Here is a 57,671-nt window from a genome sequence, read left to right as displayed (position 1 = left end):
GCTACTCTTTCCCAGCCGTAAGGGGTGTTCAGGCTGGAAGACCTTTTTACATCGCGACTTGTCCGATGCGTATCATACCGAAGATTTTTAGCTTTGATGAGACTGATGTGCCACCTGAGCTTCGCGCCCAGCGCATCCTGAACAAATCGCGCATACCTGAAATGGTAAGGTATCTTCTTGAAAATCCGAAGGATTATGTATTTTCTGCGTTGACCGCTTCTATTGCGGTGGACGTTCAATTCGATGAGTATTCTGGCTCAAACAATCTTGGAACTCTGCGCGTCCCCATGGATGCCCAAATTCTAATCAATGACGGTCAACATCGCCGTAAAGCCATCGAAGATGCGCTTGCAGAACGCCCAGAACTTGGACAGGATAACATTCCGGTTTTGTTCTTCGTTGATGAAGGATTGGTACGAAGCCAGCAAATGTTTGCAGATCTGAACAAGTACGCGATTCGCCCAAGCCCTTCACTCTCAGCTTTATATGATCATCGTGATGTGAGTTCTAATCTGGCTCGCTATCTTGCAATGTCGATTGAACCTTTTGTTGGCCTGACTGAACTTGAGAAATCCAGTATCAGTACTTTATCCAACAAGCTGTTTACGTTAAGTAGTATCAAGCAGGCTACCCGCGCCCTACTTGGTAAAGATCCCAAGGTTGGGGACGTTGAAGAAAACACAAATATTGCCACCATTTACTGGCAAGCAATTTTTGAAGTCATGCCTGACTGGCAGCTGGCAGCGAAAAAAGAAGTTTCGCCTGCGCAACTCAGACAGGACTATGTTCATGCACATGGTATCGGTTTACAGGCACTTGGATTGCTGGGGCGCACCCTCTTGTCTGAAGAGCCTGAACAGTGGCAACAAAAATTAGTAAAACTAAAAAGTTTTGACTGGCGCAAAAGCAATCCTGAAATGGTCAGACGTGCAATGCAACATGGAAAATTAAGTAAAACAGGCATAGCAATCCAATTGACCTGCAATGCACTAAAACATGCACTATCACTTCCACTCACTCCTGAAGAGCAGGAGCTAGAAGCTCAAATGGTTATCTCATGAGTAAACTGACTCAGGCCTACGATCTGGCCGACTACGAAGATTTTATTAATCAGGAACAGTTTGCCGGACGCCCTCTGGCTGAATATGTTTCTGAAATACAGAGGATTTACTGCTCTGACAAACGCCCTTGGGTGATTGGCTACAGCGGTGGTAAAGACTCTTCTGCCGTCATTACATTAGTCTATCTCGCCTTGCAGGGCCTACCGCCTGAAATGCGTACTAAAGATGTGTTTTTGGTTTCATCCGATACATTGGTAGAAACGCCAGTGGTCGTTGACTTGATCAAAAAGACCATGATGCAGATTGAAGCGGGTGCCAAGCGTGATGATTTACCTATCACTCAACATGCAGTCATGCCTAAAACGCACGAGACATTCTGGGCAAATCTGTTAGGGAAAGGCTATCCCGCTCCAACTCGAAGTTTCCGCTGGTGTACTGAGCGTATGAAAATCAATCCGGTTAGTGACTTTATTAAGGATAAAGTCAGCCAGTTTGATGAAGTCATTGTCGTGCTCGGCTCACGCAGCAGTGAGAGCGCATCGCGTGCGCAGGTTATAGCTAAACATAAAATCGACGGTACGCGTCTTGCCCGGCATACGACTTTACCAAACGCATTTATCTACACCCCTATTGATACCTGGGATGTTGAAGATGTGTGGAAGCTATTACGTGGTGCATTCCGCTACGCTCCAGATGATATAGACGAATGGGAAAGCCCGTGGGGTGGTAACAACCGTCCTCTCTGGACGCTGTACATGGATTCATCTGCCCAGGGCGAATGTCCATTAGTGATCGACGAAAGCACACCATCATGTGGCAACTCGCGCTTTGGTTGCTGGACCTGTACCGTTGTCACGAAAGATAAGGCGATGGAAAGTCTGATTAAAAACGGTGAGGAGTGGATGTCACCACTGCTTAAATACCGTGATCTGCTGGCATTCACTACTGATCCAGTGAATAAAGACACTTTTCGTAACTACAAGCGTCGTACGGGTAAAGTGAGCTATCAGTATGCCAAGGACGGAGAGGAACTCACCGCTGAGCGCAAACACGTACCAGGCCCGTACTGGCTTAAATACCGTCAGCAATGGCTAAAAGAATTACTGATCATTGAGCGCGACATGAACGCTCAGGGCCACGAAATTACACTAATTACCCAGCCTGAGCTGCATGCTATCCGTCAAGAATGGCTGAAAGATCCGAACGAGCCGGATTGGTACGACACTTTACCGGATATTTATCGCGAAGTTTACGGGAAAGACCTGGACTGGGTTATTGACGACCAGTCACGCTTCAACGCAAGCGATGCGGAGTTGCTTGAGCAGATCGCCCAAGGGTTTGACGTAGTTCCTGAGATGGTGATGAAGCTGATTGAGCTGGAAGTTTCTATGGAAGGACTCAGCCGCCGTCAGGGTATCTTCGACAAACTAGGCACCATCCTGAAACAAGACTGGGGCAGCCTTGAAGAGATTAAACAGCAACAAGAGTTCTTACAAAAACGTAACGACCGAGACATTCATCAGGAAGAAGTCGCAAAGTTGGAAGCTGAACTACAGATGCTGCAGCGTAGAATTGCAGAAGTGAGCGAGCCAACTTTGCTTACCAGTGAGGAAAAAGAACATGTTAATTAAACAACTGGTATTGCGTAATTTTCGTGTATTTAACGGAACACACGTTATTGATTTGGCACCGAGAAAGCGCCAATACGATGATAACCCGCGTCCGATAGTTCTTTTTGGTGGACTCAACGGCGCAGGGAAAACATCAATTCTGTCGGCAATCCGTCTGGCATTGTATGGCCGCTTAGCGTTTGGCTCGGCAACTCAACAACAGGAATATGTTGAAGAGCTGAGCGCATTAATTCATCACGGCTCAACGGCTGGCGAACGACCAAGCGAAGCGTCAATTGAACTTATTTTCACCTATAATAAAGGTGGCCATGAAGCAGAATTCACCGTTACGCGCACATGGAAAAAAGGAAAAAAGGACCAACTATCCCTTCAGCAAGATGGGCAACTTCTTGAAGAGCTGGATTATGATCAATGTCAGGGGTTCCTGAACGAATTAATTCCTCATGGAATAGCCGATCTGTTCTTCTTTGATGGCGAAAAAATTGCAGAACTTGCGGAAGATGATTCTGGAAATATTCTGCGTACAGCCGTACGTCGCTTATTAGGTTTAGATCTAATCGCTAAACTTCGCAATGATTTGATGATTTTCGTTAAGCGTCAGCAGTCCAGCCAATTAGCAGGTTCCCAACAGAAAAAACTTGCTGAACTTGAAGAGCAAGTTAAGCAGTTTGCTTTCGAGACAGAGCAGATTTTAGAAAAAGCTGATTTTGCTAAAATGCGAATTGATTTACTATCAAAAGAAATCAACCGATATGAAGCCCTTCTGAATGCTCAAGGTGGTGCATTTGCGCAGACAAAAGCACAAGAAAAACAAAAAGTTGATACTCTTTTAAAAGAAAAAGAACGCCTTGAGAAAGCATTGCGCCATGAATGTGATAGCTCTTTACCGTACGCTGTGGCCCCTCACACTCTGGGACGTTTGCTGGAACAAATTAGTGCAGAGATGCAAATAAAACAGGCAAACAGTTTTGAAAAGGAATTAACTAAGTTTCTTACGCAGCTCAAAAATGATATTTCGTTCCGCTCTGGGACCACGGGGAAAATTGCTGCCGAAGCGATTGAAGATAATCTTAAGGATTACCTGGCTGATAAGCCCCAAGGTGAGTTGTTGTTTGACATCTCAGAACGTGAAGCTGGGATGATCCAACAATCTATCGAGCAGGACAGCAAGAAAGCCTGGCAGCGTTTTGATCTCTATCGTAACCAATTGGCTGAAGTTGAGGAGCAGCTTGAACAAGCCGCTGCAAATATTGCACGAGCGCCTGAAGACGACCAGCTTATCGATATCTTTGAAAAACTCCGAGAGCTTGATCGTAAACGTGAAAGTAAACGTCAGGAGTATCGCTCACTGTTGGAAGTAGCCAAACAAACTAAACAACAGCAACTGGACTGTGCTCGTCAGGTACAAAAAACACACGATCAGGCACGTAATCAGCATAATTCCGATAATGCATTTAATAATGCGCAAGAGACAATCAACCTATTAGATCGCTATAGTGAACTATTAACTCAGGCGAGGGTGAAAACTCTGTCAGCCAACTTTGAATTCGCTTACCGTAAATTAGCGCGTAAAGAAGATTTACAACTCAATGCACATATCAATCCTGAAACGTTTGATGTGGAATTAGTTGATGAAAAAGGCACTGTGATTAATCGCAAACTTCTCTCAGCAGGTGAAAAACAGATTTATGCGATCGCGATCCTTGAAGCTTTGGCAAAAACCTCTGGCCGAGATTTACCAGTAATTATTGATACTCCATTGGGGCGTTTGGACTCTCAGCATAGAGATAAACTGATTAACCACTACTTCCCGTTTGCAAGCCACCAAGTTGTGCTGTTGTCTACGGATACAGAAGTGGATGAGCATTATTTTGTCGACCAGTTGCGAGATGATATATCTCATGCCTACGAGATTGCTTTTAATGAACAAACTAAATCATCTACATTAAGACCTGGTTATTTTTGGAAGTTGACTAAGGAGTTAGTTTGATGCTGCCCAATAGAATGCAATTAAATGCCAAGACCGAAGATCAATTGAAGCGTTTGAAAGGTTACACAGGATTAACACCGAATGTAGTGGCCAGATTGGCGTTTTTCCGTTCAGTAGAGAATGAATTTCGTTATACAAATGACAATAGTAATTTAAAATTAGATGGTGCATTAGTTCTTGATAAATTCACATGGTGTGGTGAAACATTACAAACTACAGAATTAGTCCTGAAAATGCTGTATCCCTTTTTGGAACAAAAGTTACTTGTTAGAGCTTGGGCGGCTCATGTAGATGATGGGATAGCATCGTTAAGAAACTATCGTAGTCTTAAGGATTTTAGCAAAGCTTTATAATAGAAAAAGGTCTAACTCTTGTTAATAAGTTAGACCTTTTTATTAACTACTCATATTCGATATCTGATTCAGCACAATCTACTTCACAAGAATCTATTTGTTCATATTCATCGAATTTAACATTAATATCATTGCACTTAGGTATAAATTCTTTATAAATATCGGGTACCTCAATGCTTCCTTCATCTTCCCTGAAAGGAATTGACCATCTCTCAATTGCAAAATTAGCCAAATCCAATTCACGCTTTAATATATTTAGCTCTTTCCAAGATGAACCGTCAGTATAATTTGTTATATTCTTTTCAGAATTAGTTGCTTTCTTATGGGAGTAATAGTAGTCGCTATCCAAATCAATTATTTTTTTATCAATAGATTTTCTACCTAAAACAGAATTCCCCTTAGTAAGCACTAAATTACCTAATCGATTCACGTATTTGTCAGCAATCAATGCGTTTGGCCAATGTTTTTCCCACCAACCTGAATCTCTATGCTCTTGCGGCAAAATATGTTCAATAGAATTATCTTTTTCTTCATCAGAACGAGCCCAAGGTATACGTTGTACACCAGAAGCAGAAATACTCACCTCATATTCATACAGAAAATAATAAAGATATCCTAGCCAATTTTTATAGTTTAGATCGCCACTCATTAGTTTGCCAATAGAACTTTTTAAATTCGCACTAGAATTCAATAACTTCCCAAGTTCACTTATAATGAAGTCAGAACCTTTATTATTTTTTAATACTTGATTAGCAATATCTAGTATTACTTTTGAGTTTTTATCAACTCTGTATCTAGATAGAGCATGCATTCTAAATGTATATATCTCGCAAGCTCTACAGACCTTTTCAAACTCTTGCTTTCCATTCTCAGACTGAGCGGCTAAATAAGCTGCAGTTAATATTTTTTTAGTAACACCTTGCAATCCTAAATTATCAATAGAATCTAACCATTGTCCCGCAATTTTTGTGCAGAGATTATTATAATAATGTTCTTTATGTTTCGAATTAATAAATCCAAACGCTTCTGAATAAGTAACCCAATAATCTATGAAACCCTTAAAACTTCTTTCTTTTTGTGCATTATCACCTTCAAGAAGAGTTCGATACTCTTTAACAAAAGAGTCATGAACATCATTATTACCTGTATTAACTCCGTGGTATACAGAGTAAAGCTCTGCAATAAATGAGTTTTCCACATTGCGTGTGCTCACTTTAAATTTCTCAAGATTACTTATCGCAGAATACCATTTTTCTTCGGGCGCGATATCTAGAGATCTCTTATCAGAAATAAGTATACAGAAATTTTTAATCTTATCAAACTCTGTTAACGGCAATCCACGAGAGTTAATTGCATCAAATGTTAGATAACGATCAATTCGTGCGCTAGCCAGATCTACATCGATTATCTGAACTTGTTTACACACCTTATTCCTAAGTTCAATAAGTTCATCTCTTATTTGAATTTTGTCAACAATAGCTGCTATATGTTCTTTTGCTTTCTGCAGACATCTCATTGGAGGTGTTATTATGCCTGGTAAGGATGGAGCCCCTAATATATGATGCTTTAAGCATTCGTCTAAAGCTTTATTCTGATTTTCAATCCGAATGCTTATCGAACCTTTTTTATAAGTGATCAGTCTATTCAGACCATCTGATTCAACCGTTTCCTTCAGATCGACTTCAAGAAATCTTCTTCGTAACTCGTTTATGATTAATAAGAAAGTTGTCAGACGCTGTTGACCATCTTCTAAAATGTATTTGTAGGTAGGAGTTTTATCAATTTCATCTGTAAAATCATCACACTTCGTGCAAATCACTGTTCCGAGATAGTGTGACTGATCTCCCATTAAATCAAGATCGCTGAAAAGATCATCGATTTCTTTTGGAGTCCAACTATATCCACGTTGGTTCTTAGGGACGACATATACCCTTGAGCCAAACATTTTCTCTAAACTGATCATTTCCATATCCCCAAAGCGAGTTTAAGACTTACTTATACCAAGCCTTATACTAACTTGAAAATACTTCTACTTAATAAATGGAAAAAATGAAATTTCTAATGAATGTGAGTTAATCATACAAACTAGCTAGCTAGCTAGCTTATGGTGCCGAAGGCCGGACTCGAACCGGCACGTATTTCTACGGTTGATTTTGAATCAACTGCGTCTACCGATTTCGCCACTTCGGCACTGAAGGGGTATGCGGAAACGTTGTGGATTATACCTGTCGCGCGCCGCCATGCAAGCGACGACGCGCTAAACCCGCGCTAAGTGCCCAAAAAAACAGCGCCCATCGTCACTCTAGCTCCGAAACCGCCAGCCGAATCACGCCGGCGGCATGGCTTTCAGGCAGTTGCAGCACTTTGGCCCACATTTCCTGCACCATATCGCACGACAACTTCTCTTTGCCCGTCGCCTTGTCCGGCATCTGCAGTAGCTGAATATCCTCGCCGTACTTCGCGGCCAGCTCTTTCATGATCGGGCGCACGTCGGCGACGGCGGTGTCGCGCTCCTGCGCCGTCACGGTGTGGCGGTTTTTGCCGTAGGCGGCGCGCATCATGTCGGCGTCGGCCTGCATGCGGCGCTGCATCATCGGCTTATCCAGCACTCGCATCGGGTTAATGCCGCCCTTTACGTCCGGGTAGAGAAAGCGGAAACAGGCGTCGTCGCTCACCTTCTGAATGGCGGCGGTCTGTTCCATATTCGCCTTCATATAATCCACCACGTTCGCGTCCGGCGCGGTCTGCAGGCGCGACATCTGCAGGTGCAGGATCTGCGGTTGAATCACGTCGATGATCTGTTGCTCGGAATCCCCCTCTTTTTGCATCGCGAGGATCTGTTCACGGATGCGCTGCTGGAATGCGGGTTCTTGCTCCTTCAGCACCTGCCAGGCAGGCATACTGTTGAGCGTGGTGTCGAGTTGCTGTTCGGGGTTTTGTTGCAGGCGTTGTTTATCGTAATAGACCCAGCACGCCACGGCAGCGGCCAGTACGGCAACAATCACAATCGGTTTCCAGGCTCTCTTCATCGTCTCGCATCCTTTTGATCTGTCGGATTACACCGGCACGCCGCTATGAAAACGAAACTCACTGTCCGGTGTCGAGATAAGTGTGGCTTCAATTTCACCAAAAAGCTGTACGCGTGAAGAGATATCGTTGTCGCTTACCTGTTGAGCAAGCGTCAAATAGTCCTGGTAATGGCGTGCTTCCGAGCGCAGCAGCGACAGATAGAACTTCTGCAGGTCGTCGTCGAGGAATGGCGCCAGCGCGGCGAAACGCTCGCAGGAGCGCGCTTCGATGTACGCACCGCAAATCAGCTTGTCGATCAGCGTCAGCGGTTCGTGAGTGCGCACTTCCTTCAGCATCCCTTTGGCGTAGCGGCTGGCGGTGATTTTGACGTACGGAATATTGCGCGCCAGCATCGCCTCACGCACCTGCCAGAAGTGGTGCAGCTCCTCTTTAATCAGCAGCACCATACTGTCGATCAGCGCCTGACCCCACGGGTCGTCGGTTTTGGGCATCACGCTTTTACCAATCTGCTTATGCAGGGCGATAAAATCCGGTTCCGGCCCTTCGCGGAAGGTGAAGGCTTCATAGGGTTTGAGCCAGTCGAGCAGCGCGTCGGCCCCACTTTTGTCGGCGACATATTTACGCACCAGCAGGAGCGCCGTCTGTGCGGCTTTGAGTTCGCACACCATGTGATCGGTGAGCAGGAGCGGCAGGTTTGCCGGATCGCGGGCTTTATCAATCCATGCTTGCGGGGTTGGGCAGTGGAGGAAATTAAGAACGGGGGTGAGTATCTGCGGGTAGTCCATGATGAAACCTTACAAAGCGGCAGCCGAAGCTGCCGCAATACACCTTATCCTTCACGCTGCCTCTTCGTTGGCTGCCCTCGTTCACCCAGGTCACTTACCTGTGTAAGCTCGCTGGGACTCACTCGGTTGCCGCCTCGACGCAGCGTGAATGATGTTGTGTATTTTATTAATTAGTGGCGCACGCCGTCGTCATCTTCGTCGACGAAATCTTCATCGTCTTCGTCATCGCCGTCTTCGCCGTTTGGATCTTCGTAGTAGGTTCCCCAGCCGTCGTATTCCACTTCAAACTTCTCGGCCAGATCCATCAACTGCTCAACCTGCGCATCGATCAGCTCTGCTTTCAGCGCCCCTTCGCTCAGGATGTCGCAGCAGATGACGGTTTCGCCCTCTTCCACTTCCAGCTCTTCCGGCTCGGTCACTTCGTAACCCATTTTGAACGCTTCTACCGCCAGTTTCTCCAGCGATTCAAAGTCATCTGCAGAGAAATGGTGCTCGATGGTGTACAGCGCGTCCGGATCGCTGCCGTCTTCCAGCAGCTCTTCAATGATCAGGCGCGTCTCTTCGCGTTGCTCTTCCAGCAGTTCTGGGTTTGCCATGGCTCGTTCCTCTTTAAGTTCGGCAGATACTTCTATTTTCACACACGGACGTGTTTGCCTCCACCTAATGTAAGAAAGAATTGTTAAACAGGGTTGCAAATGAATATTCATACATATAAAGTGAATTTTAATTCAATAAGTGGCCTTTGCCATGTGAGGGTAACATGTCTGAACTGTATAAAAAGCACTTCCTGAAATTGCTCGATTTTACGCCTGCACAGCTCAACTATTTGCTGAAGCTCGCGGCAAAGCTTAAAGCGGATAAAAAAAATAATACTGAAGTTCAGTCGCTTACTGGCAAAAACATCGCGCTCATCTTCGAAAAAGACTCAACCCGTACACGATGCTCTTTCGAAGTTGCCGCATTTGACCAGGGCGCGCGCGTCACTTATCTCGGTCCGAGCGGCAGCCAGATTGGGCATAAAGAGTCAATTAAGGATACGGCCCGCGTACTCGGGCGGATGTACGACGGAATTCAGTATCGCGGCCACGGCCAGGAGGTGGTCGAAACCCTGGCGGAATATGCCGGTGTGCCGGTATGGAACGGGCTGACCAACGAGTTCCATCCTACCCAGCTGCTGGCGGATTTGCTGACCATGCAGGAGCACCTGCCGGGCAAAGCGTTTAACCAGATGACGCTGGTGTATGCGGGCGATGCGCGCAACAACATGGGCAACTCAATGCTGGAAGCGGCGGCGCTGGTCGGGCTGGATCTGCGTCTGGTCGCACCTAAAGCCTGCTGGCCGGAGGAGAGCCTGGTGGCGGAGTGCAGCGCGCTGGCGATGCAGAATGGCGGCAAAATCACCCTGACCGAAGATGTGATCGCCGGAGTGAAAGGTGCAGACTTCATCTATACCGACGTCTGGGTGTCGATGGGCGAGCCAAAAGAGAAGTGGGCGGAGCGTATCGCGCTGCTGCGTAACTATCAGGTGAATTGCGAAATGATGGCCCTGACGGGCAATCCGAACGTCAAGTTCCTGCACTGTCTGCCGGCGTTCCATGACGATCAAACGACCCTCGGCAAGCAGATGGCGAAAGAGTTCGATCTGCACGGCGGAATGGAAGTGACCGATAAAGTGTTTGAGTCGGCGGCGAGCATCGTCTTTGACCAGGCGGAAAACCGGATGCATACCATTAAAGCCGTCATGGTGGCGACACTTGCGGAGTAAGCCTTCACTCTCGCTTTCTCCACACGGCAGAAAGAATCAACCGCAAAAACGGCGACCTGGGGTTGCCGTTTTGCTTTTACCGCCATTCGATTGATTTTTCAGCGAAAAAAAGGTACTTTTTCACCTGAACTCCAGCGTGGACGGCCCTTAATTATGCCTATTATTCAGTCTGTTGAACGTGCCTTGCAGATCCTCGACCTGTTTAATGAACAGGCGACGGAGCTGAAGATCACTGACATCAGTAAACAGATGGGTTTGAGCAAAAGCACGCTTCACTCGCTGCTCAAAACGCTCCAGCTGCATGGCTATATCGATCAGAATCCGGAAAATGGCAAATATCGCCTCGGCATGAAACTGGTGGAGCGCGGCCATTTTGTGGTGAGCTCGATGGATATTCGCCAGAAGGCGAAAGGCTGGCTGACGGATCTGTCGCAGCGCACCGGGCAGACCACCCATCTGGGCATTCTCGACGGGCGCGAAGGCGTCTATATCGAGAAGATCGAAGGCAAGCTGGCAGCCATTGCCTATTCACGCATTGGTCGTCGTCTTCCTGTCCATGCGACTGCCATCGGGAAAGTGTTGATCGCCTGGCTCAACGATACCGACCTCAACGCCCTGCTCGAAGGCTATCAGTACACCTCTTTCACCCCGGCGACGATAACCTCGCGCGAGGCGTTGCTGGCAGCGCTGGCGCAAACCCGCGCCCAGGGTTACGCCCTTGATAGCGAAGAGAACGAACAGGGTGTGCGCTGCGTTTCGGTGCCGGTGTGGAATCATGAATCCCGCGTGATTGCGGCGCTGAGTCTTTCGACCTTAACCTCGCGGGTCGATGATGACGCGTTCGCCCGCTTCCGGGGAATGCTGGAAGAGGCCGGGTTGCAGCTCTCAAAAGCGCTGGGCTACCCGGCATGAAGCGTCACGCGGTGGCAGGCGTATAGCTGAAGTAATCAAAATCGGCATAACAGCCATCGCCGCTGATGTCTTCACAGTGCAGTCCGACAAACGCCCCCGTAAAGAACCCACGGCCGCCGATGTAATCATCCGACAGTTTCCACGCGTCATAGGTGACGGGCACGGTCTGCCACTGCTCGCCGTCAAACGAATAGCTGTAGCGATAAACTAAATGCTCGACGTCAACGCGCAGCCACACGCCCTGCGCGTCGTCCGGTACGGGGATCGGCTGCTCGTGCAGCGGCCACGACGGCACGTTCTGATCGAGCTGAATCACCTTGAGCGTCCTGCCCTTCCCTTCCTCGTAATCGACAAAGCAGTAGCTCCAGTTTTTGCTGTTGTAGTAGCAGGTTAACCCGGCACTTTGCTGGAAATGGCGCGGGGCAAACTCCATGCGCGTCTCGGCGCGAAACGCGAAATGCTGCCAGCGCCGCGCCACGGTGGACTGGGTGAAGGTCGAGTTGAGGGAGTCGTTGCCATACAGCCGCAGGAATCCCCGGCGTGCCGTCAGCGATCCGAGAGAATCGTCGAACGGAATGCGCAGGGTTTGCAGCTCCGGGTTAAGCGTTGATGTATCAAAATCATCGCGCCAGTTCGCCGTCGACACGCTTTGACTCTCCGTCATCTGCGGCCCCGGTACGTGGACCTGCGCGTGTTTCCCGCCCTCGACATAGGGCCAGCCGTCACGCCAGGTGATGCGTGCGATCCCGGTTTCACGCCCTAACGAACAGTACCCGCGTCCGCCAGAGGCCAGCAGCGGCACGCCCGGCAAACGCTGCGGTCGGCTGGTCAGATACGCCATATACCACTCGCCGGTGTGCGTCTCCAGCAGCGATCCGTGCCCGCTCTTTTGCAGCGGATTTTCCGGCAGATGCCAGCTGGTCATCATCGTCACTTCGGGGTGCAGCTCGTAAGGGCCATCGATGTTTTTGGATCGCAACACGACCACGGCATGTTCGTAGCTGGTGCCCCCCTCCGCAACCATCAGATAGTACCAGCCCTCCTTGCGATAGAGATGCGCCCCTTCCGTGTAGCACAGCGGCGTGCCGGTAAACAGCGTTTTGCGCTCCGGCGAAAGCCGCTGCGTCTGCGGGAAATACTCCTGCATCACGATGGTGTTATGCGGATTGCTGTGGTGGCGAGGCCCCCAGGGTCGGTAAATGTAATATTTGCGGCCATCGTTATCGTGGAACAGCGACGGATCAAAGCCACCGTTGCCCATCGGAATCGGCTCGCTCCACGGCCCTTCGATGGACGGCGCGGTGACGAGGAAATTTTTGCCATTTTTCCACGGTGAATCGACGATTTTCACGTCCGTGTACAGCAGCCAGAACTGCCCGTCGGCGTAGCTCAGACACGGCGCCCAGATGCCGCCAGAATCAGGATTGCCTTTCATATCCAGCATCGACACACGATCCAGCGGCGTGCTCACCAGCGACCAGTTTTTCAAATCGCGCGAGTGATAAATCCGCACGCCGGGGAACCACTCAAAGGTCGAGGTGGCAATGTAATACTCTTCGCCCTGACGGCACAGGGACGGGTCCGGGTTGAATCCGCTCAGAATCGGGTTAGTGATAGTGTACATAGCGTCTCCTTCTTAATGGGATGCCGCCGTCGCCGCAGCGGGAAGATCCTCGCCCTGCGCCGCACGGTGTTTAAGCAGTTGCTGGCTGATGGCCTCGACGCGGTCATCGCTGAGTTTGTAGAGCGTGAGCATGATGAACATGCCGACGTAGAGCACCACCGGAACCACGCAGAACAGGATTTTGATGGTGGTCAGCACTTCGATGGGCTGCACGCTGCTGCTGGCGGAGTAATTGACATAGGCGAGGATCCAGCCGACCACCGCGCCGCCAATCGCCAGGCCGATTTTCAGGCTGAACAGATAGGTAGAGAACACCAGCCCGTCCAGACGGCGGCCGCTGCGACTCTCTTCATAATCGACAACGTCGGAGGCCATCAGCCATTGCAGCGGCGTGGTGGTGTTAAAGACAAACAGGAACAGGATATTGAGGGCGAAAATCAGGCCGATATACGCCACCGGCGTGATGAAAATCAGCAGGCTGATCAGCGAGTACGCCACGATAATCCACTTGAACGATTTCACGCGGTCGAAGCGGCCTAACAGCCGGGATGAACAGAGCGAGCCAAACATGGTGGCGATGCTGCCGTAGAGTAAGAACTGCGTGGCCATCTCCGGATGATCCATCACGTATTTTACGAAATAGAGCGTGGCCCCACCGCGCACCACGTTCGAGCAGGTCGCCATCATTTTGAACGCGCACATAATCCGCCACTGGCTGTTGCCCCACAGCAGCTTCAAATCTTTTGATACCGACGAACCCGGCTGCACCTCAAAGGTATAACGCTCTTTGGTGGTGAAGAAGCATACGTAAAGCAGCACCACACCGCTCAGGCCGAGCACGCACATCGCGCCAAAGTAGCCCAACTGTTCGTTGCCTTTACCGATGATCCCCACCAGCGGCAGCGCAATCCCACTGATCGCCAGCGATCCCGCGGCGGCGAGGAAAAAACGCCACGACTGGAGCGCATGACGCTCTTTCGGATCGGCGGTGATCACCCCGGGCATGGCGCAATAAGGGACGTTCACGAAGGTGTAGACCAGCGTCAGCAGAATGTAGGTCACGCAGGCGTAGATGATTTTACCGTTGGCGGAAAAGTCCGGCGTGTAGAAGGTCAGCATGCAGACGACGCCAAACGGGATCGCGCCCCAGAGCAGGAACGGGCGGAACTGGCCGTGGCGCGTGCGGGTGCGATCCACCAGCAGCCCCATCAGCGGATCGGTGACGGCGTCGAGTATGCGCGACACTAAAAACAGCGTCCCCATAATGCCCGCCGATAAACCAAACACATCCGTATAAAAATAGGCCAGCAAAAACATCGTGGCCTGCCAGACAAAACCACAGGCGGTATCACCCAGCCCGTAGCCAATTTTATCTTTCATGGTTAATTGCATTATGACCCCCAACGCAGAAAGTGAAAAAGTGCAAACGTCAGGGACCTGTTCCAGGCAAAAGCAATACCTGGTGCATCGTCAGGAATACACCCTTTTTTCGTGTGCTGATCGGACTATTTCGTGTTAATTGAGTGTAAGTAAATGATCGATTAACCAGCAATGGTCATATCTTATTTATGAATTATGATATTTTGCTTTTGTGATAATCGTCGTTATATAACCACAAATTAAAAAATAGTTTTAGCTTTTATTTTTAATACCTTACGAAAACGTTCATTTATTAAGTATTGCTTTATTACAGGCGCAATAAAACCGCCCGTAAATAATCATCACAGGCAGTTAAATTTATTTTATGCTTTATATTCCGAGTGCTTTTTTACCGGCGTTAATCACCTCGATAATTTTATCGGTATCATAAATACAGCCTTTCCAGGTTCCGCCGCTCACCGACTGCAACGCCGCCCAAAGTCGCGTATCATCCGGCAAGAAATCGTGGGCATGCAACTCCGGGTGCGGTGCCCGACTAGCCAGCTCTGCAGCGCCCTCTTCCGGCGTAAGCGGATGTTGCGCCGTGCCGATAAAATTCACCCGGCCAGTTAACGAAAGCCTGTCCACCTCGATCTCGATGATGTCGTTATCGCGCAGCTTGCCAATCGGCCCACCGGCCAGCGCTTCGGGGGCCACGTGGCCAAAACAGGCGCCGGTCGATACGCCGGAGAAACGGGCGTCGGTGATCAGGGATACGGTCTTGCCCCAGGAGACGTGTTTTAGCGCCGAGGTCAGCTGGTAAGTCTCTTCCATTCCGGTACCGGACGGGCCTCCGCCGATAACGACCATGATATCGCCGCGCACGATCTCCCCGCTTTTGATGGCTTTGATTGCCCTCGCTTCGGAGACAAATACCCGCGCCCGGCCAGTATGACGATACACACCGTCCTCCCCCACCACCGACGGATCGATCGCCGTGGCTTTTATCACCGATCCTTCCGGCGCGATATTCCCCACCGGAAAGGCCACGGTGGAGGTCAGTCCGCGGGCTTTAGCCCGTTCCGGCGGCAGGATCACATCATCAGGATCAACACCGTCCTGCTCGCGCAAACACTGACGGAAACGTTCGCGACGCTCGGAGGCCTGCCACCAGTCGAGGTTTTCCCCGACCGTCTGGCCCGTCACCGTCATGGCATCCAGATGCAGCAGGCCAAGATCGCGCAGATGGAGCATCACTTCCGGCACGCCGCCCGCGAGGAACGCGCGCACGGTCGGGTGATAATCCGGTCCGTTCGGCAGCACGCTCACCAGGCGCGGCACGCTGCGGTTGATCCGCGTCCAGTGATCGACATCCGGGATCGTGCAACCCGCCGCATGGGCGATCGCAGGAATATGCAGCAGCAGATTGGTCGATCCACCAAACGCGGCGTGGATCACCATCGCGTTTTCAATGGCTTTGTCCGTCAGGATATCGCGCGTGGTAATCCCGCGATCGTCGAGCTGCGCCACAGCGCGGGCCGACTGGCGCGAAATTTCCAGCCACACATCCTGCCCGGATGGAGCCAGCGCTGAGTGTGGTAATGCCAGCCCGAGCGCTTCGGCCACTACCTGGGACGTTCCGGCGGTGCCCAAAAACTGGCAGCCACCGCCCGGTGAAGCACAGGCGCGGCAGCCCAGTTCAGCGGCTTCCTGTAATGAGAGTTCATGGTTAGCGTAGCGCGCGCCGATGGTCTGCACCTTTCCGGCATCTTCGCCGAACGTTGGCGGCAACGTCGCGCCACCCGGCACCAGAATGGTCGGCAGATGGTGCATGGAGGCGAGTGCAATCATGGTCGCGGGCAGGCCTTTGTCACAGGTGGCGACGCCAATCACCGCCCTGCGCGTGGGAAGCGAACGAATAAGACGACGGAAAACGATGGCGGCGTCATTGCGGTACGGCAGAGAATCAAACATCCCGTGCGTCCCTTGCGAGCGCCCGTCGCAGGGATCGCTGACAAAGGCCGCAAACGGAATTCCCCCGTTGCGAGTGATCTCTTTTGCCGCCGCCTGCATTTGCAGGCCGATTTCCCAGTGGCCGGTGTGATACCCAAGCGCCACCGGGCGGCCATCTCCTGCGCGAATCCCGCCCTGAGTGCCAATAATCAGCACCTCTTTACCCGTGAGTTTATTGGCGTCCCAGCCCATGCCCGCGTTCTGCGTCATACCAAACAGGTTGCCACTCGGCGACTCCATCAGCATTTGTGGCGTCAGCGGCAGCGCGCCCTGCGGCCCGGCCGCATGGGTGATAACGGAATAAAATGCATCATCCTGCGGGGTAAAAATCGTCTCTATCGCCATCTTATCCTTCCGGTTCAGCAGAGTTTCAGCTGTTGCAACAGCGATTTCAGCTGCGCCTTGCGTGACTCATCCAGCGGGCTGGCTGGCGGCAGCACATAGGTCGAAACCGGTCGCCCGCACAGAGAAATCGCCTCTTTGATCACATTCACAAACGGCGTATCGAGCTGATACATCTGTGGGATTTGCAACATCGTCTGGTGATAGTGCGCGGCCTGGGCCAGATCGCCGTCGCGGAACGCCTGCAGCAGTTTGACTGAGACCTGCGGCGCAAAGTTGCCGCTGGCCGAAATGGCCCCGTCGCCGCCCAGCAGCAGCGTATTGAACAGGTGATCGTCATACCCGCAGAGCACAGTGAAGTGCGGATGCGCCCCTTTCACGGTCTGGATCATGCTGCGCAAATGGGCCACAGAGTCGATGGTGTCTTTGATGCCGACAATATTGGCGCACGTATCGGCCAGCGTTTTCACCAGCGCGGGCGTTAAGTCCTGGCCGGTCAGCGCCGGGAAGTTATAGAGGATCACCGGGAGCGTCACGCTGGCAGCCACCTGCTGGTAATAGCGGATCAGATTCTGCTCGGACACTTTCCAGTAATAAGGGTTAATCACCACAATGCCATCGGCCCCCGCACGCTGGGCATGCTGGCTGAGTTCAATGGTTTCCCGGGCATTGGTTCCACCGGTGCCAATCAGCACCGGCACCCGGCGATTAACATGCTCAATCGCAAATTCGGCAATCGCTTTACGCTCGTCGGCGTTGAGCTGAGAAAACTCGCCCCCGCTGCCTAAAAAGAACAGTCCGTCGACGCCCGCATGAATCATGTCGTCGATGAGCGCGGCGGTGCCGGATTTATCGAGCTGGCCTTCGGCGGTGAAAAGGGTGGAGACAGGAGGAATAATCCCCGAGAACTGCACGGTCTGCTGCATGTGATCTCCCTGTTGATACAGTTTGTTCTACATTATAGAACAGCGTTCATTTATTTAACTCTCATACTAAGCCGCGACGCGCAAAGAGGTAAACCGGGAAAAATCAGTAAGGGGCGATTTTTTAGACTGGATCACGAAATGATGAAACGAGGGATAAAAGTTGTAGCCCGGTGAGCGAGGCGCCACCGGGCGAGGGAAATTAAGCCACCAGCATCTTCACAACGACCTTACGCACTTGCGCCGGGCTGCCCACCGCACACAGCGGTTTATGCACTTCGCCCGGGTAAAACACCACAAAATCCCCTTCGCTTAACACCACGGTTTTTTCCTGATCGCCTTCCGGCAGGAACGCGATGTCTTTATCCGCCAGCCAGTCGGTATCCGGCGTGCCGTGGGGCAGCGTGCTGAACGTCATCCCTTCCTGGCCTTTCATGATGATTTGAATGTCCAGATAGCGGGCATGGTACTCCGCGCGGCGCTCGGCGAACGGCTGCGTCATGTCTTCTGAGACCAGATAAAACAGGTTGTTGCCGTCGATATCGTGCTTGCCGAGCGGGGTAGCGTCGGTGACGTGCGCTTTGACGTGTTCGATAGCCTGGCGCAGCTTTTCCGGCAGCCAGGACTGGAGGTGATGAATGTTGCCAACGATCATGAGTAAACCCTCAATATAAAACAATGTTTCATTTTAAACTTTTATACGAGAATTCTCTCTGCCATACCACCCCTTTTTACACTCTCTTTGCGCCAGCGCATGTTTATCGGGAAATGTGTTATCCACCTGTTAAACCCTGCCAGGCAACTATGCACCGATTATGCATAACCACGGTCAGAGGCTTTGCGTAGATTCTTATAAGCCACTGATTTCGCGGTGCTAAGTAAAAAACGTCTTGTCGGGTCACAGTTTATCAATCCGTTTAATTTCAAATAATATGGATAGTTATTTATTAATTTAGCTTTGGACCAAAATAGTTAACGGAGATGAGTGCATATTCATTCTAAGTGAAATTTTTTATCCTTTTAAATCATGCCGTTAGTTATTTATGTCTGATTATTTCATTATACATAACAATAACAATCTCAAATAACCCCAGCCAATTATGCTTAATGATTCATTCCCGATTATAACCTAATTAAGCATAATCTGACGCGAATCATGCAATAGAAAACAAAGCCGACAATATCCGATCTCACGTGAGCCACATCACAAAATACAATTCTTAACTGCCTACTATGGGCCTTGAAATCAATTGAGCTTAAAGGGCTATGAATTAATAACGATTCATAGCACAGCCCTTTTTATTCTGAAAAAACAGTTAAAGGAATAATTATGGAAAAGCATTACGTCGGTTCTGAAATTGGTCAATTGCGTAGCGTTATGCTGCATCGCCCGAATTTAAGTCTGAAACGCTTAACGCCGTCGAATTGTCAGGAGCTGTTGTTCGATGACGTTTTGTCCGTCGAGCGGGCGGGTGAAGAGCACGATATCTTCGCAAACACCCTACGCGAGCAGGGAGTGGAAGTCCTGCTGCTAACCGATTTACTCACCCAAACGCTTGATAACAAAGACGCAAAAGCCTGGCTGCTGGACACCCAAATCTCTGACTATCGCCTTGGCCCCACCTTCGCCAACGACGTGCGCGGCTGGCTGGCGGATATGTCCCATCGCGAACTGGCCCGCCGTCTGAGCGGGGGGTTGACCTACGGCGAAATCCCGGCCTCGATTAAAAATATGGTGGTCGATACCCATACGGCGAATGATTTTATTATGAAACCGCTGCCCAACCATTTATTTACGCGCGACACCTCATGCTGGATTTATAACGGTGTTTCGATTAACCCGATGGCAAAACCGGCCCGTCAGCGTGAAACCAATAATCTGCGCGCAATATATCGCTGGCACCCGGCGTTTGCCGACGGTGATTTTATTAAATACTTTGGCGATGAGAATATTAATTACGATCACGCCACATTAGAGGGCGGCGACGTATTAGTGATTGGTCGCGGCGCCGTATTAATTGGCATGTCTGAACGCACCACTCCGCAGGGCGTCGAATTCCTGGCCCAAAGCCTGTTTAAACACCGCCAGGCCGAACGCGTAATTGCCGTCGAACTGCCGAAACACCGCTCCTGTATGCACCTCGACACGGTCATGACTCACATCGACGTCGATACCTTCTCCGTCTACCCGGAAGTAGTGCGCAAAGACGCCCAGTGCTGGACGCTCACCCCGGACGGTCGCGGCGGCCTGCTTCGCACCCAGGAAACTGACCTGCTCCACGCCCTCGAAAAAGCCCTCGGCGTTAATCAGATACGACTGATCACCACCGGCGGCGACGCTTTCGAAGCCGAACGCGAGCAGTGGAACGACGCCAACAACGTGCTGACCATTCGCCCCGGCGTGGTGATTGGCTACGAGCGCAACATCTGGACCAACGAGAAATACGACAAAGCCGGGATCACCGTGCTGCCGATTCCGGGCGACGAACTCGGACGCGGTCGCGGCGGTGCGCGCTGCATGAGCTGCCCGCTGGAACGCGACGGAATTTAAAGGAGCCATCATGGAAAGAAAACCCACTCTGGTCGTGGCGCTGGGCGGTAACGCGCTGCTCAAACGCGGCGAACCGCTGGAAGCGGACCTTCAGCGCCAGAACATCGAACTGGCGGCCCGCACTATCGCCGGACTCACCGCCCAGTGGCGCGTGGTGCTGGTCCACGGCAACGGGCCGCAGGTCGGGCTGCTGGCGCTGCAAAACAGCGCCTACGACAAGGTCACGCCCTATCCGCTCGACATTCTCGGGGCTGAAAGCCAGGGGATGATCGGCTACATGCTCCAGCAAGCGCTGAAAAACAACCTGCCGCAGCGCGAGGTGAGCGTCCTGCTGACGCAGGTCGAAGTCGATGGCAACGACCCGGCGTTTCGCAACCCGACCAAATACATCGGCCCGGTGTACAGCGAAGAGCAGGCCAACATCCTGCGGGCAGAAAAAGGCTGGGTGTTTAAAGCCGACGGCAGCTACTTCCGCCGCGTGGTGCCGTCGCCACAGCCGAAACGCATCGTTGAGAGCGACGCCATTACCGCCCTGATAGCGCGCGATCATCTGGTGATTTGCAACGGCGGCGGCGGCGTCCCGGTGGTGGAGAACGCCAACGGCTACCGCGGTATTGAAGCGGTCATCGACAAAGATCTCTCCGCCGCCCTGCTGGCCCGCCAGATTGAGGCCGACGCGCTGCTGATCCTCACGGACGCCGACGCGGTGTACCTCGACTGGGGCAAACCGACCCAACGCCCGCTGGCGCAGGTCTCTCCGGAGGTGCTCAAAACCCTGCAGTTCGACGCCGGTTCGATGGGGCCGAAAGTTGCCGCCTGCCGTGAATTTGTCGAGGCCTGCAACGGTATCGCCGGGATCGGCGCGCTGGCCGACGGTGCCGCGATTCTGGCAGGCGACAAGGGGACGTTGATTCGCAATTGATTCCTATTTTTCCCTTCACCCTGCTCCTGGCATTTCCCCTCTCCCGTTAAGAGAGGGGCGGGTGGAGGGCACCAGACAGCTCAACATTTAACAAGGATCGCCACATGACCATTAACCTGAAAAACCGCAACTTCCTCAAACTGCTGGACTACACCCCGGCAGAAATCCAGTACCTGATCGATCTGGCCATCGACCTGAAAGCCGCCAAAAAAGCCGGGCGTGAAAAGCAGACCTTAGTCGGCAAAAACATCGCCCTGATCTTCGAAAAAACCTCCACCCGCACGCGCTGCGCCTTTGAAGTGGGCGCCTTTGACCAGGGCGCGCAGGTCACCTACCTCGGCCCAAGCGGATCGCAGATTGGCCACAAAGAGTCGATGAAAGACACCGCCCGCGTGCTGGGCCGCATGTATGACGGCATCGAATATCGCGGCTATGGCCAGGCCATCGTCGAAGAGCTGGGCGAATACGCGGGCGTGCCGGTGTGGAACGGGCTGACCGATGAATTCCACCCGACGCAAATCCTCGCCGATCTGATGACCATGCTCGAACACGCGCCGGGCAAAACCCTGCCGGAGCTGAGCTTCGCCTATCTGGGCGACGCGCGGAACAACATGGGCAACTCCCTGATGGTCGGCGCAGCGAAGATGGGCATGGATATCCGTCTGGTGGCGCCGAAATCCTTCTGGCCGGAAGCCGGGCTGGTCGAGCAGTGCCGCGCCATCGCCAAAGAGACCGGCGCACGCATCACCCTGACGGACGACGTGAATGAGGGCGTTCACGGCACCGATTTCCTCTACACCGACGTGTGGGTGTCGATGGGCGAACCGAAAGAGGCCTGGGCAGAGCGTGTAAGCCTGATGAAACCGTATCAGATCAACGGCGACGTCATGAAAGCCACCGGCAATCCGAACGTGAAATTCATGCACTGCCTGCCCGCGTTCCACAACGAACACACCAAAGTGGGCCGTGAAATCGAAATGGCGTACGGCCTGAAAGGGCTGGAGGTGACGGAAGAGGTCTTCGAATCCCCGAACTCTATCGTCTTCGACGAAGCAGAGAACCGCATGCACACCATTAAAGCGGTCATGGTGGCGACACTCGGCGACTAATCACCGCCCGGCGCGGCCACAGGCTGCGCCGGGGCAAGGAGAACATCATGGGCAAGTTCAAATTTCCTTCCGCTTACACCATTCTCTTTTTCCTGATCGCCGTGGTCGCCGCCCTGAGCTGGATTGTTCCGGCCGGGCAGTACCAGATGGCAATGAATGCCGCCCTCGGCAAAGAAGTGCCCATTGCCGGAACCTACGCACACGTCGCCGCGCATCCGCAGGGGATTGTTGCGGTGCTGATGGCGCCGATCGCCGGGTTGTACGATCCTGAGTCCGGCCAGGCGGGGGCGATCGACGTCGCGCTGTTTATTCTGATCATCGGCGGTTTTCTCGGGATCGTCACCAAAACCGGGGCGATTGATGCCGGGATTGAACGCGTCACCACCCGGCTGCGCGGTCGCGAAGAGTGGATGATCCCGATCCTGATGGCGCTGTTCGCCGCCGGTGGGACCATTTACGGCATGGCGGAAGAGTCGCTGCCGTTCTACACGCTGTTAGTGCCGGTGATGCTTGCCGCCCGTTTCGACCCGGTGGTCGCCGCCTCCACGGTGCTACTCGGCGCGGGGATCGGCACGCTCGGTTCAACCATTAACCCCTTCGCTACGGTCATCGCCGCCAACGCCGCGGGGATTCCGTTCACCAACGGGATCGCCCTGCGCGTCGCCCTGCTGGCGATCGGCTGGATCATCTGCGTGTGGTGGGTGATGCGTTACGCCCGCAAGGTGCGCCAGGACCCGTCCCTGTCGATTGTCGCCGACAAAGAGGCTGAGAACCGTGCGCATTTCCTCGGCGATAAAGGCCAGCAGTCGCTGGAATTTACCCCGGTGCGCAAAGTGATTCTGGTGATTTTCGCCCTCGCCTTCGCGGTGATGATCTACGGCGTGGCGGTGCTCGGCTGGTGGATGGCAGAGATCTCAGCAGTCTTCCTCGCCAGCGCCATTATCGTCGGCCTGATCGCCCGCATGAGCGAAGAAGAGCTGACATCAACATTTATCAACGGGGCGCGGGATTTGCTGGGCGTCGCGCTGATTATTGGTATTGCGCGCGGTATCGTAGTCATCATGGATAAGGGCATGATTACGCACACGATTTTGCACAGTGCCGAAGGCCTGGTGACCGGACTGTCAACGGTGGCGTTTATCAACGTGATGTACTGGCTGGAAGTGGTGCTGTCGTTTCTGGTGCCATCTTCCTCGGGCCTTGCCGTTCTGACGATGCCGATCATGGCACCGCTTGCCGATTTCGCTAACGTCAACCGCGACCTGGTCGTGACGGCGTACCAGTCAGCCTCCGGGATTGTCAATCTGGTCACACCGACGTCCGCCGTGGTGATGGGGGGTCTTGCGATCGCGCGCGTACCCTACGTGCGTTATCTCAAGTGGGTCGCCCCGCTGCTGGGTATTTTGACGGTGGTGATCATGGTGGCGTTGAGCCTGGGTGCGCTTATCTGATTTGCCGGATGGTGCTGCGCTTATCCGGCCTGCGGTAATCTTTTTGTAGGCCCGGTAAGCGTTGCGCCACCGGGCATTTTTTGTTGGCAACAGAGATGGGAACCAGATGATGGAATATGGAGAATACTCCCCAAAAGAACAGCTTCAGCTCGCGGTATGCCAGAGCCTGATCAGCGAAAACAGCTACCTTTCTCAGGAAGAGATCCGCCGCGACCTTCAGGAACGGGGGTTTGACAGCATCAGCCAGTCGAGCGTCTCCCGGCTGCTGAAATTGCTAGGTGTCATAAAAATTCGAAATGCCAAAGGACAAAAGATTTATTCGATGAATCCGCAGTTGCGCCCTGCGCCGGATGCAGCCCGTTCGATCTCCGAAATGGTGGTCAGCGTGGAGCACAATAGCGAATTTATCCTTATCCATACCGTCGCCGGATACGGGCGCGCCGTGGCGCGAATTCTGGATTATCACCAGTTACCGGAAATTTTAGGTGTGGTGGCCGGAAGCAGTATTGTCTGGGTCGCGCCCCGCGTAGTAAAGCGCACGGCGCTGGTACATAAGCAAATTAATTATCTACTCAGAACGCATTAATATTCAAATAGAACCGTTTGCACTGAGTAAAGTGTGCATTAATCGCTTGATCAGAAAATCGAGCTGAGTATAATGCCCGACAATTTGCCGGGAGGAAGTCATGGTCAAGCGTGTACGACATACAGTCATACCGCGTCTGAAAACAGACGCTGGCCTGCCGTTTTTCTTCCCGTTGATAACCCTATTCCCAGAGCCCCTCATTTGAGGGGCTTTTTTTTGCCCGGCGTCAGGAGATAAACATGAATCCGCTTTATCAAAAACACATCATTTCCATCAATGACCTCAGCCGCGAAGAGCTGGAACTGGTTCTGGATACCGCGGCAAAACTGAAGGCCAACCCACAGCCTGAGCTGCTGAAGCACAAAGTGATCGCCAGCTGCTTCTTTGAAGCCTCCACCCGCACCCGTCTGTCGTTCGAGACCTCCATGCACCGTCTCGGCGCGAGCGTGGTCGGATTCTCTGACAGCAGCAATACGTCGCTGGGCAAAAAAGGCGAGACGCTGGCGGATACCATCTCCGTCATCAGCACCTACGTGGACGCGATTGTCATGCGCCACCCGCAGGAAGGCGCAGCGCGTCTGGCGACCGAGTTCTCCGGCGGTATTCCGGTGCTGAATGCCGGTGACGGTGCGAACCAGCATCCAACGCAGACCTTGCTGGATCTCTTCACCATCCAGGAAACGCAGGGGCGTCTGGAAAATCTGCACATCGCCATGGTCGGGGATCTGAAATATGGCCGCACCGTCCACTCGCTGGCCCAGGCGCTGGCGAAATTTAACGGCAACCGCTTCTACTTTATCGCCCCGGCGGCGCTGGCGATGCCGCAATACATTCTCGATATGCTCGACGAAAAAGGCATCCAGTGGAGCCAGCACGCCAGCATTGAAGAGGTGATGGGTGAAGTGGACGTGCTGTACATGACGCGCGTGCAGAAAGAGCGCCTCGACCCGTCCGAGTACGCGAACGTCAAAGCGCAGTTCATCCTGCGTGCCAGCGACCTCGAAGGCGCACGCCCGAACATGAAAGTGCTGCACCCGCTGCCGCGCATCGACGAAATTGCCACCGACGTGGATAAGACGCCGCACGCCTGGTATTTCCAGCAGGCAGGCAACGGCATCTTCGCTCGCCAGGCGTTACTGGCACTGGTTCTGAATCGCGAATTCGTTCTGTAAGGGGAAATGACAATGACACATGATAATAAACTCCAGGTTGAAGCCATCAAACGTGGCACCGTGATTGACCATATCCCTGCGCAGGTGGGCTTTAAACTGCTGACGCTGTTCAAGCTGACCGAAACCGACCAGCGCATCACCATTGGCCTGAACCTGCCGTCCGGCGAGATGGGCCGCAAAGACCTGATCAAAATCGAGAACACCTTCCTGACCGACGAGCAGGTCAACCAGCTCTCCCTGTACGCGCCGGACGCGACGGTGAACCGCATCGACGATTACGAAGTGGTGGGCAAATCGCGCCCGAACTTACCGGAACGCATCGAGCACGTGCTGATCTGCCCAAACAGCAACTGCATCAGTCATGCTGAGCCAGTGTCGTCCAGTTTTGCAGTGAAAAAACGGGCGAATGACATCGCACTCAAATGCAAATATTGCGAAAAAGAGTTTTCTCATTATGTGGTGCTGGCCAACTAATCGAGGTTGGCATTGAGATCTCGGCCTTCTGTTACACGAAATCATTCGCGCCGCCTCAAGGCCAAATTTCTCCGGAAGCAGAGGAAACTCTGTGACCGGGGTATGAGGACGCGGCCAACGAAGAGGCGGCGTGAAGGATGATGTGTATAATGGCCGGGACCCTTCTTAACGCTGTAATCCTGGAGAAAATATGAGCAAAGTACTTGCGACGGAAAATGCACCAGCGGCTATCGGTCCTTACGTTCAGGGCGTAGATCTCGGCAGCATGATTATCACTTCCGGTCAGATCCCGGTGAACCCAAAAACCGGCGAAGTGCCGGAAGATGTGGCGGCGCAGGCTCGTCAGTCACTGGAAAACGTGAAAGCGATCGTTGAATCCGCGGGCCTGAAAGTGGGCGATATCGTGAAAACGACCGTATTCGTCAAAGATCTGAACGATTTCGCGACCGTTAACGCCACTTACGAAGCGTTCTTCAACGAGCACGACGCAACCTTCCCGGCGCGTTCTTGCGTAGAAGTCGCGCGTCTGCCAAAAGACGTGAAGATTGAGATTGAGGCGATTGCAGTTCGTCGCTGATCGATGTGCCCTCTCCGCTGCGGAGGGGGCTGTTTCTGCTACCTCCCCCTTCCCCGCAACTTTTTCATCCCCCTCCATTTTTCTCTGAATCACCTTCGCAGTTCAGGAATTTTTCCCATGATCAGAACTCTCTTTTTTATAAAGAAGGGTAGGGTTAACACCCACAAATTAGGGTGTTTTAAAAGAGAGAATGAGTGCGTATTGAAGAAGAGGTTTTTCTTGATGAATACGGCATGCGGCGAAAGAGGTTCGTCTATGACCATCGTATTCACCACAGCTATGTTTTTGTCGCCGCTAAAGAAATTTACACCGTCATTATTGGTAGCCTGGTTGAGGAGCTAACCTTTACCCGGATCGGTTACAAAATGCCAGCCGGAGTGACGTTCCCGTTGAACGGCATGGCGGAAGTCTATTTTGATGCCTTTGACGGGATGGATAATTTGGCCGATTTTCGTCATGTTCGATTTGAGGGGTTAGGCAGTGCTGTTGTATTACAAATGGTCTCACTGGCTTTAATCACCCACTATGAGACATTTAATATCGGCGGTTTCGTCTTCCAGGCCGCCTCCGGTGGAGTGGTCGATATCGGCCGCCGCATCACGCTTGAAGAGACCTATGACTACATACTTGGGTTAAAAAATGAACCGCGTTATAATCAAAAGACTGGCTTGCCAAAGAAAGTTCCGCGGCCACTGATAGCCAAAGATTTACGGGCATACAAAACAGTTACAGAGGGGAGAGCCAGCTATGTCGTATTACATTAAGCAACAATGCCCGGCACTTTCCACCTCTAAAAATGGTGAAAAAATTCTGTTTCAAACATTCGCATTTGCTCAACTGACCACGCATTATGTCAATGCAGACGCGCATACCAGCCCCGCCAAAACCAGCCTGACGGCAGCAAAGAAACGCTCTTCTGCTACCCTGTTACGCCAAAAGCTTAATGGCCCTCTGGTGCGTGAACTGCGCGAAATCTGACAGCGTTAAAAAGGCCTGAAAATCAGGCCTTTTTTGTGTTTATTTCAACATAACGTCTACTGATTCCGCGTCGCCCTGAGCAATTTCTCCAGCGGATAAACCGCTGCAATCACCACTTCATCCTGAATCTTCGCCGCGTTATCCAGCTCGGTCTGAATCGAGGCGATCTCCTTATCGTCCAGCGTGCCTTGCCGCACCACCAGATCCGTCAGGCGCAGGCCAATCGACGCCAGTTTGTCCACCTCCTGAATCACCGGTTTGATGGCTTTCAGCTGATAGCTGTTTTCACTCAGCGCCAGCGCGTCGCTGGTATTGTTCTGCCAGCGCGTAAAGACGTGGCGCAGCGCTTCGGCGCTTTCCGTGTCTTCGGCATCGCTTATCAGCCGCTCGGCCCATTTATCCATCTGACGCACCGTGGCGCTCTCGGCGTTCAGCGCGTCGGCGTAGCGGTTTAGCGGCTCAAACTGATGATAATTTCCGGCCTGGAATTTCAGGTGCTGACGGGTGTAATACTGCGCAGGCTCCACGGCCTGGGCGAGAATGTGCAGCGGCAGGGTGTCGGCGTTATTCGCCAGACGAGTGAACTGCGCCTGCTGCTGGCTATGCTGTTGCAGCCCGACCGACACCGTCGTCCAGCTGTCCATCGCCTGCAAACGGGTGTACATATTGTCGATATCATTCACATCCTGCGCAGACCACAGGCGCTCCGCCACTGCAAACGCGCGCGGCCAGAGTTTGATATCCAGAACCGGGGCAATCACGTTTTCCGCCCACAGCGCCGCTTCGCCGCCGAGCAGGTTGGCCTGCTGATCGGCATCCGGCACCGTCGGCTGAATCCCTTTCGGCACCTCATTGAGGCGCGCGCCGGAAATCGAATAGCGGGCGTTCCCCACCAGGAAGTAGCCGGTGAGTTTGTCGTCCGACACATTGACCACCGGGCGCGTTTCGCCCATCCAGGTGTCGACGGTGAAGCTCAGCTGGTTGTCGTCGCGCCATTCGATATGATCAATCGCACGGCGGGATTTGCCGCTGAAATCGATAAATCCGCGCCAGCCGGAAACGCCTTTAATCAGCGTAAAACTGCCCTCGACCGGTTTGCCTTTCAGACGTGGCATCGTGAAAGTCCAGCTCTGCGCGCTGTCGGAATCGGCGATGATGTCCATGCCGTTCAAGCCCTGCGGCACGATCTCATTGCGGTAGTGATAGGCCGTGGACTGGGGCTGATCGAGGTAAAAACCGGTGGAGAGAATGCCTTTATAGCCCTGCTTCGCCACCTCGCCCAGCGCGTCCTGCCCCTGCCAGGACTGGATCAGAATGCTTTTCGGCAGATCGGGATGATAGATCTCATCCCAGCCGACCATCTGGCGATGGTGTTTCTCAAGAATGGTTTCCAGTTTGCGGTTGAAATAGGCCTGCAGCGCATGGCTGTCCGCCAGTTTGTTGTCGCGCATAAACTGCTGGATGGCGGTGCTGTTTTTCCACTGGCTATCGTCAACTTCATCACCGCCGATATGCAGATACGGATCGGGGAAGATCGCAGCCAGTTCGCTGACCATCGCGTCGGCAAAGGTGTAGGTCGCCTCTTTTGTTGGATCGAGAACGGGTTTCAGCACGCCCCAGTGGCGCTCCATTTCATACGGGCCTGGTGCGCTCATCAGTTCCGGATAGGCCACGGCGATCGCCGACGCATGGCCCGGCATGTCAATTTCGGGAACCACGCGAATACCCCGCGCGGTGGCGTAACGCACCACGTCGCGCATCTGCTCCGGTGTGTAGAACAGCCCGTCGCTGGCGAGCTGGGTCAGTTTAGGATAGCGCTTCGAGGTAAACCGCCAGCCCTGATCGTCCGTCAGATGCCAGTGCAGGACGTTTAGCTTCGCCGCCGCCATGCCGTCGATCTGGCGTTTAATGTCCTCCAGCGGAATGAAATGACGCGCCGAATCGAGCAGCAGCCCGCGCCACGGGAAGCGCGGGGAGTCGTCAATCGACACCCACGGAATCGAGGTGTTTTCCGCGCCATTTTGAATCAGCTGGAGCAACGTTTCCATCGCCCGCAGCGCGCCAAAGCGCGTGTTAGCGGTGATGTTCACACCGCTCGCATCCACGGTAAGTTTGTAGCTCTCATCGCTGTCCGGCAGCGGTTGCGGCTTCACTTTTTTGGCGATGGTCACTGAAATAGTGGGCTTTTCAGGTTTGTCGGCCTGAGGCTGAAGCGTCCACCCTGTTTGCAGCGCGATGCGCTGGCGAAGACGGTTTGCGGCATCACCCAGATCGTCGCCGCTGATGCTGACGGAAATAGTATCGCTGAGGACGAATGCGCCCTGCTGTGCGGGCCGTTCAACGTGGGCGGGCCAGGGCATTAACGGCAGATCGCCTGCCGGAGCCGCCAGCGCAGAAGTACCGAGCAAAAGCCCGGCGGTGATGAGGCTAAGACGTAACATAATGTTCCTTATCAGAATTTGACGGGCCAAAAACAGACAAAACATTTTGTTAACATGCGTACAAATTGTCGTCAAGCAAAGTGCATGACGGGGATCACAGGTTATGGAATTTGGGAGGAAGGCTATTTTGCCGGGCGGCGAAAACACCTTACCCGGCAGATTCGGAACACAGGCCCGGCGGTGCCGGGCCTGAGATTTACTGCCAGCCGTAACGACGGCTATAGAACCCTTTCACCATCTGCGTCAGCACCATGTAGCCCGCCAGAATCGCCACCAGCCATGGGAAATAGCTCAGCGGCAGCGCCTGCAGGTTCAGGTAGCTTGCCAGCGGTGAGAACGGCAGCGCGATACCCAGCACCATCACCACGCCGGTCATGATGATCAGCGGCCAGGCGGCGCGGCTCTGGAAGAACGGAATACGGCGCGTGCGGATCATATGCACAATCAGCGTCTGCGACAGCAGCCCGACCACGAACCAGCCGGACTGGAACAGGGTCTGATGTTCTGGCGTGTTGGCGTGGAACACGAACCACATCAGGCAGAAGGTCAGAATGTCAAAGATCGAGCTGATCGGGCCAAAGAACAGCATGAAGCGGCCCAGATCAGACGGATTCCAGCGCTGCGGCTTCTGGATCTGCTCGTCGTCCACGTTATCAAACGGGATCGCTACCTGGGAGACGTCGTACATCAGGTTCTGAATCAGCAGGTGCAGCGGCAGCATCGGCAGGAACGGCAGAAATGCGCTCGCCACCAGCACGCTGAAGACGTTACCGAAGTTAGAGCTGGCGGTCATTTTGATGTATTTCAGCATGTTGGCAAAGGTACGGCGCCCTTCGATCACACCCTGCTCAAGCACCATCAGGCTCTTTTCCAGCAGGATGATGTCGGCCGCTTCGCGCGCAATATCCACCGCGCCGTCGACGGAAATCCCGATATCCGCCGCGCGCAGCGCAGGCGCATCGTTAATACCATCGCCCATAAAGCCAACGACGTGCCCTTCGCGGCGCAGCAGCGTCACAATGCGCTCTTTGTGCATTGGCGTCAGGCGCGCAAACAGCGTGGTGGTTTTGGCAAGCTGTGCCAGTTCATCGTCAGAAAGCGTTTCAATATCGCTGCCCGTGACAATCACACCCGCATCCAGCCCCACTTCATGACACACTTTCGCCGCCACCAGCTCGCTGTCGCCGGTAAGAATTTTGACGGTAATGCCGCTGGCTTTCAGCGCTTTCAGCGCCGGAGCCGTCGTCTCTTTCGGTGGATCGAGGAAGGCGATGTACCCTTCGAGGATCAGATCCGACTCATCAAGGCGATGGTAATCCCCTTCGCGCCCCGGCAGGAATTTGCTGGCCACCGCCACGACGCGCAGCCCCTGACGGTTCAGGTTATCCGTCACACGCTTGATGCGGCGCAGCATGGTGTCGTCCAGCGGCACAATTTCACCGTTATGACGCACCTGCGTGGAAACATTCAGGATCTCCTGCAACGCTCCTTTGCAGATCAGCTGATGCACATTCGCCTGCTCACTCACCACCACCGACATGCGGCGACGCTCGAAGTCGAATGGGATCTCATCCACTTTTTGCCAGCGCGTTGAGAGTGCGCGCGCAGAATCTTCATCCACCCCTTCCAGCACGGCGACATCCAGCAGGTTTTTCAGCCCGGTCTGGTAATGGCTGTTCAGCCACGCGGTTTGCAGCACGCGCTCGCTGACTTTTCCGGAGATATCCGTATGATTCTCCAGCACAATTTTATCCTGAGTCAGGGTGCCGGTTTTATCGGTGCAGAGGATATCCATCGCGCCAAAGTTCTGAATGGCGTCGAGGTGTTTCACAATCACTTTCTGTCGGGAGAGTTTCACCGCCCCGCGCGCCAGCGTGGAGGTGACAATCATCGGCAGCATTTCCGGCGTTAAGCCCACCGCCACGGAGAGGGCAAACAGCGCCGCTTCCCACCAGTCGCCTTTGGTGTAGCCGTTGATCAGCAATACGATTGGCGTCATGACCATCATAAAGCGGATCAGCAGCATGCTGACGCGACCGATACCTTTCTGGAACGCATTTGGCTCGCTTTCCTGCTCGCTCACACGCCCGGCAAGCTGACCAAACCAGGTGTTGCCGCCCGTGGCGATAACGATGGCCTGCGCGGTACCGCTCACCACGGTGGTGCCCATAAAGCACAGGGTATCGCTTTCGAGCGGATTAGTTTGCTGCGGATCGCGGCTGCGCGCCACTTTCTCGACCGGCAGAGATTCCCCGGTCAGGGACGCCTGGGCGACAAACAGATCGCGGGCCTGAATCACGCGCAGATCGGCCGGGATCATGTCCCCTGCCGCCAGTTTGATCATATCGCCCACCACCAGCTGATCGATCGGCAGTTCCAGCCAGGCGCTTTCGCCTTTCGTGTTAATGACGCGCTGCACGGTGGCGGTATTGCTGACCATCGCCTTCAGGGCGTCCGCCGCGCGGGTGGAGCGCGCCTCCTGGATAAAGTTGAGCATGGTAGAGATCGCCACCATCAGCGCGATCACGCCTGCGGCAAACAGATCTTCCGTGGCATACGAAATGATCGCCAGCACCGTCAGCAGCAGGTTGAACGGGTTGCGGTAGCAGAGCCACAGATGAACCCACCACGGGGCCGGTTTTTGCGCCGGGATTTTGTTGTCGCCGTGCTCGGCGCGCGTTTTTTCTACTTCGGCTGCGTTCAGCCCTTCCGGATGACCGCCGAAAGCGCGCCAGACTTCGTTTTCGTCCATCGCGGCGGCTTTCAGGCAATGCTCCGTCAGCGTGGAGGGAATGGCAGCGCCTGCCAGGTTTTTGGCATTCGGCAGCGGATCGCGCTGAACCAGACGGCGCGGCAGGTGGCGGTTTAGCTGCGCGAGCAGCTGCTGGGTGATATTTTTCAGCATAGTAAGCCCCCCGCATCCGCAAAGGCGGACGCAGTGTTAACTTCAGGCACAGCAAGGCGGTACCTGAAGGGCACTTAAATTTTCAAAGCAGAGATTTTTTACCCCACTCTTTCAGGCTGTATGCCGGCGCATAGCCAACGCAGATGCAGCTTGAAATAGGACGGGTAACGTCACTGCCTCACACATCACCGGTGAGACAGCGAAAAGGCTGGCTTACCGGAAAGGACTCAGTCTCCATGACTGGAGAGGGGTGGGATCGGGATCCATACGGCCTCCGGTAAGTGAAAAAAGGGGTTATCACCGCGCAGTTATGGGTTTTAACCATACCGTTAGTGGCGGTTCGGGCGGTATGATACGCCCGCAGATTTAAACCGTACATATACCAGACTTTGCTCATTGCGAATTAAATCGTAAGCAGTAGTCTCAATTGACGACCGTGCTGTTACAGGGAATAAAGGATGCAGAATCGCCTGACCATTAAAGACATCGCCCGTTTAAGCGGCGTGGGGAAATCCACCGTGTCGCGCGTACTGAACAACGAAAGTGGCGTCAGTGAACGCACGCGCGAGCGCGTCGAGGCGGTGATGAATCAGCACGGTTTTTCTCCTTCCCGTTCCGCGCGCGCCATGCGCGGACAGAGCGACAAAGTGGTCGCCATTATTGTTTCGCGTCTCGATTCCCTGTCGGAAAATCTGGCGGTGCAAACCATGCTCCCCGCCTTTTACGAGCAGGGTTACGACCCGATCATGATGGAGAGCCAGTTCTCGCCTCAGCTGGTGGAAGAGCATCTTGGGATGCTACAACGACGCAATATCGACGGCGTGGTGCTGTTTGGGTTTACCGGCATTCAGGATGAAATTCTGAAACCCTGGCAGGCCTCGCTGGTGCTGCTGGCGCGCGACGCCAGCGGCTTTGCCTCCGTCTGCTACGACGACGAAGGGGCGATCCTTACCCTGATGCAGCGCCTGTACGAGCAGGGCCATCGCCATATCAGTTTCCTCGGCGTGCCGCACAGCGACGTCACCACCGGCAAGCGCCGCCACGAAGCCTATCTCGCGTTTTGCAAACAGCATGCTCTCCCGGCGGTGGCCTCTTTGCCGGGCCTGGCCATGAAACAGGGTTACGAACAGGTGGCAAGCGTGCTCACCCCGCAAACCACCGCCCTCATCTGCGCCACGGATACCCTCGCGCTGGGCGCCAGCAAGTATTTGCAGGAGCAACGCATCGACACTATCCAGCTCGCGAGCGTCGGTAGCACACCGCTGATGAAGTTCCTGCATCCGGAGATTGTCACCGTCGATCCGGGCTACGCCGAAGCGGGCCGTCAGGCGGCGATGCAGCTGATCGAGCAGATAAACGGTCGCTCTGAACCACGCCAAATCGTTATCCCCGCCCATATTTCTTAACCCTCCGAAAACGGATTATTGTGATCCTCACCCAATTTCGGGAACGTTCCCATTTTCAGCGTCTCGCTCAAAGAGTAGGCTTGCGTCCAGGTCATTACCCTCCACATCTGTCATGAGGCTTCATGATGAGCAAAGTTAAACAAACTGATATCGACCAGCTGATCGTTCTGGTTGGGGGACGCGAGAATATCGCCACCGTCAGCCACTGCATTACCCGTCTGCGTTTTGTGCTGAACGATCCGGCCAAAGCCAATCCGAAGGCCATCGAAGAGCTGTCGATGGTCAAAGGCTGCTTTACCAACGCCGGGCAGTTCCAGGTGGTGATTGGCACAGAAGTGGGTGATTACTATCACGCCCTGCTGGCGACCACCGGGCATTCGTCGGCAGATAAAGAGCAGGCCAAGAAAGCGGCGCGCCAGAATATGAAATGGCACGAGCAGCTGATCTCACACTTCGCGGAAATCTTCTTCCCGCTGCTGCCAGCGCTAATCAGCGGAGGTCTGATCCTCGGTTTCCGCAACGTGATTGGCGACGTGCCAATGAGCGACGGCAAAACCCTGGCGCAGCTTTACCCCGCGCTGCAGAGCATCTATGACTTCCTGTGGCTGATTGGCGAGGCGATCTTCTTCTATCTGCCGGTCGGTATCTGCTGGTCGGCGGTGCGCAAAATGGGCGGCACGCCGATTCTCGGCATCGTGCTTGGCGTAACGCTAGTCTCTCCGCAGTTAATGAACGCTTACTTACTTGGCCAACAGGTGCCGGAAGTGTGGAACTTCGGCCTGTTTACCATCGCTAAAGTGGGTTATCAGGCGCAGGTTATTCCCGCCCTGCTGGCCGGTCTCGCACTCGGCTTTATTGAAACGCGCCTGAAACGCATCGTCCCGGATTACCTCTATCTGGTGGTCGTGCCGGTCTGCTCACTGATTCTGGCCGTGTTCCTCGCCCACGCGTTTATCGGTCCGTTTGGCCGCATGATTGGCGACGGCGTGGCCTTCGCGGTGCGTCACCTGATGACCGGCAGCTTCGCCCCGATTGGCGCCGCGCTGTTTGGCTTCCTCTATGCGCCGCTGGTGATTACCGGTGTACATCAGACTACGCTCGCCATCGACATGCAGATGATTCAGAGCCTCGGCGGTACGCCGGTCTGGCCGATTATCGCCCTGTCGAACATAGCTCAGGCGTCGGCAGTCACCGGCATTATCCTGGTCAGCCGTAAACACAACGAGCGTGAAATCTCGGTGCCGGCAGCCATCTCCGCCTATCTCGGCGTGACCGAACCAGCGATGTACGGTATCAACCTAAAATACCGCTTCCCGATGCTGTGCGCGATGATCGGCTCAGGTCTGGCGGGGCTGCTGTGTGGGCTGAACGGCGTGATGGCGAACGGCATCGGCGTCGGTGGCCTGCCGGGTATCCTCTCTATTCAGCCGTCCTACTGGCAGGTGTTCGCCCTGGCCATGGCGGTGGCGATTATCGTCCCGATGGCGCTGACCACGGTTATCTATCAGCGCAAGTTCCGTCAGGGCACGCTGCAGATTGTTTAACGTCTTCTTTCGGGGCGCAGTTGCGCCCCTTCGCATTTGCAGGAACGCATTATGAATACCCTTCCGCACTGGTGGCAAAACGGCGTCATCTATCAGATTTACCCAAAGAGTTTTCAGGACACCACCGGGCGTGGTACCGGTGATTTACGCGGCGTCACGCAGCGTCTGGACTATCTGAAAACCCTCGGCGTGGATGCCATCTGGCTGACACCATTCTATATTTCCCCGCAGATCGATAACGGCTACGACGTGGCGAACTACACCGCCATCGATCCGGCTTACGGCACGCTGGATGATTTTGACGAACTGGTGAAACAGGCCCATGCGCGCGGCATCCGTCTGGTGCTCGACATGGTGCTCAACCACACCTCCACGCAGCACGCGTGGTTCCGCGAATCTCTCAGCAAAGAGAGCCCGTACCGTGAGTTCTATATCTGGCGTGACGGTACGCCGGACGCGCTGCCGAACAACTGGCGCTCCAAATTTGGTGGCAACGCCTGGCGCTGGCACGCCGAGAGCGAGCAGTATTATCTGCACCTTTTCGCCCCTGAGCAGGCGGATCTGAACTGGGAAAACCCGCAGGTCCGCAGCGAGCTGAAAAAAGTGTGCGAGTTCTGGGCCGATCGCGGCGTGGACGGCCTGCGCCTCGACGTGATCAACCTGATCTCCAAGGACCAGGATTTCCCGGACGATAACCTCGGCGATGGCCGCCGTTTCTATACCGACGGCCCGCGCGCCCATGAATATTTGCAGGAGATGAGCCGGGATGTGTTCACCCCGCGCAACCTGATGACCGTGGGCGAGATGTCCTCCACCTCGCTGGAAAATTGCCAGCAATACGCCGCGCTCGACGGGCGCGAACTGTCGATGACTTTTAACTTCCATCACCTGAAAGTCGATTACCCGAACGGCGAAAAGTGGACACTCGCGAAGCCGGATTACGTGGCGCTGAAAACCCTGTTCAGCCACTGGCAGCAAGGGATGCATGGCGTTGCGTGGAACGCTCTTTTCTGGTGTAACCACGATCAGCCGCGCATCGTTTCGCGCTTTGGCGACGAGGGGGAATACCGCACCACCTCCGCCAAAATGCTGGCAATGGTGCTGCACGGCATGCAGGGCACGCCGTACATCTACCAGGGGGAAGAGATCGGCATGACCAACCCGCACTTCGCCCGCATCACCGATTATCGCGATGTGGAGAGCAACAACATGTTCGCCGAGCAGCGGGCAAAGGGGCGCGATGCAGAGGAACTTCTGGCTATTCTGGCGAGTAAATCCCGCGACAACAGCCGCACGCCGATGCAGTGGGATGCCACCCCGAACGGCGGTTTTACCACCGGCGAGCCGTGGATCGATCTGTGCGATAACGTCGCAACCCTCAACGTTGACGCGGCGCTCAGCGATCCCGACTCCGTGTTTTATACCTATCAGTCGCTGATCGCCCTGCGCAAATCGCTGCCGCTGCTGACCTGGGGCGACTATCAGGATCTGCTGCCGACGCATCCTTCCCTGTGGTGCTATCGCCGCCAGTTGCAGGGGCAGACGCTGATCGTGGTCGCTAACCTGAGTCATGAATGCCAGGCGTGGCAGCCGGACGCCCTCAGCGGCGACTGGCGCGTAGTGCTCAGCAACTACGCCGAAGTCGCCAGCCAACCCGCCGCGATGACACTGCGTCCGTTTGAGGCGGTGTGGTGGCTGCAGGCGTAGTACAAAATGCCGGGCAGCGCTGCGTTTGCCCGGCAATATTTTACTGTTTTTGTTGAATATTTAATCAGATTTTTCCTGCCCGGATTTACAATCGCTGTAGTGCCCGCCGTTTGTACTCTCGTCTTTTTACTTTGTTCTGAATCAAAAAAATCGCAAACATGTTTGATGCAAATCACTACATATAGAACTTAAAATGCACGCCGACCCAACATATTGTATTTATCGTCTACTATTCCAACAAGACAACGGCGACGACGCCGGCCGGAATTGTGGATAACAAGCGTCGGGAACGAGGGAAGTGACTGAGGCATCGGGACTTGTGCCCTGTGCAGCTTTCCCCACCTCTGTGGATAACCTGTTTTTAATGGAGTGATCATGACACCGCATGTGATGAAACGAGATGGCTGTAAAGTGCCGTTTAAATCAGAGCGCATCAAAGAAGCGATTCTGCGTGCAGCTAAAGCAGCGGGAGTCGATGACGCAGATTACTGCGCCACCGTCGCAGAAATCGTCAGTAGCCAGATGAATGAGCGCAGTCAGGTGGATATCAACGAGATCCAGACTGCGGTAGAAAACCAGCTGATGTCCGGCCCGTACAAGCAGCTGGCGCGCGCCTACATTGAGTACCGTCACGACCGTGACATCCAGCGTGAAAAGCGTGGTCGCCTGAATCAGGAGATCCGTGGCCTGGTCGAGCAGACCAACTCTGCGCTACTGAACGAAAACGCCAACAAAGACAGCAAAGTGATCCCGACCCAGCGCGACCTGCTGGCCGGTATTGTCGCCAAGCACTATGCCCGTCAGCATCTGCTGCCGCGCGACGTGGTGCAGGCGCATGAACGCGGTGAGATCCACTACCACGATCTCGATTACTCCCCGTTCTTCCCGATGTTCAACTGTATGCTGATCGACCTGAAAGGCATGCTGACCCACGGCTTTAAAATGGGCAACGCCGAGATCGAGCCGCCAAAATCCATCTCTACCGCCACGGCGGTAACGGCGCAAATCATCGCCCAGGTCGCCAGCCATATTTACGGCGGCACCACCATTAACCGCATCGACGAAGTGCTGGCACCGTTTGTCACCGAGAGCTTTAACAAGCATCGCAAAGTGGCGCAAGAGTGGCAGATCCCGGACGCGGACGGCTATGCCCGCTCCCGCACCGAGAAAGAGTGCTACGACGCGTTCCAGTCCCTGGAATACGAAGTGAACACCCTGCACACCGCCAACGGCCAGACGCCGTTCGTGACCTTCGGTTTTGGTCTGGGGACCAGCTGGGAGTCGCGTCTGATTCAGCAGTCGATTTTGCGTAATCGTATTTCAGGCCTCGGCAAAAACCGCAAAACCGCGGTGTTCCCAAAACTGGTCTTCGCCATTCGCGATGGCCTGAATCACAAGTTTGGTGATGCGAACTACGACATCAAACAGCTGGCGCTGGAATGCGCGAGCAAGCGCATGTATCCGGATATTCTGAACTACGACCAGGTGGTGAAAGTCACGGGTTCGTTCAAAACCCCGATGGGCTGCCGCAGCTTCCTCGGCGTGTATGAAAATGAAAACGGCGAGCAGGTGCATGAAGGCCGCAACAACATCGGCGTGATCAGCCTCAACCTGCCGCGCATCGCGCTGGAAGCAAAGGGTGACGAAGCCGCGTTCTGGACCCTGCTCGACGAACGTCTGCAGCTGGCGCGTAAAGCGCTGATGACCCGTATTGCGCGTCTGGAAGGGGTGAAAGCGCGCGTGGCGCCGATCCTCTATATGGAAGGTGCCTGTGGCGTGCGCCTGAAAGCAGACGATGACGTTTCTGAAATCTTCAAGAACGGCCGCGCGTCAATTTCGCTGGGGTATATCGGCATCCACGAAACCATCAACGCCCTGTTTGGCAATCAGCACATGTATGACAGCGAAGCCCTGCGCGCGAAAGGCATCGCTATCGTTCAGCGCCTGCGCGATGCGGTCGACCAGTGGAAAGACGAAACGGGCTACGGCTTTAGCCTCTACAGCACGCCGAGCGAAAACCTGTGCGACCGCTTCTGCCGTCTGGATACCGCCGAGTTTGGCGTGGTGAACGGCGTGACCGACAAAGGCTACTACACCAACAGCTTCCACCTCGACGTGGAGAAAAAGGTCAATCCGTACGACAAGATCGACTTTGAAGCGGCCTACCCGCCGGTGGCGAACGGTGGCTTTATCTGTTACGGCGAGTACCCGAACATTCAGCACAACCTGAAAGCGCTGGAAGACGTGTGGGATTACAGCTATCAGCATGTGCCGTATTACGGCACCAACACGCCGATCGACGAGTGCTACGAGTGCGGTTTCACCGGTGAATTCGAATGTACCAGCAAGGGCTTTACCTGTCCGAAATGCGGTAACCACGACGCCGCGCGTGTCTCCGTGACCCGCCGCGTCTGTGGTTACCTCGGCAGCCCGGACGCACGTCCGTTCAACGCCGGTAAGCAGGAAGAAGTGAAGCGCCGCGTGAAACATTTGGGGAATGGCCAGATCGGGTAATCCTCTGCCGCGCTGATGCCGGGTGAGCAAGAGCAGCCAGCGCGGGCATTGCGATAATTGAGAAGCGAAAATGAATTATCACCAGTATTACCCCGTCGACATCGTTAACGGCCCCGGCACCCGCTGCACGCTGTTCGTGTCCGGGTGCGTTCACGAATGCCCTGGCTGCTACAACAAAAGCACCTGGCGTCTGAACTCGGGCCTGCCGTTTGACGACGAGATGGAAAACCGGATCATCAGGGATCTGAACGACACGCGGATCCCACGCCAGGGGATCTCCCTCTCCGGCGGCGATCCGCTCCATCCGCAGAACGTGCCGCACATTCTGAAACTGGTGAAACGCATTCGAGAAGAGTGCGCGGGGAAAGATATCTGGGTGTGGACCGGCTATAAGCTGGATGAGCTAAACGACGCTCAGATGGAGATCGTCGACCTGATTAACGTGCTGGTGGATGGTAAGTTCGTGCAGGACTTGAAAGACCCGGCGCTGATTTGGCGCGGCAGCAGCAACCAGGTTGTACATCATTTGCGATAAACCGTGGGCGGAGACGTTTTCCGCCCATCGCCTCAAAATCGACTCAAACTCTCCATCGCCACCGTTTTGAATTCTGCAAAATCACAGCAGCCGCACAGGCGCGTCATCGCCCGCTCGCGCAGAAAGGTGACGAAAATATCGTAAATCGCCATCGCCTCTTCGTATTCACTTTTGCTGATCGCCAGCAGGAAAATCACGTGCGCCGTTTCGTCGCCCCACTTTATTCCCTGCGGAGCCAGTACGGTGTAGACCACGGTTTTTTGCGCCAGCAGACCGAGGGAGTGGGGCAGCGCGATACCGTCGCCGAGCATGGTGCTGACGATGGCTTCACGTTCGACCACCGAGTCGAGAAACTCCGCGTCGACAAATCCTTCCTCACGCAGTTGCCCGCACAGTTCCTGGAACAACGTTTGCTGATCACTGTTTGAATCAATCACGCGGAAATGGTCGGCGTCGAAGTATTTTTCCAGCATCCACGGACGGGTGCGATCCACCAGTACCAGCTTGCCAATCTGCTCCAGCTGATAGTCGGTCGGGAACGGCGCGATCTGCACCACCGGTTTCGCTTTTTCACTGATGCGGGCGGTGGAGATCACGAAATCCTCGCTGATGCTTTCCGCCAGCTCGTACTCACGCAGAGTGACGGTGCGCGTCACTTCCACCTGCGGGTATTTGCGCTGCAGCACCGCTTCAATCATGCGTGCCATCGCGTTCCCGGCGTCGCACACCAGCAGGACGCGCGGCTGACGCTGATAGCCAACGTTGTAATGGCGTTCCAGCCCGACGCCGATGTGCAGCACCAGAAAACCAATCTCGTTTTCGCTGATCACGTACGGCGTGTATTTCCCCCAGCCGGAGACCGCCGCCAGGGTCATATCCCACGCCATCGGGTAGTGCTGTTTGATGTTATCCAGCAGCGGATTGGGGATCATGATTTGGTAGCGCACGCGGGTGATCATGGTTTTAATATGTGTCAGCAGATCCGCGTGCAGCTGGGCGTCGTTCAGCAGGTTGTAGTTATAGTGGGTGTTAATGTAGCGCAGGATATAGTTCACCAGCGCTTCGTCGTCGTCAGCGTTAATCGCGCTCGGGGCGATCTCCTGAATCTGGCGCGCGGCGATGTGGACGCAAAGCCAGTTTTCCTCTGACGGCGAGAGTACTTTGTCCGCCAGCCGGGCAATGGCCGCAGCAATATCCCGCGCGGCGTCACGCACGTTCTCTTCGACATCCTCGGCGTTAAATTCCGGCAGTGGATAGCCTTCGCTGATGCGGCGCACGGACACGGCACAATACAGCCGCACAAACAGCTCGCCTTCATCCGTGAGACGAATGTGATGGCGCGTGAGAGTGTCATGCAGCACCATAACCAGTTGCTCCGGCACACCCGCATTCAGGGCGACTTCGGTCACCAGCGGATTGAGGCTGTCCTGCTGCGCCAGCTCCCACAGCAAATCCGTCAGGCAGGCGCGAATCGACATCTCACTGCCGAATAGTTTCATGCCGTGGCGAGGGCGCGTTTCCAGCGTCAGGCTGTAGCGGTGGAACCACTCTCGCACCTCCACCATGTCGTTTTGCAGTGTCGCGCGGCTGACAAACCATTCATCAGCCAAATCTTCCAGCTTTAACGAAAAAGCAGAGGTGAGAAAACGCACCACCAGATAATGCACGCGCTCCTGTCCGGTGCGCGGGATCCGCAGCGCGCGCGGGCGAGAATCCTGCAACGACTGATAGCGCGCGGCATCGTCAATCTTGAGCTGATAGCCGTTGCCGCGGCTGAGAATAAACTGCGCGCCGTGGCCTGCCAGCAGCGCGTTCAGGGCGGTGATGTCCGCCCGCACGGTACGTGTGGATACCGACAGCCGCTGCGCCAGCTCGTCCTGCGGCAGCGTCTCGTTTTGCAACAGATCGAACAGTTGCGCTAAACGTTGGTTCGGAAATCGCACGTCTTTATCCTCTTACGGCTCATGGCCCGGTTGAAATGACCATCTGTGATGGGCTGCCGACCGGCGTGTAGTCCGGTTCGAAGCTTAGCTTGCCATCGGGTGCAACGCGAAAACGGGTGATGTTATCGCTGCGCTGATTCATAACGTACAGCCAGCGGCCCTGCTTATCCAGGGTCAGAGAGCGTGGGTAATCGCCACGGGTCCAGACATCCTCCTGATGCACCAGCGTGCCCTCGGCCGTTACCCTAAAGTGCGCGATGCTGTTATGCAAACGGTTCGCGACGTACAGCTGCTGGCCATCGGCGCTCAACGCCAGCCCTGCGGCAAAACTGGTGCCTTTATACTCTTTCGGCAGGGAAGAGATCGTTTTGCCCTCTTTCAGCGTGCCGGAGGCCTGATCCAGAGCATACCAGGTCAGGGTCGAGGACTCTTCGTTGATCAGCCACAGGCCATCGCCTTTCGGCGTAAAGACAAAATGGCGCGGCCCGGCGCCTTTGGACGAGGCGTTGATAAACGGCGGCTCGTTTGGGGTGAGCTTTCCGCGTTGCTTGTCAAAACGGTACTGATAGATCCGATCCAAACCGAGATCCGTCGAAAAAACGTATTTCCCGCTCGGATCGGCGGCGATCATATGGGCGTGAGGGCCGTTATGATCGCTTACGGCAAAGCTGCCTTCGACAGCCGCTTCCGGTTTCGCCGCACCGGGTTCACCCTGATCCTGATGGGTGTCCGTCGCCTCTCCCAGACTGCCGTCAGCCTTCACGGGCAGCACCGCAATCGAGCCGCTGACATAGTTCGCCACCAGCAGATGACGCCCCTCTGGCGTCAGAGAAACATACACAGGTCCCGCCCCGCCGGACGCCACCTGATTCAGCTCGGTCAGTTCACCGTTTGCCCCGATGCGTAACGCCTGAATCACCCCTTTCTCCGCTTCGCTCGCCAGATAGAGGGTTTTGCCATCGTGCGAAACCGTAAGCTGCGCCGCGTTGGGTAACTGGCTCACGAGGGTTTTCTCCCCGAGCGCGCCATTGTTGGGATCGACCGTAAAACGGTACAGCCCTTCGCCGTTCGGGTTGTAGGTGCCGACCCAGGCGTACTGGGGTTGTGCGACGGCGGCGGTGGCAAGCAGGGAGAGTGAAGCGACGAGCAGGTGATGGGTGTGCATGGCGGCTCCTGGTGTTGTGCGGTGTGATGCCCTCACCCCGACCCTCTCTTAAGGGAGAGGGTTCAGGCGCGGCGAGAACTATTTGACCAACGTCTTCGTCATTTCCAGCAGCGTGCGCACGTCCTCAGGACGGGTATCGCCGCTGGCTTTGTCGATAATCGAGCTATAAATATGCGGAATGATTTTGCTCACACCTGCGTCGAGGGCGATCTGCAGGATCTCCTCGAAGTTTTCCAGATCGATACCGCCGGTTGGCTCCAGCCAGAAATCGTGGCGGGCACAGGCTTCGGCAACGGCCTGGTATTCGTCACGGCATTTCAGACCGCCCATCGGGAAGTATTTGATGGAGCTGCCGCCGAAATCTTTCAGCAGGGCAATCGCCGTCTCAACCGGGACGATACCATCCGGTGCCGCGCTGCTCAGCGGGCCGGTGGAGATTTTGACCATCCCGACGGTTCCCGTTGGCGAGACCAGTCCGTTAACCACCGACGCATTCTGCCCCAGCAGTGCGCGGCTGGTCGCCACACCGGTGAACACCTGGTTGACGTGCTGCGGCTGCACCTGGCGAGAGATTTCGCTGACCATCGCCGACTGGTTCGGATCGCCCGCCCCAAGTCCGACGGAGAGAGCGTTGTCGATCAGCGCTGCATACTCGCGCATATCAGCAACGGCACTCGCCACATCAGGATAGTTTTTGGAGAGCACACCCACCAGCACATGGCCCTCTGCGGCTTCATAGATCGCGCTGGCGTTGGCTTTGGAACCGGCCAGCACGTTCAGGCACACGCGGTCACGATAAAAATTGGGGGTCAGTTTCATGCTTGTTTCTCCTGGCTTAAGACTTCGCGGATGCGGCGATAAACAATGTTCAGCTGATCGGCGCTGACGCTGCGCACATCCGCTTCGATAATCCCTTCGTTGGCCTTGTAGCCACGGAAATAGATCGCGTATTCGCCCTGCTTGAGCTGACTGACCAGCTCACCGGTGCCCACGCCGGTGGTGGCTTCATCGAATTTAATTTCGGTACGAGCGATATCGCGGCCAGCGCTGTCCCATACCACGCGGGCCGTGACGCCGTTAAGCGTATTCAGCGCATCGATAAAGGGCGTCATCTTCGCCACCATCTCTGCTCCACTCTCTTTGGTCGCCGTCAGATAGTGTTCGATGGCGCAGGTCAGGCCCAGAATCCCCTCTTTGCCCACTTTCATTGCGCGGCCAATACCCGCTGTCTGGCGTTTGACCCACTCTACGTACTGGGTTTTGCCAATCACCAGGCCGCTGGTTGGCCCTTCGATCGCTTTCGCCCCGCTGTAGATCACCAGATCCGCGCCAGAACGATAGTAGGTATGAAGATCTTCTTCGGCCGCCGCATCGACGATCAGCGGCAGATCGTGTTTTCGCGCGACCACCGCGGCCTGCTCAACGCTGAGCATGCTTTTCTGCACACAGTGGTGTGATTTGATGTAGAGGATCGCCGCTGTGCGCGGGGTGATCGCCGCCGCCAGCTGATCGGCGGAGCACTCGTTGGCATAACCGGCTTCCACCAGTTTACCGCCGCCGAGCGCAACCATGGTGCCGACCGGTGCGCCAAAGTTGACGTTGTGGCCTTTTGGCAGCACGATTTCGTTGTTCTCAATCGGCGTAACGTGCAGGTTTTCCAGCAGCCAGTCGCTGTCCTTGACCAGCACCGCGGCCACGGATTGGGCAATCCCTGCTGATGCACACGAGACCACCGTCGCCCCTTCCACGTCCAGCAGCTTCGCGATGTACTCCCCGGTTTTATTCACCAGATCTTTCATTTCGAAATACTGGTTCATGCCGTCCATCGCCGCCTGCACCACTTCCGGGCGCGGCGTCGACACACCCAGCGCGGTCATGCGGCCTGAGGTGTTAATCACCTGTTTTAAATTGTATTTCTCATAAATCGAAGGCATTTTCCGTACTCCCTTGTTCGGTCATATAGCCCTTGCCCGCGCGGATCGCGGCAAGCGGCACCAGAATATGTTCAGCCTGCAGGCTGTCGTTTTCCGCATCCACCAGCAGCGTGGGCTGGCGTTTAACGGTGAACAGCGTCAGATCGGCATCCAGACCCGGCTGAATTCGGCCTTTATGAGCCAGACGCAGGCCATCGGCGGCGTTCGCGGTGACGCACTCGATCACCTGCGGAAGCGACATGCCGATTGCGAGGAATTTCGACATCACGCTCGCCAGACTGCCCACCGGCCCATTAATACGGTTGCGGCAGTAAATGTCCGAGCTGATGGTGTGCGGCAGAATGCCCATCGCGATGGCGCGTTTCGCCACTTCAAAGCTAAAGCTTGCGGTACCGTGGCCCACGTCCAGTCGCACGCCGCGCTTGAGCGCACGGGTGACGGAGGCGCGCAGTTCGCCCTCTGGCGTCAGAATGCGGTTCGGTTTGCCGTTATAGCAGTGGGTGATGATGTCGCCGGAACTGAGCAGTTCGGCAATCTCGTCGAGATTCGGTGGATTGTTACCGATGTGGACCATCAGCGGCAGATCGCCGTTCTCTTTCTGAATCGCTTTCGCGCGCTCCAGCGGCGTAATGCCGTTTTCGCCGACCACGCTGCTGCTCATGCGCGCTTTCAGGCCGACGATGAAATCCGGGTGGCGTGCAACGGCCTGTTTCACCGCATCGGCGTCGATATTGGCCATGTTCGCCAGTTCGTTCTGGGCGATCAGCCCCACGCGGGAGATGTTCAGCAGGGCAAAAACCTCCGTTGAGGCTTTGCGGGTAATTTCGTAGAAGTCGTCCACGTCATCTGCGCCGGTACTGCCCGCGTCCACCACCGAGGTCACGCCCGTGGCGATGCCGACGCTGTCTGGCTCATCGTGGTAGATCGGAGAATTGGGATAGCAGTGAACGTGGGAGTCAATCCAGCCGGCGCTGACGAAGACTTCACCATTCAGCTCGACGGTTTTGTGTGCGGGAGTGGAAATCTCGCCCAGCGCTGCGATTTTACCGTCCTGGATGGCGATATCGGTCAGGGTATCGTCGGTCAGGCGCGCACGGCGCAGGAGTAAATCAAACATGCGTATCTCCTGAAAGGACGGGCGCGTGAGCGCCCGTGGGAGTTAAAGGGCCACCGGGAACAGCGAACCTAAAATCATGGCGCCGAGGATCGCGCCGCCGGTAATCGGCTTCTGCCAGAGGTAAAACAGCAGCGCGCCGACCAGCGAACCGATACCAATCGGAATAGAGGCGGTCATAGCGCTGAGAATAATCAACGGCCCGAGGAAGCGGCCAGAGGCGTTACCCGCGCCCATCATCACGTCAGCCCCGTAGGTGGAGTTGCTCTGATTGATGGTGAATTTACGCGCCAGAATGATCACGTAGCCAATCGCCAGACCAATCACCAGGCCGGTCGCCAGCGAGGCGATAAAGTTGGTCACCGGGAACATGATCCCCGCGCCCAGCAGCAGCGCCGGAACGCCGAGGCCCACGCCGGTCTGAATTGCACCGCCGATATCCAGGATCCCCACCAGGGAACCTTCGATGATACGGGCGAACAGGAAGCTTGCACCGAACGCGGCGACCGCACCGTAAACACCGGTGTCGATCCCCGCTTTCAGCATCGCCACGAAAGCCACTTCGTTAAACGCGCCGATGCCGTACAGGTAGTACATGTGCGTCCCGGCGAAGACGCCGGAAGAGAGCAGGCCAACGAAGATCGGAAACGACCAGTCGGCATACCAAAAACCTTTATTCTGTTCCATGTCGAGGCTCCTGTTATTTGCCGCTGAGCGAGCTGTGGATCAGATCGAGCCAGTTCGGCACGGTCAGATGGAAGGATTCGATCATCTTCATGTCGAAGCCGCGGAAGAAGCCGCTCAGAACGAACAGCAGCACGATGGCGACCATCATCACTTTGGTGACGTGGTTCCAGCCGCTCTCTTCAACGCCCTTACCGATCAGAATGCCCAGCACCAGGCCCGGTACGGCGTTCCCCATAATCAGCTGCGCTGCGCCGCCAAACACGGTCGCCCAGAAGCCCGATTTTTTGCCCGCATCGATAGCCGCCAGCCAGAAAATGACAGGCATCACGGTGTTCACCAGCAGGTTCGCTGCCGGAACCAGCACCTTCACGGCGGTGACCTGCAGGGCAGCCGGAACGGACGAGGCGGTGAGGTTAAGGAAGGTGACCACGAACATGCCGATGATGCCGCAGGCAATCGCCATTTTGCGTGGGTCGTGCAGTGTTTCGCCCACGTTGCGGTTTTTCAGCATCAGCGCCGCCGCACCCCAGTTCGGGATGATGCGATGGTCAACGTCTTGAGTGAATGCCCCCGCAGCCACTGACGATGCCCAGGCGTTAAAGAAGAACCCCAGACCAAAGGAGAAGTGAGACGCTGGGTCCCCTTCACAGGAGTTCAGTTCCCCCAACGTACGAAACGCGCCCATACCCTGTGTGGTAGGCGCATGAAACATGCGTGCAGCCCCGGCGCCCACGCCGACGCCAACCAGGCCGCCGATGATGAGCGATTTTATTAAAATTATCAGGAACATTAGTCTGCCCTATTAGTAAGAATCAGCGTTGCGTGACAAAGTCCACCTTGTCGAGATTGATGGCGGTCACGTTGACGGTCACATCCAGCTCCACGCTGTAGGTGCGTCTTTCCCGGCGCAAAAAGAAGTACAGAAAAGCTTCCTTACGCACCGCTTCTTGCGCCTGAACAACCTGCACATCCTGTGGCTCAATACGCAGTAAGATATGCGGCGATGCTTTCATCACCGCGGCCTGAACGTGGTTTAGCGCGTCGGCAAAGGCGCGGGATTTCATCTCGCCTTTGCCTTTCACTCTCACCGTGGTGGTGAATTGCTCTTTCATGCTCAGGCGCCGTGCTTCTTCTGCCACGCCTGAACCAGACGCTCGCCCAGCTCTTCTTTATCCATAAAGCCGAAGCCCAGCACGTTGCAGCCTTCGTTAATGGCAGTGACGCCCTCTTCCACTGAACGCATGCCGTATTTCGCTTTGTAGCCATATTTGGTCTGTGCGGTGATTGCACCCGCGCCGCCGCTGCCGCAGAAAGAGATGCCGAAAGTGGCGTTTTCCGCTTTCATGACGTCGCCCAGTTTCATGTCTGCCGCCACGCCTGGCACGACAACCGCACGTCCGCCTGCTTTTTCAACGCCGATAGCCACTTTCTGGCCTTTGCCCAGACGATCGCCAATCACAACAGTAATTTGTTCCATGGTAGTGCTCCTTAAAGGTTGTCTTTCGCGACTTCGAAGTGAACGGAGAGCAGCCAGGCTTCTTCATCAGGAAGGTTGCCAAACTGCGCGACCACTTCGCGGGCAAGCCGCATTGAATCTGCAGAAATTTCGTCAAACAGGTCAGCTTCTACGTCCGGCAGCGGCTCGCCGGTCACGGACCGGTGCGCCATTGCGCGAACGTGGGACGTCAGCATCTGAACCTGGACGTCATTGGGAATGATGTTGTGATGGCGAAGCAGAGTGAATACCTGCTCCAGCATGGTGTCGGCGAGCTGTGCCGTCTGCGCTGCCTGTTCCCCAACGTCGTTCATTACCGCTCCGTTAATCACTCGTCTTACCCCGTTAATGGCTCTGGGATAAAACTAACGCTGGCGGTTATTTGTTTGTAGCGAGTTGTTTTCCACTTCGAAGTGGAAAGGAGAGCGGCACCAGTGATCTGTGCCACATAATTGCGGTGAATATGAATTATCAGCTGGATTTGCGTGATGAATGTCACGCTATTCGGTGGTCAAACGGCAGGAAAGAGAACGAAAAAGTTTACGAGCAGGCTCGTAGAAATGTGAACTGGATAAGGTTTTCTTATGGGGATTCGGTAAAGTGCGCGTGGGTGCTTGAGACTGACCGTCTCATGCATGGGACGGAAAGTGGAAAGCCCCTATCTGAATTTAAATCAGGGTCGGGGCTGGAACAACACGTCTTACCACGTGAAGTAATGCCTTACCCGCTGCCAAGGAGGCATCCATGAAGCAGCAGAAACCGATTATCAGGGCTCTGATGATTGTTGCTTTGACAATAATCATCTTATCTCTGATAAACCGCAAAACGCTTTGCGAAATCCGTTTTCGTCAGGGTTCGCTAGAGTTAGTTGCGCGGATGGACTGCCGCTCCTGGAAGTAAGGAGCTAAATGCGGAGGCAGGGATTATGCCTCCGCTTCACGAGGATGGGCGTACAGCTCAGGCACCCAATTAACGGTACTTTTTGTGGTACTCATTGCGGGTGGTGACAAAGCCGTCAGCCGCGGCCTGTACCTCTTTGACTTTACCTTCGTTGGCCAGCTTCAGCGCACCGTCGATCTGACCGACCAGCACGTCAAAACCGTGGCGGAAATCTTTCATCTCGGCGCTGTCGGGAGCCGCGTTTTCCAGCTTCGGCGGCGTCGCTTTTTGCGCGTCGAGCGCGGCGGCGCGCATTTTGGTTAATGCGTCTTTCATTTCCGTCGCATTATCCGTTTTTTGCACCACTTTCAGATTGGTGCTGAGGGTATCCATATTGTCTTCAAGATCGGCGGAGAAGGCAGCCGAACTCATGACCAGCGTTGAAGCGACGACGACGGCTAACAGACTCTTATACATTGCTCACATCCTTTTTTATTATGAAAAAAGTCATACCTGCCGCATTCGGGGTGCAGGCACGCGCGCACTCCACGCACCTGCTGCCCGAAACAGGACGGGTATTACTGACCGGCGATTTTCATCTCCGGCAACAGCACTGAACCACACTGTATATTGCTGCGCGTTTCAATATCGTTACCGACCGTAACAATATTGCGCCACATATCTTTTAAGTTGCCGGCGATGGTAATTTCGCTCACCGGATACTGAATTTCACCATTTTCAACCCAGAACCCCGCCGCACCGCGCGAGTAGTCCCCGGTAATACCGCTCACACCCTGGCCCATCAGCTCGGTGACCACCAGACCGGTGCCCATCTGCTTCAGCATCTGTTCAAAACTCAGACCCTGGCCTTCGATGCGCCAGTTGTGGATACCGCCCGCGTGACCGGTGCTTTTCAGCCCCAGCTTGCGCGCAGAGTAGTTGGTCAGCAGCCACTGCGTCAGCACGCCGTCTTTGATGATATCGCGACGCTCCGTGCGCACGCCTTCGCTGTCGAACGGCGTGGACGCCAGCCCTTTCAGCTGGTGCGGATGCTCTTCGATGGTCAGCCATTCCGGCAGGATTTGGGTGCCGAGCGCGTCGAGCAGGAAGGTGGATTTGCGATACACCGCGCCACCTGCAATCGCACCAACCAGATGACCAAAGAGGCCAGTTGCCACTTCATTGGCAAAAATCACGGGCGCTTTCATGGTGGAGAGTTTGCGCGGCGACAAACGGGAAAGGGTGCGTTTTGCGCACTCTTCGCCGACCCACTCAGGCGACTCCAAATCGCCCATCGCGCGGCCAATGGTGTAGGCGTAATCACGCTCCATGTCACCGTTCTCTTCTGCAATCACGCAGCTGGAGAGCGAATGGCGCGTCGAGCAGTAGCCCTGCAGCATGCCGTGGCTGTTGCCGAATACTTTGATGCCGTAGTGGCTGTTGAAGCTGCCGCCTTCGGTATTCGTGATGCGTTTATCTGCTTTCAGAGAGGCTTGCTCTGCGCGGGCAGCGAACTCGATGGCTTCGTCAGGCGTCACTTCAGCCGGATGGAACAGGTCGAGATCCGGCGCGTCAAACGCCAGTAGCTCTTTATCCGCCACGCCTGCGTACGGGTCCGGCGAGGTATAGCGCGCAATATCCAGCGCCGCCTGCACGGTACGGGCGATCGCATCCGGGCTTAAATCCGTCGAAGAGGCGCTGCCTTTGCGATTCTGGTGATAAACCGTAATCCCCAGCGCGCCGTCACTGTTAAATTCAACGTTTTCCACTTCGCCAAAGCGGGTGCTGACGCTAATGCCCGTGGTCTTGCTGACCGCCACTTCGGCGCCATCGGATTGGCCTGATGCCAGCATCAGTGCGGTGGATACCGCTTCTTCAAGAATCTTACGCTGCGCTTCAACTTGTGAGGTTACTTTCATCGCAAATGCCATACTGTAAGAGGGAGTTATCTGAAGTCTAACAGAGAACCGTTTTTCAGTGCGCGTCTTAACTGGTAACATTAGCCTCTTTTTTAAGGAGCCTGACATGACTAAGCAGCCCGAAGACTGGCTCGACGACGTTCCCGGTGATGACATCGAAGACGAAGATGATGAAATCATCTGGGTCAGTAAAAGTGAAATTAAACGCGACGCCGAAGAGTTAAAGCAACTTGGTGCGGAAATGGTAGAGCTGGGTAAAAACGCGCTGGATAAACTCCCGCTCGACCCGGATCTGCGCGGAGCCATTGAACTGGCCCAACGAATCAAAAAAGAAGGCCGCCGCCGTCAGCTGCAGCTGATCGGTAAAATGCTGCGCCAACGCGATGTAGAACCGATTCGCCAGGCGCTGGACAAGCTGAAGAACCGCCACAACCAGCAGGTTGCGCTGTTCCATAAGCTGGAACAGATCCGCGACCGTCTGGTCGACAATGGCGACGACGCAGTCGCAGAAGTGTTGAACCTGTGGCCGGACGCCGACCGTCAGCAGTTACGTTCGCTTATCCGTAACGCGAAGAAAGAGAAAGAAGGGAATAAGCCGCCGAAATCTGCGCGCCTGATTTTCCAGTATCTGCGCGAGCTGGCTGAGAACGAAGGTTAAATTATTGCCGGATAACGCTGCACTTATCCGGCCTACGTCCCCGTAGGCCGGACAGCGGTTACTCTACTGCTCTACCGCTTCTGCTTTCTTCGCCAGACCATCCAGCAGTTTCTGATGTATCCCACCAAAACCGCCGTTACTCATCACCAGAATGTGATCGCCCGGCTGTGCCGTTTTCACGATCATATCGGCCAGCGTGTCTACGTCCGCATGCCAGTGCGCAGGCTGCACACAGGCTTCAGCAACTTCCGCGACCTGCCACGGAATATGCTGCGGTTGCAGCAGGAAGACTTCATCCGCACGCCCTAACGACGGCGCGAGATCGTCTTTGCAGATCCCCATTTTCATGGTGTTCGAGCGAGGTTCCAGCACCGCCAGAATACGCGCCGTACCGCCCACTTTGCCGCGCAGGGCAGCCAGCGTAGCGAGGATCGCCGTGGGGTGATGGGCGAAATCGTCGTACACGGTCACGCCGTTGGCTTCGCCGCGCAGTTCGAGACGACGACGGGCGTTGATGAACGAATTGAGCGCATTCGCGGCGTCGGCAGGCAGCACGCCTACGTGACGCGCGGCGGCAATCGCCATCAAACCGTTATGCATGTTGTGTTCGCCGACCAGCTCCCACTTCACTTCCCCCACTTTCTCACCGTCCAGCAGCACTTCCCATTCGGAGGCGTCGGTGGTCAGTTTTTTCGCCTGCCAGTGGCCCTGCTCGCCCACCAGCTCCTGCTCGCTCCAGCAGCCCATCGCCATCGTCTGTTTCAGATTGATGTCGTTTTCCGGGTAGATGATGCGGCCCTGCCCCGGCACGATACGCACCAGGTGGTGGAACTGTTTCTGAATGGCTTTCAGATCGTCAAAGATATCCGCGTGATCGAACTCAAGGTTGTTGAGGATCAGCGTGCGCGGGCAGTAATGCACGAATTTGGAACGCTTATCAAAGAACGCGCAGTCGTATTCGTCCGCTTCAATCACAAAAAACGGGCTGTCGCCCAGACGCGCGGAGACGTCGAAATTCCCCGGTACGCCGCCGATCACAAAGCCCGGCTTGTAGCCACAAGCCTCTAAGATCCAGGTCGCCATACCGGCGGTGGTGGTTTTGCCGTGCGTACCGGCAACGGCCAGCACCCAGCGATCGCGCAGCACGAAATCATGCAGCCACTCAGGGCCGGACATGAATGGAATGTTGCGTTCCAGCACCGCTTCCACACACGGATTACCACGGGTCATGGCGTTGCCGATAATCACCAGGTCTGGCTCAGAGTCGAGCTGACTGGCGTCATATCCTGAAATCAGGTCGATACCCTGCTTCTCAAGCAACGTGCTCATCGGCGGATACACATTGGCGTCCGAACCTGTCACCTCATGGCCTAAAGAGCGCGCCAGCATCGCCAGTCCGCCCATGAATGTGCCACAAATCCCCAATATATGAATGCGCATACGTCACTATCCCTCTTCTGTGTGGCGCACATTTTACTCACATGTCAGCGCCAGAGAAACGCATTTCAGGTAAATCCGTATTTTGCTGGCGCGATTCACCTCTGCGCTAATATTTGAATGTTTGTTAAGATTGTTGGACTTTAGGCTTTATACGCAACATACGATCGCTTTACTCACATACGATGCAGGGAAAGTGTTATGAAAACGTTAGGTGAATTTATTGTCGAAAAGCAGCACGAGTTCTCTCATGCTACCGGTGAGCTCACTGCTTTGCTGTCGGCAATAAAGCTCGGCGCGAAGATCATCCACCGCGATATCAACAAGGCCGGTCTGGTCGATATCCTGGGTGCCAGCGGTGCCGAAAACGTGCAGGGCGAGGTTCAGCAGAAGCTCGATCTGTTCGCGAATGAAAAACTGAAAGCGGCACTGCGCGCACGCGACATCGTCGCAGGGATCGCCTCCGAAGAAGAAGATGAAATCGTTGTTTTCGAAGGCTGCGAGCATGCTAAATATGTCGTTCTGATGGACCCGCTGGATGGCTCCTCAAACATCGACGTTAACGTTTCTGTCGGCACGATTTTCTCTATCTATCGCCGCGTGACCCCGGTCGGTACGCCGGTCACTGAAGAAGATTTCCTCCAGCCGGGCAGCAAGCAGGTCGCGGCCGGGTATGTGGTTTACGGCTCTTCCACCATGCTGGTTTACACCACCGGCTGCGGCGTTCACGCCTTTACATACGATCCGTCACTGGGCGTGTTCTGCCTGTGCCAGGAGCGTATGCGTTACCCTGCGAGTGGCAGCACCTACTCCATCAACGAAGGTAACTACATCAAATTCCCGAACGGTGTGAAGAAATACATCAAGTTCTGCCAGGAAGAAGATAAGTTAACCCAGCGCCCCTACACCTCGCGCTACATCGGCTCTCTGGTGGCGGATTTCCACCGTAACCTGCTGAAAGGCGGCATCTATCTCTACCCAAGCACCGCCAGCCACCCGGAAGGGAAACTGCGCCTGCTGTACGAATGCAACCCAATGGCGTTCCTGGCCGAACAGGCCGGCGGCAAGGCGAGCGACGGTAAAGAGCGCATTCTGGATATCATCCCGGAAAGCCTGCATCAGCGCCGTTCGTTCTTTGTTGGCAACGATCATATGGTCGAAGACGTTGAGCGTCTGATCCGCGAATACCCGGACGCATAACGTTTTTAACATGGGGAGCGTTGCTCCCCCTTTTTTCATTTATATATTTTACCGTATAAATGAATATAAAAATGGCGCTTTAATCTTCCCGCCCTCTCGCGCATTATTCTGAACAGTTAACTATTTATTCAGAGGAGCGCCCGACGCGATGCAAAATTATTCTCGTGCAAACACCGGTATTGATTTAAACCTCATTCCCGTTTTTATTGAGATTGTCCGATGCGGCAGCATGGCGAAAGCCTCTGTGCGTCTTGAGATGTCCCGCCCCGCCGTCAGCCTGGCGTTGAAGCGTTTTAATCAGCTTTTTGACGAGCCATTATTTATTCGTAAAGGCTTATATCTTGAGCCAACGCCTAAAGCGTTAGAATTGACAAATTCGCTAGAAAATTTAATGGCTGATATTCATGAAAATATTGGCGCGGTGAATACTGTGGAAGCGTAAACCCTGACGCGTTATACGCCAGGGTTTATTATTATCAGGCCGTTTGCGCCGACAGTTTAAACGATGACATCGCTTCAATCAGTTCGCGCGACTGCTCTTCAAGGGAACGCGTCGCGGCGGAAGATTGTTGTACCAGCGCGGCATTTTGCTGCGCTGTCTCATCCATTTGATTGACTGCAATATTCACCTGCTCAATACCTCGACTCTGCTCAAGCGACGCGTTGGCGATCTCCCGCATCAGTTTGGTCATGCGCAGCACTTCCGTTGCAATCTCATCCATCGTCTCACCGGCCTGTTGCGCCAGCTCGCTCCCTTCGCTGACGTGAGTCTGCGAATCGCTGATGAGGGTGCGGATCTCTTTCGCCGCATCGGCGCTTCGGCTGGCAAGATTACGCACTTCCCCGGCCACCACCGCAAACCCACGCCCCTGCTCGCCCGCACGCGCCGCTTCCACCGAGGCGTTGAGCGCCAGGATATTGGTCTGGAAGGCGATGCCGTCAATCACACTCAGAATGTCGGCGATGCGCGCAGAGCTGCCTGAGATATCGCGCATTTTTTCAATCACATAGCACACCATTTCGCTGCCGTGATCGGCGGTATCCGAGACGCGTTTCGCCAGCTGATGCGCCTGCTCGGCGTTATCGGCGTTTTGCTTCACGGTGGCGGTGATCTCTTCCATGCTGGCCGCCGTTTGCTCAAGGGAGGTTGCCGTGGATTCCGTGCGCTGGGCCAGATCCAGGTTACCTGCCGTCAGTTCCCGGCTGCCCGTGTCAATCTGCGAGCTGGCATCACGCACGCGCATGACGGAGCCCATCAGCGACTGGCGCATCTCTTCGATGGCCGCATTCAGGCGGTTAAATTCCTGACTGGTCGGCGCGTTCAGGCTGTGAGTCAGATCGCCCGCCGCCACATGTTCAAGCTGGGCGATAGAAGCCAGAAGCGGTTTGAGCAGCATATGGCGCAGGGACAACCACGCCAGCACGATGATCCCGGCGGTCAGCAGAGCGGCGATCACGATCAGCAGCATCACCCGATTTTTACTCGACTGCACCGCTTTCACTTCCGATTTCCCGCGCTTTTCGCTCCACGACTGGAACGCCTGCATATCGTTATCAAACTGGCGCGCGACCGGAATCAGCTTGTTCTCCAGCAGATCGTAATAGGCATCGGCGCTTTGCTGGTTAAGGGCAGCCACCATCGGGGTGATCCCTTCGGCGTTATAGGTGGCAAAACTCGCCGCCACCTTATCCAGCAGTTGCTGCCCTTTCGGATTATCAATGCCGCCGTCGATCACCCCTTTCAGCGTTTTTTGCGCCTGGGCAACTTCGCGATTGATGTTCTGCACGGATTTGGCGGCATCATCCAGCATGCCGATCTCCATCAGCCGAACGGCCTGACCCGCCTCATTGCGCGCACGCAAAATCAGCGTGTAACCCGCGTTGAGCTGCACCATCTGTTCACCCTGAAGGTGATTGATGCGCTGTAAAGAAGAGGAACTCTGTGTGAGGGCATAAATGCCAATGCCGCTGACAATCAGCAGCAGAAGGGTCATAACGGCCAGTAACGAAAGCAAGCCGGTACGAATCGATAGCGTTTTCAGCATGATGTTATTTCCGGTAGCGAGATATTTCTGGACAGAAATAAAGGTTATCGACCGCTACCGGAAAAAGTTTACACTTTAAGCAAATTCAGGGTGTTATCTGTTGAGCGGTGTGGTGCTAACGCGCGTCACAGGCGAGCTGAGGCGGTTTTCCCACAGCACCGTCAGGCCACGCTGCAGCGCGATAAAGATGAACAACAAAATGCCAATCGCGATTTTGGTCCACCAGGAACTCAGCGTGCCGTCGAAGTTAATGTAGGTCTGAATAAGCCCCTGGATCGCCACGCCAAACAGCGTCCCAAGCACCGTCCCCACGCCGCCACTCAACAGCGTGCCGCCAATCACCACCGATGCGATCGCATCCAGCTCTACGCCCACGCCCGCCAGCGCGTAGCCCGCCTGGGTGTAGATGGAGAAGACAATCCCCGCCAACGTCGCCAGCCCCGTCGAGAGCATATAGATACGAATGGTCGTGCTGCGGGTGGAGATCCCCATCAGATTCGCCGAGGTCGCGCTGCCGCCGATGGCGTACACCTGG

General features: G+C 54.8%; 54 protein-coding genes and 1 tRNA gene (2 of these 55 cut by a window edge). 27 read left to right on the top strand and 28 right to left on the bottom strand.

What is annotated here, in order from left to right; all coding sequences use genetic code 11:
* The 4 genes in view from dndB to dndE are tightly spaced (each overlapping or abutting the next) and all read left to right on the top strand, a layout consistent with a single transcriptional unit that may run on beyond the window.
* Window positions 1–1,061, top strand: the 3' portion of a protein-coding gene (gene dndB / locus C0560_RS02960) for a DNA sulfur modification protein DndB (RefSeq protein WP_248859598.1). 25 nt of this gene lie to the left of the window's left edge; the window shows 1,061 of its 1,086 coding nt (coding positions 26–1,086); its start codon lies off the left edge, out of view; its stop codon occupies window positions 1,059–1,061.
* Entirely contained in the window at window positions 1,058–2,692 is a 1,635-nt protein-coding gene (dndC, locus tag C0560_RS02955) for a DNA phosphorothioation system sulfurtransferase DndC (protein WP_248859596.1), read from the top strand. The genes dndB and dndC overlap by 4 nt, the downstream gene beginning before the upstream one ends.
* Window positions 2,682–4,682, top strand: a complete 2,001-nt coding sequence (dndD, locus tag C0560_RS02950) for a DNA sulfur modification protein DndD (RefSeq protein WP_248859594.1) — start codon at window positions 2,682–2,684, stop codon at window positions 4,680–4,682. The genes dndC and dndD overlap by 11 nt, the downstream gene beginning before the upstream one ends.
* Window positions 4,682–5,035 (top strand): DNA sulfur modification protein DndE, encoded by a 354-nt coding sequence (dndE, locus tag C0560_RS02945; RefSeq protein ID WP_248859592.1) that lies wholly within the window; start codon window positions 4,682–4,684, stop codon window positions 5,033–5,035. The genes dndD and dndE overlap by 1 nt, the downstream gene beginning before the upstream one ends.
* A gap of 46 nt (window positions 5,036–5,081) precedes the next feature.
* Here the strand turns inward: dndE and C0560_RS02940 are convergent, their stop codons facing one another.
* From C0560_RS02940 to rraB, 5 genes are all read right to left on the bottom strand, one after another.
* A complete protein-coding gene (locus C0560_RS02940; RefSeq protein WP_248859591.1) occupies window positions 5,082–6,998 on the bottom strand; it encodes a DUF262 domain-containing protein in 1,917 nt (638 codons plus the stop codon).
* A 142-nt stretch (window positions 6,999–7,140) separates the two neighbouring features.
* Window positions 7,141–7,225 (bottom strand) — tRNA-Leu (locus C0560_RS02935).
* Between the two features lie 107 nt (window positions 7,226–7,332).
* Window positions 7,333–8,064, bottom strand: coding sequence for a topoisomerase II (locus tag C0560_RS02930; protein WP_100777803.1), 732 nt, complete (start codon window positions 8,062–8,064; stop codon window positions 7,333–7,335).
* A gap of 27 nt (window positions 8,065–8,091) precedes the next feature.
* Window positions 8,092–8,850, bottom strand: a complete 759-nt coding sequence (gene miaE, locus C0560_RS02925) for a tRNA isopentenyl-2-thiomethyl-A-37 hydroxylase MiaE (RefSeq protein ID WP_123429573.1) — start codon at window positions 8,848–8,850, stop codon at window positions 8,092–8,094.
* Between the two features lie 170 nt (window positions 8,851–9,020).
* Entirely contained in the window at window positions 9,021–9,446 is a 426-nt protein-coding gene (gene rraB, locus C0560_RS02920) for a ribonuclease E inhibitor RraB (RefSeq protein WP_100777805.1), read from the bottom strand.
* A gap of 99 nt (window positions 9,447–9,545) precedes the next feature.
* On the opposite strand from rraB, the gene C0560_RS20990 reads away from it, so the two are divergent.
* From C0560_RS20990 to C0560_RS02905, 3 genes are all read left to right on the top strand, one after another.
* Window positions 9,546–9,641 (top strand): hypothetical protein, encoded by a 96-nt coding sequence (locus C0560_RS20990; RefSeq protein ID WP_248859589.1) that lies wholly within the window; start codon window positions 9,546–9,548, stop codon window positions 9,639–9,641.
* Complete coding sequence (gene argF / locus C0560_RS02910; RefSeq protein WP_248859588.1) at window positions 9,611–10,615, top strand: ornithine carbamoyltransferase; 1,005 nt, start codon at window positions 9,611–9,613, stop codon at window positions 10,613–10,615. Before C0560_RS20990 ends, argF (C0560_RS02910) begins: the two co-directional genes overlap by 31 nt.
* Before the next feature lie 153 nt (window positions 10,616–10,768).
* Window positions 10,769–11,527, top strand: a complete 759-nt coding sequence (locus C0560_RS02905) for an IclR family transcriptional regulator (protein WP_248859586.1) — start codon at window positions 10,769–10,771, stop codon at window positions 11,525–11,527.
* A 4-nt stretch (window positions 11,528–11,531) separates the two neighbouring features.
* On the opposite strand, the gene C0560_RS02900 is transcribed toward C0560_RS02905, so the two are convergent.
* The 5 genes from C0560_RS02900 to C0560_RS02880 form a co-directional block, all read right to left on the bottom strand.
* Complete coding sequence (locus tag C0560_RS02900) at window positions 11,532–13,151, bottom strand: glycoside hydrolase family 43 protein (protein WP_248859584.1); 1,620 nt, start codon at window positions 13,149–13,151, stop codon at window positions 11,532–11,534.
* A 12-nt stretch (window positions 13,152–13,163) separates the two neighbouring features.
* On the bottom strand, window positions 13,164–14,546 hold the full coding sequence (locus C0560_RS02895; protein WP_248860248.1) for a glycoside-pentoside-hexuronide (GPH):cation symporter: 1,383 nt from the start codon (window positions 14,544–14,546) through the stop codon (window positions 13,164–13,166).
* Between the two features lie 354 nt (window positions 14,547–14,900).
* Window positions 14,901–16,868: a YjhG/YagF family D-xylonate dehydratase gene (locus tag C0560_RS02890; protein WP_248859583.1), complete on the bottom strand. Its 1,968-nt coding sequence runs from the start codon at window positions 16,866–16,868 to the stop codon at window positions 14,901–14,903.
* A gap of 14 nt (window positions 16,869–16,882) precedes the next feature.
* A complete protein-coding gene (locus C0560_RS02885) occupies window positions 16,883–17,791 on the bottom strand; it encodes a dihydrodipicolinate synthase family protein (RefSeq protein WP_123429577.1) in 909 nt (302 codons plus the stop codon).
* Window positions 17,792–17,990: 199 nt separating this feature from the next.
* Window positions 17,991–18,443, bottom strand: a complete 453-nt coding sequence (locus C0560_RS02880) for a YhcH/YjgK/YiaL family protein (protein ID WP_248859582.1) — start codon at window positions 18,441–18,443, stop codon at window positions 17,991–17,993.
* Between the two features lie 675 nt (window positions 18,444–19,118).
* On the opposite strand from C0560_RS02880, the gene arcA reads away from it, so the two are divergent.
* The 11 genes from arcA to C0560_RS02820 all read left to right on the top strand — a co-directional run bounded on the left by arcA (window position 19,119) and on the right by C0560_RS02820 (window position 27,608).
* The gene (gene arcA, locus C0560_RS02875) at window positions 19,119–20,339 is read left to right on the top strand and encodes an arginine deiminase (RefSeq protein ID WP_100777812.1); all 1,221 of its coding nucleotides are present in this window, start codon (window positions 19,119–19,121) and stop codon (window positions 20,337–20,339) included.
* A 10-nt stretch (window positions 20,340–20,349) separates the two neighbouring features.
* Window positions 20,350–21,261, top strand: coding sequence for a carbamate kinase (gene arcC / locus C0560_RS02870; RefSeq protein ID WP_248859581.1), 912 nt, complete (start codon window positions 20,350–20,352; stop codon window positions 21,259–21,261).
* 104 nt (window positions 21,262–21,365) lie between these two features.
* Window positions 21,366–22,370 (top strand): ornithine carbamoyltransferase, encoded by a 1,005-nt coding sequence (gene argF / locus C0560_RS02865; RefSeq protein ID WP_100777814.1) that lies wholly within the window; start codon window positions 21,366–21,368, stop codon window positions 22,368–22,370.
* A gap of 47 nt (window positions 22,371–22,417) precedes the next feature.
* Window positions 22,418–23,821, top strand: a complete 1,404-nt coding sequence (locus C0560_RS02860) for a YfcC family protein (RefSeq protein WP_100777815.1) — start codon at window positions 22,418–22,420, stop codon at window positions 23,819–23,821.
* Window positions 23,822–23,927: 106 nt separating this feature from the next.
* Entirely contained in the window at window positions 23,928–24,407 is a 480-nt protein-coding gene (locus C0560_RS02855) for an arginine repressor (protein WP_095280563.1), read from the top strand.
* A 100-nt stretch (window positions 24,408–24,507) separates the two neighbouring features.
* Window positions 24,508–24,612, top strand: a complete 105-nt coding sequence (locus tag C0560_RS02845) for a pyrBI operon leader peptide (RefSeq protein ID WP_095280562.1) — start codon at window positions 24,508–24,510, stop codon at window positions 24,610–24,612.
* Between the two features lie 34 nt (window positions 24,613–24,646).
* Complete coding sequence (gene pyrB, locus C0560_RS02840) at window positions 24,647–25,579, top strand: aspartate carbamoyltransferase (RefSeq protein ID WP_100777816.1); 933 nt, start codon at window positions 24,647–24,649, stop codon at window positions 25,577–25,579.
* 12 nt (window positions 25,580–25,591) lie between these two features.
* A complete protein-coding gene (gene pyrI, locus C0560_RS02835; protein WP_100777817.1) occupies window positions 25,592–26,053 on the top strand; it encodes an aspartate carbamoyltransferase regulatory subunit in 462 nt (153 codons plus the stop codon).
* Between the two features lie 190 nt (window positions 26,054–26,243).
* Window positions 26,244–26,630: an enamine/imine deaminase gene (locus tag C0560_RS02830; RefSeq protein ID WP_100777818.1), complete on the top strand. Its 387-nt coding sequence runs from the start codon at window positions 26,244–26,246 to the stop codon at window positions 26,628–26,630.
* Window positions 26,631–26,824: 194 nt separating this feature from the next.
* Window positions 26,825–27,394: a hypothetical protein gene (locus C0560_RS02825; protein ID WP_248859580.1), complete on the top strand. Its 570-nt coding sequence runs from the start codon at window positions 26,825–26,827 to the stop codon at window positions 27,392–27,394.
* Entirely contained in the window at window positions 27,378–27,608 is a 231-nt protein-coding gene (locus C0560_RS02820; protein ID WP_123429583.1) for a hypothetical protein, read from the top strand. Before C0560_RS02825 ends, C0560_RS02820 begins: the two co-directional genes overlap by 17 nt.
* 56 nt (window positions 27,609–27,664) lie before the next feature.
* On the opposite strand, the gene C0560_RS02815 is transcribed toward C0560_RS02820, so the two are convergent.
* The 3 genes from C0560_RS02815 to mgtL form a co-directional block, all read right to left on the bottom strand.
* Window positions 27,665–30,049, bottom strand: coding sequence for a beta-N-acetylhexosaminidase (locus tag C0560_RS02815; protein WP_248859579.1), 2,385 nt, complete (start codon window positions 30,047–30,049; stop codon window positions 27,665–27,667).
* Window positions 30,050–30,245: 196 nt separating this feature from the next.
* Window positions 30,246–32,954, bottom strand: a complete 2,709-nt coding sequence (mgtA, locus tag C0560_RS02810) for a magnesium-translocating P-type ATPase (protein ID WP_102104479.1) — start codon at window positions 32,952–32,954, stop codon at window positions 30,246–30,248.
* 213 nt (window positions 32,955–33,167) lie between these two features.
* Window positions 33,168–33,221: a mgtA regulatory leader peptide MgtL gene (gene mgtL / locus C0560_RS20985; RefSeq protein ID WP_220186778.1), complete on the bottom strand. Its 54-nt coding sequence runs from the start codon at window positions 33,219–33,221 to the stop codon at window positions 33,168–33,170.
* Between the two features lie 191 nt (window positions 33,222–33,412).
* Here mgtL and treR point away from each other — a divergent pair, with 191 nt between their 5' ends.
* The 5 genes from treR to nrdG all read left to right on the top strand — a co-directional run bounded on the left by treR (window position 33,413) and on the right by nrdG (window position 40,660).
* Complete coding sequence (gene treR, locus C0560_RS02805) at window positions 33,413–34,360, top strand: trehalose operon repressor TreR (protein ID WP_100777823.1); 948 nt, start codon at window positions 33,413–33,415, stop codon at window positions 34,358–34,360.
* Between the two features lie 125 nt (window positions 34,361–34,485).
* Complete coding sequence (treB, locus tag C0560_RS02800; protein ID WP_181827912.1) at window positions 34,486–35,904, top strand: PTS trehalose transporter subunit IIBC; 1,419 nt, start codon at window positions 34,486–34,488, stop codon at window positions 35,902–35,904.
* A 51-nt stretch (window positions 35,905–35,955) separates the two neighbouring features.
* Complete coding sequence (treC, locus tag C0560_RS02795; RefSeq protein WP_248859578.1) at window positions 35,956–37,611, top strand: alpha,alpha-phosphotrehalase; 1,656 nt, start codon at window positions 35,956–35,958, stop codon at window positions 37,609–37,611.
* A gap of 375 nt (window positions 37,612–37,986) precedes the next feature.
* On the top strand, window positions 37,987–40,125 hold the full coding sequence (gene nrdD / locus C0560_RS02790; protein ID WP_100777827.1) for an anaerobic ribonucleoside-triphosphate reductase: 2,139 nt from the start codon (window positions 37,987–37,989) through the stop codon (window positions 40,123–40,125).
* 70 nt (window positions 40,126–40,195) lie between these two features.
* Complete coding sequence (gene nrdG / locus C0560_RS02785) at window positions 40,196–40,660, top strand: anaerobic ribonucleoside-triphosphate reductase-activating protein (protein WP_123429588.1); 465 nt, start codon at window positions 40,196–40,198, stop codon at window positions 40,658–40,660.
* Window positions 40,661–40,692: 32 nt separating this feature from the next.
* On the opposite strand, the gene C0560_RS02780 is transcribed toward nrdG, so the two are convergent.
* From C0560_RS02780 to C0560_RS02735, 10 genes are all read right to left on the bottom strand, one after another.
* Window positions 40,693–42,603 (bottom strand): transcription antiterminator, encoded by a 1,911-nt coding sequence (locus tag C0560_RS02780; protein ID WP_248859577.1) that lies wholly within the window; start codon window positions 42,601–42,603, stop codon window positions 40,693–40,695.
* A 19-nt stretch (window positions 42,604–42,622) separates the two neighbouring features.
* Entirely contained in the window at window positions 42,623–43,768 is a 1,146-nt protein-coding gene (locus C0560_RS02775; protein ID WP_248859576.1) for a lactonase family protein, read from the bottom strand.
* 78 nt (window positions 43,769–43,846) lie between these two features.
* Window positions 43,847–44,587: a KDGP aldolase family protein gene (locus tag C0560_RS02770; RefSeq protein ID WP_107702363.1), complete on the bottom strand. Its 741-nt coding sequence runs from the start codon at window positions 44,585–44,587 to the stop codon at window positions 43,847–43,849.
* Entirely contained in the window at window positions 44,584–45,702 is a 1,119-nt protein-coding gene (locus C0560_RS02765) for a DgaE family pyridoxal phosphate-dependent ammonia lyase (RefSeq protein ID WP_100777832.1), read from the bottom strand. The genes C0560_RS02770 and C0560_RS02765 overlap by 4 nt, the downstream gene beginning before the upstream one ends.
* Window positions 45,686–46,819, bottom strand: coding sequence for an amidohydrolase/deacetylase family metallohydrolase (locus tag C0560_RS02760; protein ID WP_100777833.1), 1,134 nt, complete (start codon window positions 46,817–46,819; stop codon window positions 45,686–45,688). The genes C0560_RS02765 and C0560_RS02760 overlap by 17 nt, the downstream gene beginning before the upstream one ends.
* Before the next feature lie 42 nt (window positions 46,820–46,861).
* Window positions 46,862–47,503, bottom strand: a complete 642-nt coding sequence (locus C0560_RS02755) for a DUF4310 family protein (protein WP_095280544.1) — start codon at window positions 47,501–47,503, stop codon at window positions 46,862–46,864.
* A gap of 13 nt (window positions 47,504–47,516) precedes the next feature.
* Window positions 47,517–48,293: a DUF4311 domain-containing protein gene (locus C0560_RS02750; protein WP_095280543.1), complete on the bottom strand. Its 777-nt coding sequence runs from the start codon at window positions 48,291–48,293 to the stop codon at window positions 47,517–47,519.
* Window positions 48,294–48,315: 22 nt separating this feature from the next.
* Window positions 48,316–48,615, bottom strand: a complete 300-nt coding sequence (locus C0560_RS02745) for a DUF4312 family protein (protein WP_100777834.1) — start codon at window positions 48,613–48,615, stop codon at window positions 48,316–48,318.
* Window positions 48,616–48,617: 2 nt separating this feature from the next.
* Window positions 48,618–48,980 carry an SFCGS family glycine-rich protein gene (locus tag C0560_RS02740; RefSeq protein ID WP_100777835.1) on the bottom strand — a complete coding sequence of 121 codons (363 nt, stop codon included), beginning with the start codon at window positions 48,978–48,980 and terminating at the stop codon, window positions 48,618–48,620.
* 11 nt (window positions 48,981–48,991) lie between these two features.
* Window positions 48,992–49,330, bottom strand: a complete 339-nt coding sequence (locus C0560_RS02735; protein WP_100777836.1) for a glycine dehydrogenase — start codon at window positions 49,328–49,330, stop codon at window positions 48,992–48,994.
* A gap of 412 nt (window positions 49,331–49,742) precedes the next feature.
* On the opposite strand from C0560_RS02735, the gene C0560_RS02730 reads away from it, so the two are divergent.
* The gene (locus tag C0560_RS02730) at window positions 49,743–49,898 is read left to right on the top strand and encodes a Hok/Gef family protein (RefSeq protein ID WP_100777837.1); all 156 of its coding nucleotides are present in this window, start codon (window positions 49,743–49,745) and stop codon (window positions 49,896–49,898) included.
* A 69-nt stretch (window positions 49,899–49,967) separates the two neighbouring features.
* Here C0560_RS02730 and cybC read toward each other — a convergent pair whose 3' ends face one another.
* Both cybC and pmbA read right to left on the bottom strand, forming a co-directional pair.
* Window positions 49,968–50,354, bottom strand: coding sequence for a cytochrome b562 (gene cybC, locus C0560_RS02725; protein ID WP_248859575.1), 387 nt, complete (start codon window positions 50,352–50,354; stop codon window positions 49,968–49,970).
* Window positions 50,355–50,455: 101 nt separating this feature from the next.
* Window positions 50,456–51,808 carry a metalloprotease PmbA gene (pmbA, locus tag C0560_RS02720; protein ID WP_248859573.1) on the bottom strand — a complete coding sequence of 451 codons (1,353 nt, stop codon included), beginning with the start codon at window positions 51,806–51,808 and terminating at the stop codon, window positions 50,456–50,458.
* A gap of 94 nt (window positions 51,809–51,902) precedes the next feature.
* Between pmbA and yjgA the strand changes: the two genes are divergently transcribed.
* The gene (yjgA, locus tag C0560_RS02715; RefSeq protein WP_095280536.1) at window positions 51,903–52,454 is read left to right on the top strand and encodes a ribosome biogenesis factor YjgA; all 552 of its coding nucleotides are present in this window, start codon (window positions 51,903–51,905) and stop codon (window positions 52,452–52,454) included.
* 63 nt (window positions 52,455–52,517) lie between these two features.
* Here yjgA and mpl read toward each other — a convergent pair whose 3' ends face one another.
* On the bottom strand, window positions 52,518–53,894 hold the full coding sequence (gene mpl / locus C0560_RS02710; RefSeq protein WP_102104471.1) for a UDP-N-acetylmuramate:L-alanyl-gamma-D-glutamyl-meso-diaminopimelate ligase: 1,377 nt from the start codon (window positions 53,892–53,894) through the stop codon (window positions 52,518–52,520).
* Window positions 53,895–54,092: 198 nt separating this feature from the next.
* Here mpl and fbp point away from each other — a divergent pair, with 198 nt between their 5' ends.
* Together fbp and C0560_RS02700 are read left to right on the top strand one after the other, a co-directional pair.
* The gene (gene fbp / locus C0560_RS02705; protein ID WP_100777841.1) at window positions 54,093–55,091 is read left to right on the top strand and encodes a class 1 fructose-bisphosphatase; all 999 of its coding nucleotides are present in this window, start codon (window positions 54,093–54,095) and stop codon (window positions 55,089–55,091) included.
* A gap of 148 nt (window positions 55,092–55,239) precedes the next feature.
* The gene (locus C0560_RS02700; RefSeq protein WP_123429591.1) at window positions 55,240–55,533 is read left to right on the top strand and encodes a LysR family transcriptional regulator; all 294 of its coding nucleotides are present in this window, start codon (window positions 55,240–55,242) and stop codon (window positions 55,531–55,533) included.
* Between the two features lie 34 nt (window positions 55,534–55,567).
* Here C0560_RS02700 and C0560_RS02695 read toward each other — a convergent pair whose 3' ends face one another.
* Together C0560_RS02695 and yjfF are read right to left on the bottom strand one after the other, a co-directional pair.
* The gene (locus C0560_RS02695; RefSeq protein WP_102104470.1) at window positions 55,568–57,136 is read right to left on the bottom strand and encodes a methyl-accepting chemotaxis protein; all 1,569 of its coding nucleotides are present in this window, start codon (window positions 57,134–57,136) and stop codon (window positions 55,568–55,570) included.
* A 93-nt stretch (window positions 57,137–57,229) separates the two neighbouring features.
* A protein-coding gene (gene yjfF / locus C0560_RS02690; RefSeq protein ID WP_102104469.1) for a galactofuranose ABC transporter, permease protein YjfF crosses the window boundary here: on the bottom strand, window positions 57,230–57,671 show its 3' end. It continues 560 nt past the right edge of the window; the window shows 442 of its 1,002 coding nt (coding positions 561–1,002); its start codon lies off the right edge, out of view; it ends in the stop codon at window positions 57,230–57,232.

It is taken from the genome of Lelliottia sp. AC1 (genome assembly GCF_023278595.1).
In the GTDB taxonomy this organism is placed as follows: Bacteria; Pseudomonadota; Gammaproteobacteria; order Enterobacterales; family Enterobacteriaceae; genus Enterobacter; species Enterobacter nimipressuralis.
Note: the sequence above shows the minus strand (reverse complement) of the source record. Positions and strands in the feature narration are given on the sequence as shown.

Excerpts from the sequence above, each read along its gene's own strand:
- mpl (WP_102104471.1), bottom strand. The coding sequence starts at position 53,894 with ATGCGCATTCATATATTGGGGATTTGTGGCACATTCATGGGCGGACTG.
- miaE (WP_123429573.1), bottom strand. The coding sequence starts at position 8,850 with ATGGACTACCCGCAGATACTCACCCCCGTTCTTAATTTCCTCCACTGC.
- nrdG (WP_123429588.1), top strand. The coding sequence starts at position 40,196 with ATGAATTATCACCAGTATTACCCCGTCGACATCGTTAACGGCCCCGGC.
- C0560_RS02745 (WP_100777834.1), bottom strand. The coding sequence starts at position 48,615 with ATGAAAGAGCAATTCACCACCACGGTGAGAGTGAAAGGCAAAGGCGAG.
- arcA (WP_100777812.1), top strand. The coding sequence starts at position 19,119 with ATGGAAAAGCATTACGTCGGTTCTGAAATTGGTCAATTGCGTAGCGTT.
- mgtA (WP_102104479.1), bottom strand. The coding sequence starts at position 32,954 with ATGCTGAAAAATATCACCCAGCAGCTGCTCGCGCAGCTAAACCGCCAC.
- C0560_RS02900 (WP_248859584.1), bottom strand. The coding sequence starts at position 13,151 with ATGTACACTATCACTAACCCGATTCTGAGCGGATTCAACCCGGACCCG.
- C0560_RS02880 (WP_248859582.1), bottom strand. The coding sequence starts at position 18,443 with ATGATCGTTGGCAACATTCATCACCTCCAGTCCTGGCTGCCGGAAAAG.
- C0560_RS02830 (WP_100777818.1), top strand. The coding sequence starts at position 26,244 with ATGAGCAAAGTACTTGCGACGGAAAATGCACCAGCGGCTATCGGTCCT.
- C0560_RS02815 (WP_248859579.1), bottom strand. The coding sequence starts at position 30,049 with ATGTTACGTCTTAGCCTCATCACCGCCGGGCTTTTGCTCGGTACTTCT.
- C0560_RS02755 (WP_095280544.1), bottom strand. The coding sequence starts at position 47,503 with ATGGAACAGAATAAAGGTTTTTGGTATGCCGACTGGTCGTTTCCGATC.
- C0560_RS02845 (WP_095280562.1), top strand. The coding sequence starts at position 24,508 with ATGGTCAAGCGTGTACGACATACAGTCATACCGCGTCTGAAAACAGAC.
- C0560_RS20990 (WP_248859589.1), top strand. The coding sequence starts at position 9,546 with ATGAATATTCATACATATAAAGTGAATTTTAATTCAATAAGTGGCCTT.
- C0560_RS02760 (WP_100777833.1), bottom strand. The coding sequence starts at position 46,819 with ATGTTTGATTTACTCCTGCGCCGTGCGCGCCTGACCGACGATACCCTG.
- pyrI (WP_100777817.1), top strand. The coding sequence starts at position 25,592 with ATGACACATGATAATAAACTCCAGGTTGAAGCCATCAAACGTGGCACC.
- C0560_RS02905 (WP_248859586.1), top strand. The coding sequence starts at position 10,769 with ATGCCTATTATTCAGTCTGTTGAACGTGCCTTGCAGATCCTCGACCTG.
- C0560_RS02890 (WP_248859583.1), bottom strand. The coding sequence starts at position 16,868 with ATGGCGATAGAGACGATTTTTACCCCGCAGGATGATGCATTTTATTCC.
- yjgA (WP_095280536.1), top strand. The coding sequence starts at position 51,903 with ATGACTAAGCAGCCCGAAGACTGGCTCGACGACGTTCCCGGTGATGAC.
- C0560_RS02740 (WP_100777835.1), bottom strand. The coding sequence starts at position 48,980 with ATGGAACAAATTACTGTTGTGATTGGCGATCGTCTGGGCAAAGGCCAG.
- C0560_RS02820 (WP_123429583.1), top strand. The coding sequence starts at position 27,378 with ATGTCGTATTACATTAAGCAACAATGCCCGGCACTTTCCACCTCTAAA.
- C0560_RS02775 (WP_248859576.1), bottom strand. The coding sequence starts at position 43,768 with ATGCACACCCATCACCTGCTCGTCGCTTCACTCTCCCTGCTTGCCACC.
- C0560_RS02930 (WP_100777803.1), bottom strand. The coding sequence starts at position 8,064 with ATGAAGAGAGCCTGGAAACCGATTGTGATTGTTGCCGTACTGGCCGCT.
- C0560_RS02765 (WP_100777832.1), bottom strand. The coding sequence starts at position 45,702 with ATGCCTTCGATTTATGAGAAATACAATTTAAAACAGGTGATTAACACC.
- argF (WP_248859588.1), top strand. The coding sequence starts at position 9,611 with ATGTCTGAACTGTATAAAAAGCACTTCCTGAAATTGCTCGATTTTACG.
- C0560_RS02855 (WP_095280563.1), top strand. The coding sequence starts at position 23,928 with ATGATGGAATATGGAGAATACTCCCCAAAAGAACAGCTTCAGCTCGCG.
- treR (WP_100777823.1), top strand. The coding sequence starts at position 33,413 with ATGCAGAATCGCCTGACCATTAAAGACATCGCCCGTTTAAGCGGCGTG.
- argF (WP_100777814.1), top strand. The coding sequence starts at position 21,366 with ATGACCATTAACCTGAAAAACCGCAACTTCCTCAAACTGCTGGACTAC.
- C0560_RS02695 (WP_102104470.1), bottom strand. The coding sequence starts at position 57,136 with ATGCTGAAAACGCTATCGATTCGTACCGGCTTGCTTTCGTTACTGGCC.
- C0560_RS02860 (WP_100777815.1), top strand. The coding sequence starts at position 22,418 with ATGGGCAAGTTCAAATTTCCTTCCGCTTACACCATTCTCTTTTTCCTG.
- C0560_RS02940 (WP_248859591.1), bottom strand. The coding sequence starts at position 6,998 with ATGATCAGTTTAGAGAAAATGTTTGGCTCAAGGGTATATGTCGTCCCT.
- C0560_RS02770 (WP_107702363.1), bottom strand. The coding sequence starts at position 44,587 with ATGAAACTGACCCCCAATTTTTATCGTGACCGCGTGTGCCTGAACGTG.
- treB (WP_181827912.1), top strand. The coding sequence starts at position 34,486 with ATGAGCAAAGTTAAACAAACTGATATCGACCAGCTGATCGTTCTGGTT.
- dndC (WP_248859596.1), top strand. The coding sequence starts at position 1,058 with ATGAGTAAACTGACTCAGGCCTACGATCTGGCCGACTACGAAGATTTT.
- pmbA (WP_248859573.1), bottom strand. The coding sequence starts at position 51,808 with ATGGCATTTGCGATGAAAGTAACCTCACAAGTTGAAGCGCAGCGTAAG.
- fbp (WP_100777841.1), top strand. The coding sequence starts at position 54,093 with ATGAAAACGTTAGGTGAATTTATTGTCGAAAAGCAGCACGAGTTCTCT.
- cybC (WP_248859575.1), bottom strand. The coding sequence starts at position 50,354 with ATGTATAAGAGTCTGTTAGCCGTCGTCGTCGCTTCAACGCTGGTCATG.
- arcC (WP_248859581.1), top strand. The coding sequence starts at position 20,350 with ATGGAAAGAAAACCCACTCTGGTCGTGGCGCTGGGCGGTAACGCGCTG.
- pyrB (WP_100777816.1), top strand. The coding sequence starts at position 24,647 with ATGAATCCGCTTTATCAAAAACACATCATTTCCATCAATGACCTCAGC.
- C0560_RS02730 (WP_100777837.1), top strand. The coding sequence starts at position 49,743 with ATGAAGCAGCAGAAACCGATTATCAGGGCTCTGATGATTGTTGCTTTG.
- C0560_RS02885 (WP_123429577.1), bottom strand. The coding sequence starts at position 17,791 with ATGCAGCAGACCGTGCAGTTCTCGGGGATTATTCCTCCTGTCTCCACC.
- nrdD (WP_100777827.1), top strand. The coding sequence starts at position 37,987 with ATGACACCGCATGTGATGAAACGAGATGGCTGTAAAGTGCCGTTTAAA.
- dndD (WP_248859594.1), top strand. The coding sequence starts at position 2,682 with ATGTTAATTAAACAACTGGTATTGCGTAATTTTCGTGTATTTAACGGA.
- C0560_RS02750 (WP_095280543.1), bottom strand. The coding sequence starts at position 48,293 with ATGTTCCTGATAATTTTAATAAAATCGCTCATCATCGGCGGCCTGGTT.
- treC (WP_248859578.1), top strand. The coding sequence starts at position 35,956 with ATGAATACCCTTCCGCACTGGTGGCAAAACGGCGTCATCTATCAGATT.
- C0560_RS02700 (WP_123429591.1), top strand. The coding sequence starts at position 55,240 with ATGCAAAATTATTCTCGTGCAAACACCGGTATTGATTTAAACCTCATT.
- dndE (WP_248859592.1), top strand. The coding sequence starts at position 4,682 with ATGCTGCCCAATAGAATGCAATTAAATGCCAAGACCGAAGATCAATTG.
- rraB (WP_100777805.1), bottom strand. The coding sequence starts at position 9,446 with ATGGCAAACCCAGAACTGCTGGAAGAGCAACGCGAAGAGACGCGCCTG.